We start from the raw sequence: 57,671 nt of genomic DNA, 5'->3' as shown, positions 1-57,671 counted from the left end.
TGTCACCGTAAATGGTGTTGTCGTCCAAACCACTAAGTATGTATCTGAATCAAGGATGCCCTTGCCATCTTTCACGCGGTTGGCATAGTAAAGTGACGTTGAATCAATATCATGATATTCAATTTCCGCTTCAGCCAATGCTGATTCAGATGACCATGACCAATAAACCGGCTTTGAGCCCTTAAAGATGTAGCCCTTACCCGCCATTTCACCAAAGACACGAACTTGCGCGGCTTCAAACTCTGGTTGTAGCGTAATATAAGGGTTTTCCCAGTCGGCCATAATGCCCAAGCGCTTAAAGTCTTGGCGTTGCTTATCAACTTGCTCTAAGGCAAAGGCCTTGGCCAAATCACGCCAAGCGGCCTTTGGCATTGACTTACGATCATGGCCGGCCTTGGTCAATTGTTGTTCGATTGGCAAGCCATGCGTATCCCAACCAGGTACATATGGGGCATAAAAGCCGGCCATATTCTTATAACGGACAATAATATCTTTTGAAATTTTATTCAAAGCGTGACCAAGGTGAATGTTCCCGTTGGCATATGGTGGGCCATCATGTAAATTAAAATGTGGCTTGGTTTCATTTTGTGCCAAACGCTTTTGGTACAGATTTTCATCATACCACTTTTGTTGGCGTACTGGTTCTGTCTTGGGCAATGACCCACGCATTGGAAAATCAGTTTTTCCTAAGTTTAATGTGTCTTTATATTTCATCAATTGTCTCCTATTTGATTTTTTCAAATGATAAGCCATAAAAAAGCGTCCCTAGGCAAATGCCTAGGGACGCTTTCGCGTGGTACCACCCAGATTCGAGTGCATAAAACACCCCTCAAGTCAGTGTTAACGATCTGCACCGTTTGAACTTACTACTCGTTCAGTCCAACAAACTCAATAACTGATCTGAAAGGTTACAGGGACGGTCATCTCCAACCACCATGACTCGCTTGACGTATGTTAACCAATCTTTCTGTGTTACGCTTTTTATTAATTATGATTTGGCGTTTCCGCTTCGGGAAACACGACAACTGGTCCTTGTTCAGATTCAGCGACCACTGCTTCAGCAATCACTTCTTCTTCAACGACATCATCAACTGATGTTGATTCAACAGCCACTTGCCCAATGCGGTGAGCTGTCGCTTCACCCATTGGTAAACGATGAACAGCTTCCGCTAAATCACCATTTTCTAATAGTGTACGCTGTTGTGCCAATAATTTCAAGAAGGAATCTTTGAAACTTTCCACTTCGGCACGCAATAGGTTTTGTTCAGCAACCAAAGCAGCATTTTCTTCTGCAAGATATGTCGCTTCTGCTGCAGCCTTTGTCCGTGCATCGCTAATAATCTTTGTCGCAGATTCTTGTGCATGCATCAACTGCTTTTTAACTTCAGCATCAGCATCTTGCTTTAAGCGATCAGCGGCCTCTTGGGCAACAAAAATTGATTGGTTAACTTGTTCGCGCTTAGCTTCTAATTCATCCACGCGAACTTGTAATTGTGCATTTTCATGAACTAAGCGGTCACGATCTGCAATGAGTGCTTCGTAATCACTGTTGATTTGATCCAAAAAGGCATCAACTTCAGAGGCAACATACGCACGTGCGCCCTTTTTAGTAAATTCATGATTTAAAATTTCATCTGGTGTTAATCCCATCATCGTCTCCTTTTAAACAAAACGCTTTGCCATGTTATCGATGAATAATATGAAAAAGTGCTTTAATTTTATCTTTTTTACTGTAGCCATCCAGGATAGCCAGCTTTACTCGACCGTATTTGCGAACAGAAATCAGATCGCCAATTTCAACAGTGTGATCAGGTTTAGCCTGCGTGACCCAATTCAAACGCACTTGTTGTTGCGTGATCAAGGTTTTCGCTAAGCTTCTTGGGATATCAAATGTTGCTGCAATAACCGCATCTAACCGTAACGATGGCAGTAACGTAAAGGTTTCTTCCCAATCATCCTGTGCCGTGATCGCCTGCGTCAACGGTAACACCGTCCAAGTTATTTTCGCCCGACCAATCATCGTCACAGTTTGCTGAATGTAGGTCAGCATTTTACTGTCGACAATGATTTGCCACCGTTGGTCCTGCCCAAGAATATCACCCACGACTGTTCGTTTAATGCCGGCATGCATCAACGCCCCCAAAATGGCTGCGTGATGTAATTCAGTAAACTTTGTTGGATAATTGATTTCCAATACCGCTAATTCAAACGCTGTCTGATCAATCTCATAAACTGCTGGCGCGATGATTGCCCGTTGGCTTTCAGCGCCCAGCACACCACCATCAAAATGGCTGGTTAAATCATCAGCTCGGTTAACCAGCGTTGTCAGAATGTACTGTTCTCTTGGGTTTAAAAATGGTGTGAGAATTGTACGATATTCATCTTCACTTTGCCGAATCCAGTCACTCGCAAGTTGAATAAACGGCGCTTCTTCTGGTCGGAAATGCTGCGTAATAGCTGTTGTTGCTTCTGCCATATTAGACGAACAATAACACAAGATGTGTTAAGCCACTGACGGCAAAATTCAAAGCCAAAATAGCGATAATCGGTGAAAGATCTAGCACACCAGCGATTGGCGGAATGAAACGGAATAAGTTCAAGTACGGTACAACAATTCGTGCAAGCCACTGGCCAACACGAGATTGTTGCGCACCTGGCAGCCATGTCATCAAGATGTAAATAATAATTGCATACTCGTAGTAACGCGCAATTCGAATAACCCAACTTAAAATTTCAAGCATAGCTTAGTACCGCGTATTGGGTTCCAAATTATCAGTTAATGTCCCTGAAATTTCAAATGTATCAGGGGTTACTAAAAAGATGGATTGTCCAATACGTTCAATTTCACCGTTAACAGCGTAAACTGCGCCACCTAAGAAATCAAGGATACGCTTAGCTTGTGCTTCATCAATTTGTGTGAAATTAACAATCACGGCTTCGCCACCCAAAATTTGAGAGGCAATGGCACGTGAATCAGAATAAACTTTTGGTTCAAACAAGGCAATTTTGCTATTGGCATTGTTTGGATCTGTCGTCATTGGTTGTGTCGTTTGTGGCCCTTGACGCTTAAAGTAAGTGCTTTGTTGTGGGTTTGATTGTACAGGCTGTTGGTAGGCTTGTTGGGGCTTTTCTTGGTAACCCGTGTTGCCATAACCTTCTTCATATACATCGTCTTCTTCATTACTGAAGAGCCGTCTTAGTGTCTCGCCTAATGCCATGGTTTCTCCTTAACCGCGTTTGTTGGTACTACATTATGGTCAAAATAACTGCTCACGATTCGAATTGCCCAATCGTTCTCGTACCAACGAACACGCTTTTATTAACGTTTCTTAAAGAATGGTGGTTGTTCGTTTTCATCTTCAGTATTTGAAAAATCAACGGGTGCTTGATTTGACGTTGGTGTATTAAAGACATCAAATGTTTGCTTTTGAACACCATCAAATCGTTCGTCTTCTGCAAAGGCATCCTTAGAAGCGCCACTCATATTCCAATCAGCAAATGGATCATTTTGTGTTGGCGTTGGGTGCGCTTGCACATTATCAGTCACCGGCTTTTCAAATACAGAATTTGTTGCTGCGGCTTGCGCTGCATCAGCAGACGGTGTGCCAAATAGGTTGGCTGGCTTTGCCTTTTGCGTTGATTGCTTTGGCGCTGCTTCGCTGGCACTCTTTTGCAAACCAGTCGCAATTACCGTCACGCGAATTGAATCGCCAAGGTTTTCGTCAATTGACGTTCCAAAGATAACGTTGACTTCACGACCAGCTTCTTGGGCAATCACTTCTGAAGCCGTTTGTGCTTCAAACAATGACATATCCAAGCCACCAGTAATGTTCAACAAGACATCTTCGGCACCTGACATATCCACTTCAAGCAACGGTGATGAGATAGCTTGCTTTGTCGCATCTGCGGCACGTGTTTCACCACTTGCTTGACCGACACCCATCAAGGCAGGACCGGCATCTTGCATCACAGTCTTCACATCAGCAAAGTCTAAGTTGATAAAGCCTGGGTTAGTAATCAATTCAGAAATACCACGAACACCTTGAGCAACTACTTCATCGACCACCTTAAAGGCTTCTGACAAAGGCGTGCGCAAGTCGATACGATCCTTCAAACGTTCGTTGGTAATCACAATGAGTGAATCAACTGATTCTGACAAGGCTTGCAAGCCTTCAGCAGCAAAACGACCACGCTTAGGGCCTTCCCACTTAAATGGGCGTGTCACCACGGCCACTGTCAAAGCCCCTTGTTCCTTGGCAATGCGGGCCACGACGGGCGCAGCACCGTTACCAGTACCACCACCCATGCCGGCTGTAATCACGACCATGTCGGCACCGGCAAGTGCTGAGGCAATGTCTTCAGCTGATTCTTCGGCTGCCTTTGTCCCACGTTCGGGATTTGAACCAGCCCCCAAACCACCTGTCAACTTTGGGCCAATTTGAATCTTAATGTCAGCCTTAGACTTGTCAAGTGCTTGAACATCCGTGTTGGCCACGATAAATTCAACGCCATTGACACCTTCTTCGATCATATGGTTAACAGCATTTGATCCACCGCCACCAACACCGATAACTTTAATGATTGCGCCAGCTTCTTGGGCGTCATCAATTGAAAAATCCATGAGTTGTCTCCTTAACTATGTTAATCTTCGCTAAATAAATTTTTGATTGACTGTATCAAACGACCAAAGAACCCTTTTTGAGGTTGCACATCTTCACGACCATATTGGTAATGATCAAATGGCTTGGCGTTTGCATCGGTTGTCTCAACGTTAGTCTGGGGCGTCATTGCAATTGTCGCATCAGATTGCACGTAGGCTGAGTTGTCGTGTTGGGCCATAATAACTTGCTTGATGACCTGTTGCGTCATACTTTCACGCGAAGCAAACATGGCATAAGCCATGGCGCGCGTATATGAAGGATGGCGCAAACCGATTTGATCGGGTACAAACAAGCGAACGTTCTCACCAAGAATGGTCTTCGCAAAGTCAACCATTCGAGGGAGTGCGGCATTGCCACCAGTCAAGACAAACCCACCCGGCATATTCAGCCCGTTGACGGCCTGTAATGGTTCAAAGGCACGCGTGAAAATTTGTTCTAAACGGGCTGCAATAATTTCTGACAAATACTTTTCAGAGATCGTTTGTGGCTGGCTTTCACCAACCACATCAATCATAAATGTTTGGTCATCACGCGTTTGGGTTGGGTCAGCAAACCCATAATCACGCTTAATCCGTTCAGCATTCGCATATGATGTGCCCAAAACAGTTGAAATATCCTTTGTAACGTTGTCGCCACCCTCTAAATCAACTGTATTAAACTTCAGCTTCCGATCATGAATGATGGACGTTGTTGTTTGACCACCACCCAAATCGATTAATACTGTGCCAAAGTCCTGTTCACCGTCATTTAGAATACTTGTCCCAATTGCCAAAGGGGCTAACACGAATTCACGCAATGAAACGCCGGCTTTTTGAATGGCAATTCTTGTGTTGTCTAAAATTTTACTTGGTCCAATATAGGCTGTGCCACGCATTTCAAGCCGCACACCAATCATTTCGTGTGGGTCTTTGATGCCATCAAAACCATCGACGCTAAATTCATCAACAATCACATCGATGACGTCACGATCAGCTGGTAAGTTATTTGACAAAGCTTGTTGTGTCAAATGTTGTACATCGTCATATGTAATACGCTTATTTTGATTGGCAATGGATACTAAACCATCCACATGAATCATTTCGATTTGGTTAGCTGGGATACCCGCGACAACCTCATTAATTTGAATATTTGCTTTTTCTTGCGCTTGATCGATGGCTTCGCGAATTGCACTGGCCGTCGCATCAATATCAACGATTACGCCTTTACGTAAACCACGTGATGGTGCAGTACCCGCACCAATCACATTAAACTGGTTGCCTGTTGTCTGTGCAATCACAACTTTAATTGATGTGGTACCAATATCTAAACCAACCGTCACGCCTGCGTTATTCATGCGTTGTGCCCCTTTACAAAATTATTTTTTATAAAATATACCTAAGATTAATAATAGCATAAAATAGGTATTTTACGCCACCGATTATGGCGTTTGTGTCGTTTTCTCAGCCGCGTTTTTTTGCGGTTTATCCTGGGTCACCCCATACGCATGTGAGTAGGCTCCAAACTGCAAATCAACAATCCCTTTTTCAGGCATTTGAGCTGCGATGCCAGGATAATAACTAATCTTTTGACCAAACGTTTTGCTGGTCGCATACACTGTATTGCCATCATCCATAATAATCACCAAACGATGCGCATTGTCTTTATTAGGTGACAGCGTAATTTGACTGATATTTTGACGTAATGTCAACTCCAGTCCAACAAAGCCTTGAACAACTTGTTGTAATTCTGATTGCGATTTAAACCCTGCATAAATTGGTGCATCCCCTTTTGGTGCCGCAACTTTTTGTTGCCGCCCATTGCGATCCATCACCAGCCATTGGCCATTTTGATATACATAACCAGCCGTAACTTTTTCAATCACCTTGATTGTCACATGCTGACCGTTAACCGTCACTTGCGCCGCGTCAACATCTGTATTTTTTTGCAAAATACGCTGCACAATAAAATTGGTTTGCCCAGTTACACGCCAAAGCGGCGTATTTTTCTTAATATTGGCATCTGCTTCAATTGCCGTTGCTGGAATTGTTGCTGATTGTACGGTGACAGTTTGAACAACCCGCCATGGCTGCAGCAACATCATCAAACTGATGATGACCAACACAAAGATTACCAAGTTCAACCAAAATCGGCGCGGTATCGTTTTTTTTAATCGCATGTTGTTTGTTGCATCAGTCAAAATATCAATCTTTCTTTTCTGAAATTGCTGACAAAAGCAGCTGATACAGGCGATCGCCAGCATCTGGCATACCAACCTTTGTAGCTTGTGCGGCCATCTTATCGCTCGTAGTTGTGTCCAATAATAATTGATCTGCTGCGGCAATGAGTGTCTGACCATTAAGTTCTGGTTCAGGAATAATCAGTGCTGCCCCAGCATCGACTAAGCTTTTGGCATTCTTAGTTTGGTGGTCGCCTGTAACATGTAAGCTTGGGATCAAAATAGAGGGAATACCCAACGCCGTAATTTCAGCAATCGATGTTGCCCCTGCGCGTGACACAATCGCTGTGGTTTGCGCCAAGACTTCCGGCATGTTATCAATATATGGCACAATGCGAATATTATCAGCTGCGGAAATACCTTGCGCTTGCAATAAATTAATGACGTTATCATAGCGCTTGGGCCCAGTAACAATCACAGTTTGATAAGGCCGCGTATTCAAGTCATTCATGGCTTCAATGACTGCTAAGTTAATGGCTGGGGCGCCTTGCGAGCCACCAAAAATTAACAATGTGGGCTTATCATCTCGCAAGCCCAAAGTTTGCCAAGAAAAAGTTGACTTCAATTGTGCAACTTGTTGCGCACGTGGATTACCGACTAAAGTCACTTTATCTGTGGGGAATTGGTCTTTTGCGACACTAAAGGCAACCCCAATCTTGGTAGCCCCACGTGCCAAAAATTTATTGGTCACGCCAGCGACTGAATTTTGTTCATGAATCACAGTTGGAATATGCATCCGCTGGGCCGCATAAACAACAGCACCGGCCACATACCCCCCTGTTCCAACCACAACATCTGGTTTAAACTCTTTAATAATCTTTTTGGACTGCTTCACTGCTTTCAAGAATAGACGCACAGTTTGAATATTGTCCAGTGATAATGAGCGACTGAATCCTTGAACAGCAAGTTGCTTAAACGCCATGCCAGTTGGTGGGACAATATTAGCTTCGACCCCCCGTTCTGATCCAACATATAAAAATTCTGCATCCGGATCATGTTGCTTAATCACTTCTGCTAATGCTAAAGCTGGATAAATGTGGCCACCTGTGCCACCACCTGATAAAATTACACGCATATTATCGCCCCAAAACTTTCTTTAATTCACTCACAAATGCCTCACCACGGACCTCAAAGTTATCATACTGATCCCAACTTGCTGCAGCCGGTGATAATAAGACCACGTCGCCGGCTTGCGCCAAAGTGACAGCAAGTCTGGCAGCGGCGGTGACATCATCAACCGTTTGAACAGGTAGGCCAGCTGCTTTTGCAACGGCAACAACTTTTTGTTGCGTTTCGCCAAAGGCCACCACCGTTTTAACATGCGTCATATTTGGCAACAGACGTGTTAAGTCATCACCCCGATCTAGGCCACCGGCCAGCCAAATTGTGGGTTGGTCAAAACTATCCAACGCCGTTTGCGTCGCCTCAATGTCTGTCGCCTTGGAATCATTGTAATACATCACCGCTTGGTCGGTAAACAAATATTCTAATCGATGCGCCACACCGCCAAATGATGCAAGCACTTGGCGAATTGCTTCATTTTCTACGCCTGCTAGTTTGGCAACTGTGACGGCGGCCAAGATATTTTCTAGATTATGTGGCCCAACCAATTTAATTGCGGTCAGTGGCATGACAACTTGATCATCAATCACTAAACTACCTGCCGTCGCTGCAACACGATGCCCCGATTGTGTCCGTGAAAAGGGGACCACTTGCGCAGCTGTGTCTGCGGTAAACTGCGCTGTGTCTGGGCTATCAGCATTTAGCACCAACGTTTGCGTCGCAGTTTGATTTTTTGTCAACTGAAACTTTGCTGCGACATACTGTTCACGTGTGCCGTGATAATCCAAATGATTAGCAAAAATATTGGTGATTAAGGCAATATCTGGTTGGATATCCGGCACACCCATTAATTGAAAACTTGATAATTCTAATAGCAAGGTATCATCAGCAGTTAAATCAGCCACCACTTCACTCACTGGTGTCCCAATATTGCCGGCCGTCGTTACCCGTTGACCATCTGCTAATAACATTTCCCGAATAAGTGACGTTGTGGTGGTCTTCCCATTTGAACCAGTGACTGCAATCAGACGGCCTTCAAACGAACTTAATGCGACTGCTACCTCAGTTAGCACAGGAATATCAAGGGCAATGGCACGTTGTACCAAAGCTGTGTCATAAGGAATACCAGGATTTTTGATCAAGTAATCAAATGACGCGTCCAGGGAGGTTGCCTCATCATGATTAATGAAAGTCACACCAGCGGCTTGTAACTGGTTAAATGTGTCATCTGGCACAAAATCGCCACCATTCACAACCGTCACTTGAGCACCCAGCGTCACAAGGCGTTGGGCTGCTGCTTTACCAGAGCGCGCCCAACCAAATACCATCACTTTTTTATTGTTGAATGCTTGTGCCTTCATATTCTCCTGCTCCTTATTTTTTATGTACGTAGGCTAATCTGCCTACCTGTATTAATTCATGTAAAAGATGCCTGCAACTGCTAAAATCGCTGACACAATCCAAAATAGGGTGTCGATTTGCCATTCACTCCAACCAAACTTTTCAAATGAATGATGAATTGGGGCCATGGGGAAAATCCGTTTATGCCAGTAATGGTACCCGACCGTTTGAATAATGACAGACAATGTCTCGATCACAAAGACCAAACCGAACCAAATTAGTGAGAATGGAATCCCGAGCAAAATCGATTCCATGGCTAATCCGGCACCTAATGCCAGCGAACCAGTATCGCCCATAAAAATTTTCGCCTTTGGCTTATTGAAAATTAAGAAACCAAGGAGCGCACCGATAACAGCAAAGTTAAAGATGACAATCGTTTGCTGATGCATGTTATTGGCAATGACCGCATAGGCCGCATAAACGACGATACTCGTTCCGGCGAGCAATCCATCAAGGCCGTCCGTCAAGTTTGTTGCGTTTGACCAACCTACCAGCCAGAACCACAAAAAGATAAAGTAAAAGACACCCAAGTGCAGCGTACCAAGGAGTGGCACATACAACGTAAACGGTACGCCCATCGCCCACATCATAATCATAATCACAACGGCACTAATGGTTTGCGCCGCTAACTTTGGCTTAAAGGCAAAGCCTTCATCAGCACGTCGCACGAGCTTGAGTGTATCATCGATACCACCAATCACCGCATAGGCGAGCAAGGCCATGACCGGTAGTGACATCGCTGCTAAACCGGTAAATCCTGCTGTGACGCCCGCACCAATCAAAGCACTCAATGCAGCGGCCACGACAAACAATGCACCGCCCATACTTGGTGTGCCCGCTTTGGCTTGATGATCTGGCCCTAAGCGCCGGATCACGGCCTGTTCCTTAGATTGTTTTAAGAACTTAATCACCATCGGCATGAAAATTACCGTGACAATAAACGCTCGGGCTAAAGCCCATAAATTATCTGACATCTACTCTCTCCTACTGCTTCTCTTTTAATGTGATGGCCACCTGACTGGTGTTGACAACCAATTGGTCTTTGGCAATACTTTGACTCGTGACATAACCAGAACCCGTCCAACTGAGTTTAAAGCCTGCTGCATCAGCAAAGGCTTGCGCATCAGTCAAACTCCAACCTGTCATATCAGGCAAATGGGTATTGCCTTTGGCCTTCAAAATAACAAGCTGATTGGTCAGTGACTTTTGCTCTGGTAACAACGACTGTGCTGTAATATCACCAGTTGACCCAACCACCGCCGTTCTAAAGCCTGCTTGTGTCATTGTGTCGGTCGCATCTTGAATCGATTGGCCCATCACATTGGGAACCGTTTGTTTGGTTGTTTTTGATTTTACCGCACTATCACTACTATTTAAAGCTTGTAGCATCAAAGGCTGAAAAACTTTGTTCATCGTGATTTGAATCGTGGGATCTGGGAAATCCTTCGGTTGCTGAACGGCTAAATAGAAAATATATTTCGGATCTTTTTCTGGTGCTAAGACCATCACCGAATGAATCGCGTTATTCAACCCTTGCAAGTATTTGCCACCTTGGGAAATCTGCGCTGTTCCTGTCTTAGCCGCAATTTGATAACCATACTTACGCAAATCAAATTCCTTAGCTGTCCCTGTTTTTTGATTGACAACATCAATCATATACTTGCGGACTTGTTTCGCCGTGCTGGCTTTGATGGGACGGGCAACTTCGACCGTTTTACCCTGTTCAACAACGGCGCCGGTCGCTGGATTGACCACTTTATCCACAAAATACGGTTTAATTTCCTGACCATCGTTGGCAATAGCGGAATAGGCTTGTAACATTTGCAACGGTGTCACACTAATTCCCTGACCATACGCTGTATTGGCTTGGTCAATGGGATAATCAAATGAAATATTACCAGCGGCTTCATTGCTTAGCCCTGAGTGGGTGGATTGCAAGAAGCGGAATTTTTCCAGATATTGACGCCAAGTCGTTGCCCCTAACTTTTGCTCAACTTTGGCAAAGGCTACGTTTGAAGAACGCCAAAACCCTTCCCGATACGTTAACACCCCTTGATTTTGACCAAAAGCATCGACCACTTTTTTACCATCAATCAATAACGTGCCCGATTGATAAGTCGCATCTGGCTGCCATTTACCTGTATCAATTGCAGCTGCCAGCGTGATGCCCTTCATCGTTGAACCAGGTTCAAATGGGCCTTGGTCTAATAGGTTAGTCCAAAGCTTTGGGCTATCATTTTTATCATTGGGGTTAAAATTAGGCCGCTGCGTGGCCGCGACAATTCGGCCTGTTTTTGCTTCCATCAATACCCCAACCGCTGACTCAGCTTTCGTTGTGGCAAACAGATCATCCATCCGTGTTTCTAATGTGTTTTGTAAATTATTATCTAACGTGAGATACACATCATTCCCATTTTGAACGGTTTGACTACCCTTGGTGTTTTCTTTTTGACCATCATACTGCTTAATGCCATTTTTACCCGCTAAAGTACTATTTTCAGCGGCTTCAATACCCATCAAACCTGACTGCACCATTTGACCTGTTTGGGTATCCTGATTGCTTTTCGTCATCCCAATCAAATGTGAGGCTGTGCTATCTTCCGGGTAACTACGTGCCGCATGTGGCGTGAAGTTAATCCCCGGCAAATTCATCGCCTTAATTTTTTCATATTGGGCGATCGATAAATTTTTACTAGCTTGGCCTTTCGTTGAAATAAATTCAACTTGGTAAGCCTTCTTTTCCAAGCGCTTCAAAATTTCTGATTTGCTCATGTCAATGACTTGGCTTAACTTTTCAGCAGTTAATGCCTTATCTTCAACGTGACCTGAACCAGGCACGTATTTGCCCGTTTTTGGATCTTTTGTGCGTAATACTTTTTTGTCTAATACGGCATACATATCATAAACCGTTGTATTTTCAGCCAAGACATTACCCGACGCATCAAAAATGCGACCGCGGTTGGCTGGCACAATTTGTTTCGCCATAAAGGCTTGTCTGGTCGCATCGTTGAGGTTATGGCCGTCCACAGAACCACTTGCAATAATAAAAAGACGTATCCCGAGTCCAAGTGTCACAAGTATCATTGCCCCCAACAATACACCACCAAAAATTTTGGCGTTCTGTGTGACTCTTCTATTCGGTATACGTCTCACGTCTTTTTTCATCATTATTGGTTAACATTTCTAACGTTGCTATCTGATAATGTCATATCATACTTTTTAGCAACCTCGTCTAAGTTCTTTTTGCTTGTCTTACTTTGAATGTCACTACGTAACGCATCATTCGCCTGTTTCGTTTCATCAATTTGCGTTTGCATGACTTGCGTGTTCGTACGCGCCGCATTCGCCTGCATACTTGAAAAGACAACGCCTACCATCAAAATCATCACCACGGCAGACACAAAAGCCACCATCATACGTTCTTTTCTTGTCCAACGTGCTGGCTTGTATTTAATCCGTGTTTTAGGTTGTGATAGCGGTATAGCTTCCGCAGTCGTGGTATATTGATATGCATTTTGTGCCATATGCAGCTCCTAAATCTTATTGTCGTGCGATACCACGTAACTTGGCTGATTCTGACCGGTGATTGTCGGCCATCTCATCTTGACTAGGTAGTATTGGCTTGCGAGTTAACAATGTGTAATCGGCTTCAAATTGCCCTGGCAAAACGGGTAAGCCAGCAGGTAATTCAGGCGCGGTTGTCTTTTCACGAAACATTTGTTTAACGAGACGATCTTCTAAAGATTGGAAGGTAATCACGCTAATGCGGCCATCGGGGGCCAATAAATCAATCGCCTGTGTCAAAGAATCTTCCAACGCACCTAATTCATCATTGACGGCAATGCGTAATGCTTGGAACGTACGTTTGGCCGGATGACCACCCTTACGTCGTGCTGGTGCTGGTATCGCTTCTTTGATAATGTCCACTAATTCAAACGTTGTATTGATTGGCCCGTCTTCCCGATGCTGCTCGATTTTACGTGCAATTTGCTTTGGAAAACGATCTTCACCGTAACGGCTGAGAATACGTAATAAATCATTGAAAGGCCAGTCATTAACAATTGTCTTCGCCGTTAACGTTTGACGTTGATCCATGCGCATATCTAATTCAGCATCGTAATTATAGCTAAAGCCCCGTTGCCCATCATCAAATTGTACAGAACTCACGCCAAGATCATAAACAATGCCGTCAACGGCTGTGACACCACGTTCTGCTAATGCTGACTTGAGCGTTCGGAAATTTTGATGAATTAAGACCAGTTTACCGGCCGCAATCTCATCAGCATACTGTTTGGTGTTGTATTGAATCGCTGTATCGTCTTGATCAAAGCTATACAGCGTTCCAGTCGTTAACTGCTTCAGGATTTCACCTGTGTGACCACCACCACCTAGTGTGGCATCTACGTAAAGACCGTCTGGTTTAATATCAAGTAAGGCAACTGCCTCATGGAGGAGTACTGTGACATGTTCAAATTCTGACATTAAAACCTTCCTTTTCAACTAGAAGTCAAAATCAACTAGTCCTTCTGCAATCTCATCAAAGTTATCCGCCGTAGCTGATGTATAGGCTTGCCAACGTGCTGCTTGCCAGATTTCAAATGAATCACCGGATCCCGTCACGATGACATCTTTTTCCAAACCAGCATATTCTCGCAAATTGGCCGGTACAATAATACGCCCTTGCTTATCAATTTCCGCTTCCATGGCACCAGCCAATACAAAGCGTTTAAATTGGCGCGCTTCTTTTTTCCCTAAAGGGAGTTCATTTAATTGTGTTTCTAATTTTTCCCAGATAGGCATTGGCATGGCACGTAATGCGTGTTCCATCCAACGGGTGACAACAAACTTGTCGCCTAACTGATGACGAAATTTTGCCGGTATTATGAGTCGCCCTTTTGCATCGAGCGTATGTGAATATTCGCCCATGAACATAAGGACCACCCCCATTAAAAAATCTATACTATTAATTTACCACATTTACCCACTTCCCTCCACCTTATTCCCATTTTGTCACAATTTAGTAAATTTATGACACAAAAAAAGTACGACTATCCCTTGATAGTCGTACTTTCTGTCAAAGTGGGTGTCAGTGGGAGATAAACCCAAAAATGGTCACAATCATTAACAAAAATGCTGCAAATAGCCCACTCCAGACCCAAAATCGTCGCCAAAATAGCCAAAGTGACCAGCGGTTACGTAACAAATACCAGGACAACACAATCCCGATGACACACCACCCCATCAGCATCCAGGCCCACCAACTCACACCAAAACATTCACCCATGGCAAAGTGCAGGCACAACCAAAGCGGGATGACTGCAAGATCTAACAGGCTAAACTTAAATTTGCCAACATGAAATTGACGATTAACCGTCAATGCGATGACCAAAATTATTACCGCGCCAACCGACCAAAACCACCATTGCATATCACTACCTCTATGTTCCTCATCTTAAACCAGAATACCGAAACTCCCACAAAAAGGCAAGTCGTGGCCGTTTGTGAATTGCACCTCATGAAGAGATTATGTTAAACTAAATGGGAATAACTTTACGAGGTAGACTATGACTGACGAACAAACGCCGCGACCAACGAACGCCAAATTACAAGCTGAAATTGACGCGAAGCTCAACCAACACCGCATGCCAAAAATCGAACGCAAATCACGGACGCGCATTGAAAAAATGACTTTAGTCATGGCGTGGTTGATGATCATTTTGATGATTGGTGGTGTCTTTTACGCCTCAATCAACGCCCTAGGTTGGTTATAATCACCAATAAAAAAAGCAGCTAACGCTGCTTTTTTTATTGTCATCTATTATTCAACTGCTAACAAATATGGGTATAGTGGTTGCTGACCGTCATGAATTTCAACTTCTAGGTCGTCATCAATGGCTAAGATAGCCGCTGCTAACTTGTCAGCATCCTTTTGCTTAAGTTCTTCTCCGAAAATAATTGTGACAATTTCAGAGTCATCATCCAACATTTGACTCACAGCTTCTAGTGCTGCATCATAAACTTTCTTGGTAACAACGGCAATATCGCCATCAAGAATGCCCAACCAATCACCATCATGAATTTCAACACCGTCAAGCACGGTATCACGAACTGCTTGCGTAATTTGTGCGGACTTCACTTCAGCCATCGCAGCAGCCATTTCATCGGCATTTGTAGCCAAATCAGCGTCTGGATTATAACCCATCATCGCGGTCAAACCTTGTTGAATCGTCCGTGTCTTCACAACTTGCGCTGGGATCTCAACTAAATCAACTGCTTGTTCAGCAGCCATGAAAATATTGGAGTTGTTTGGCAAGATAATTGCTTGCTTAGCCCCACTAGCTTCAATCGCCGCCACGATATCTGCTGTCGATGGATTCATAGTTTGACCACCAGAAATGACTGTGTGTACGCCTAAGCTCTTAAAGAGTTCGGCCACACCGTCACCAGCCGCAATCGTAATAACCGCCGTATCTGAAACTGGTACATTGGCGGCAACCATCTTGGCCGCTTGGTTTTCTTCAGCGCGTTGTGCGTCAATCACTGCTTGTTGTTGATCACGCATGTTATCAACTTTAACTTTCACCAAAGAACCAAAATGCGTGCCCCAACCAATCACTTCGCCTGGGTTTTCAGTATGCACGTGCACCTTAACGATTTCATCATCATTAATCACGAGTAATGAATCACCTAATTCGGCCAAATGATTATAGAAAGGTTCGTAATCAAATTCACGATCAAAAGTTGTCCCTTTGCCGATTTGAACCATCACTTCAGTACAGTAACCATATTCAATATCATCAGGATCTAAATTACTGTTGGCTTGGGCGCCAGCGTGCAATTCCTTTACCATTTGATCCAACGCCGCATTGTCAGGGGCTTGCAAATCGTCTTCGTTAAAGTTGCCACTCAACACTTGATAAAAGGCACGTAAAACAAAGACCAAGCCTTGACCACCTGAATCAACGACGCCAACTTCTTTCAAAACTGGCAATAATTCAGGGGTACTATCAAGAGCTGCTTGAGCTGCTTCATCAACAGCTTGCATGAGAACCACAACATCATCGGTTTCTTCAGCCACTTGATTAGCTTTGGCAGCTGCTTCGCGAATCACCGTCAAAATCGTCCCTTCAGTCGGCTTCATCACTGACTTGTAAGCAATTTTAGCCCCAGACATCAAGGCATCGGCCATGTCGCGCGCTGACAACGTCGCTTTGTCTTCTACCGCATTGGCAAAACCACGGAAAATTTGTGACAAAATGACCCCAGAATTACCGCGCGCCCCCATCAATAGCCCCTTTGATGTGGCCTTTGCCAAAGCACCAATATGGGTATCAAGCGCGTCACGTTCGTATTGCGCACCACTCGCCATTGAGAGGCTCATGTTTGTGCCTGTGTCACCATCGGGTACTGGGAACACATTTAATTTATTAATTTTATCCGCATTTGCAGCTAATGACGCCGCTGCAGCGTTAATCATCTTACCAAATTCAACATTGGTAATGGTCGTTATCTTAGTCATGACACTCCTAGTCTGTGACGCGTACACCTTGAACAATCACATTAACTTCTGTTACGTGAATGCCAAGTAATGCGTCAAGATTATATCTCACTTTTCCTTGAACTGATTTTGAAATTTCTGATAATTTTGTGCCGTATTGTGCTACCAAGTAAACATCAACGCTCACACCGTTGTCTTCTTGATGCACCACAACACCTTTGGCGTAATTTTCACGATTCAAGATTTGGTTCATTCCATCACGAAAAGCGGCTTTTGAGGCCATGCCGACAACACCTGGATTTTCAATCGCTGAGCCACCCACGATCGTTGCAATGACATCATTTTCAATTGTGATGTCACCATTTTTAGCCTTAATTTTAATCGCCATAATTCATCGAACACGGCCAGTAACCACAATGCCTATTGCCATCGCGTTGACCGCGCATTTCCTCCTTAAAGGTTTACTGCTACTATTTTAACATATCTCAACGCGAAACGTTTTCTTAGCAGTTATACCACATAAAAAAACCACCTAAATGGTGGTCGTTTTATGTCAGCCGTACTTGAATAATCAACCCAAAACGACTGTCATCGTTTTGTCGATTATACGCGTTCGATTGAACCGTTCTTCAATCCGGCCTTCAAAGTACGCGCTGTTAAATAAACTTTCTTTGCAGGTGCACCATTAATCTTAACAGTCACTTTTTGCAAATTTGGCTTCCAGCTACGACGACTTGAGTTCAACGCGTGTGAACGTTGGTTACCAAAGCGTGTGCGTGCGCCTGTAATAGCATCTTTTGCCATGTTCGACCCTCCTTTTCGAGCCAATGATTTAAAAAAGCTCTTTCTACAACAATAGTAAATTTTACCAGGTTTTCGCAACTATGGCAAGTTATTTCGTATATTTCGCTAAAACATTTGCCAATTGGTCTTTCGTATGGAAGCCAGTCAAACGTTCAACCACTTCCCCATCCTTTTGAACAAGCAATGTTGGGATCGCACGGATACCAAATTCAGCAGGTGTTTCAGGATTTTCATCGACATCCATTTTAACAAATTCCACGTTGTCGACTTCATCAGATAACGCTTCTAATACGGGGGATTGCATCCGACATGGGCCACACCAAGTTGCCCAAAAATCAGTAATTGTCACACCATTGGCGGTTGCCGCCTTAAAATCTGCATCTGAAATTGCTTTTACAGTCATTACTATTCCTCCTTAGTACCTGACAATCAAAAAAAATATTAATCTTTTGATTGCGTCACCATAACAATACCAGTTTTGAAGCTGATATGCACAATATCTGCTTTAAATTCGTTAGATGACCACATTTTAGCCACATTATCGGTCAGTGATAACGGATACTTTGCGTCAATAATTTGAAAATCTTTGACGTCATTTAACGGCATAAAACCAAGATACTTCGTTCCTGGTATTTGATGCACCACCTTCTCACCAGGCTTCACATAACTCACCACATTCAAGCGATCAATAAATTGGGTTTTTTCGACAATCGCGTCAAACACGGGGTTCACCATCAACCATAAATTACTCAATAAATGGTCGACACGCCCACCCGTTGCCCCAAATACTTTAATTTGATCTGGTTGCTGTTTTTGAGCGTATAAAAGCGCTAACTCCGTATCCGTTTCATCTTTTTCTGCTTGCACATGCATGATTTCATTGGCTTGCAAATGAGCTTGCAACGTGGCCAATTCTGCAGCCATCAGCGAATCAAAATCGCCAACAGCCATCAGCATCGGTAACCCACGTTCATATAAACGCCAAGCACCGCGATCCGCACCAATCCACAAACCTGGTTCTTGAAAGAGATCATCCGGCCAAAGTTCAGTTGGCGCACCAGCTAAAATGTTAATTTGCATTATTTTGTCAAGGCTTTCAAACGGGCAATTTTTGCGGCTGGATCCACCTTATCATAAACGTAAGAACCCGCAACAAAAACATTAGCCCCTGCTTCGTAAGCTGCCACAACAGTTTCATCGTTGATACCACCATCAACTTGGATATCAAAGTCATAGCCTAATTCATCACGAACAGCACGCAATTGGGCAATCTTTTCAAGTGTTGATGGCAAGAACTTTTGCCCACCAAAGCCTGGATTTACCGTCATGACCAATACTTGATCAACCATATCAAGCACAGGTTCAATGGCTAAGACGGGTGTTCCTGGGTTAATGACGACTTCAGCCTTAACACCCTTGTTCTTGATCATTTGTAGGGCACGGTGAATGTGTGGCGTTGCTTCAACATGCACCCCGATGATGTCGGCACCGGCATCGGCAAATTCATCAACGATTTTTTCGGGATTCGTCACCATCAAATGTACATCTAAGACCATATCAGTCTCTGGACGGAGTTGCTTGACCCAGTTTGGTCCGTAAGAGATTGATGGGACAAAGTTACCATCCATGACGTCAATGTGTAAATATTCTGCACCCGCTGCTTCAACGAGCTTGACATCACGTTCCAAATTGGTATAGTCCGCGCTTAAAATTGATGGCGCAATAATTCCTGACATGCTTAATTCCTTCTTCCTAAAAGTTTCGATTATCTGTATTATATCTTGGCTTTTGCGCCTTAATCAGGTCGTAGAATGCCTTATAACTATTATACCGTGATTCCGCAATCGCGCCAATAGACACCGCTGCCTTCACGGCACACCCTGGTTCATTCAAATGGAGACAACCACGGAAACGACAATCCTGTCGATAAGCGACAAATTCCGGGAAATAATTGTCGAGTTCGTCAGCTGGAAAATCAAACACTTCATATGACGAAAAGCCTGGTGTGTCCGCAATTAAGGCGTCATCAACTTGAATTAACGTCACTTGACGCGTCGTATGTTTACCACGACTCAATGCTTTAGACACCTCACCCGTTGCCAAACCGAGTTCCGGTGACAAATGGTTGAGCAGCGTTGATTTCCCAGCGCCTGTCTGTCCCATAAAGACGGCCACGCGATGCGACAATGCTTGTTGCAATGCTGCAAAGGCCACATCTTCTGCACCTGGTTGCGGCAAAATCACCGTATAACCAATTTTGCGATACGTCTCAGCAACTGCCATCGCTTGTTCAAATTCAGCCGGCGACAATAAATCAGACTTAGAAAAATAAATCAATGGTGTGACATTTGCCGCTTCCAAAGCAACCAACTGGCGATCCAGCAAGTTCGGTGCAAAATTAGGTTCCTTCAGTGCCGTCACAATGACGGCCACATCAATATTGGCTACTGGTGGCCGTACCAACGCATTTTCACGTGGATGAATCTTCCAGATCAATCCTTCATCATTTTCACTCTCAAAGTCGACAAAATCGCCGACCAGTGGCTTTTGTCCTGACTTACGGAATTCACCACGGGCACGCGTCCGTTCAACTGTACCATCGCTTGTTTGTATATCATAATAACCGCTTAACGAGCGGATAATTCGTCCTGTTTTCATAATGTTATTGTAACAAAAAAGCCGACCGTAATCGACTTGAATTTACTTTACCATCAGGCAAAGCGGTTATTTAGATGAAGCACTCGCACTACTGCTTGAAGCGCTACTTGATGAACTACTACTTGAGCTACTTGAACTGCTTGCACTACTGCTTGAGGCGCTGCTTGTATCTTGTGGTCCTTGTGAAATCGTCACTAACAAGACCATATCCTTGGTAATGCTTGAACCACCCCGAATCGATTGGCTGATCACGTAATCTTTTTTCGTGTCCCCATCAAACTGGGTATTAAAATTAACCATGATATTGTGCTGAGTTGCCCAATCTTGTACTTGTTGCTGGGTTGCCTTACCCGTGAAGTCCGGCACAACAATCTTGACTGCGCCAGTTGACACTGTAAAGACAACCGATGTTTGGGTTGGATCCACTTTGCCATTGGCATCAATCGACTGGGCAATAATCTTACCAGCTGGCACATCATCTGATGGGATGCCTTCTTTCGTGATTGCATAGCCTTGGGCACGTAATTGCGCTGACGTCAAACTATAATCAGTCCCAACATAGTCGCCGAAACGCACTTTTGCGCGACCAGAAGACACAATCAAATTAATCGTATCTCCCTTGGTCGCTGCGGTTCCTGATGTTGGTGTTGTACGTACCACATGACCTTCCGCAATACTTTTAGACGTGGTCGAACTGACACTACCAACTGTCAATCCTGCTCGCTTTAAGCGACTCGTAGCGGCATCTTGACTCAGATTGGTCACGTCAGGCACAGTCACCTTACTTGACTGATAATTTAAAAAGAAAATCCCAGCAATCGCCAAAACAAGTAAGCCCAGCACCACCCACGGCCATTTATGTGCCTTACGAAATTTAATCCCGTTATCTTTCAGCACGTGCCGGACATACGATGGTGTCCGGTCAACAATTTTGGCAATGTTTTTGATCGCGTAACCTTTTTTACCATATTCAATGATTGTGTCGGTCACAGACGGTTCTTCCGGTGCTTCTTCTGGGAAAATTTTATCTGACGACACCCCTGTTTTGAGTTGGTCTTGAATTTGTGCCATTGGAATAATGCGCGTATCATCAGACGTTTCCGACATTGGCGCAAAGCGTTCTTCATCCGCACGACGTGCTGACAAGACTGAACTCAAGTCATCCGCCATCGCCGCTGCACTCATATAGCGATCTTGCGGGCGTTTCGCCGTTGCCTTTAAAATCACGTTTTCCAAGGCTTGTGGAATCCGCGGGTCAAAGTCACGCACGGAAGGCATTTCCGCCGTTGCATGCTTCATCGCCACTGCAACCGGTGTATCGCCTTCATAAGGAACTTGCTTCGTGAGCATCTCATAAAGCATCACACCCAATGCATAAATATCTGACTTAGCCGAAGCAAAGCCACCACGGGTTTGTTCAGGCGATAAATAATGAACTGAACCGATGACTGTGTTGGTTTGTGTCAACTCTTGCGATGACTTCGCCACAGCAATACCAAAATCCGTAATCTTCACGTCACCTTGTCGGTCAATTAAAATATTTTGGGGTTTTAAATCACGATGAATGATATCAGCATCATGGGCAGCCTGTACGGCACTTAAAATTTGCAGCATAATGTCAACAACTTGTTGATAAGGGATTGGGAAATTTTCGGCAATGAATGTTTTTAAATCCATCCCATCCACATATTCCATCACCAAATACTGCGTGCCTTCATATTCACCAGTGTCATAAATCTGCACAATATTTTGATGCACTAGTTCGGTTGCCGCAACTGCCTCGCGCTTAAAACGTTCGACCAGATCAGTGTTATTTTTCATATCCAGACGCATCATTTTAAGGGTCACGTCGCGGTCTAAAAATTCGTCGTGCGCCAAATAAACATTGGCCATACCACCACCACCAAGTGATTTGATGATTCTATAACGGTTGTCTATCACTGTATCTGGTAACATATCTACTTTGTATCCTCTTCATTATCACGACTTACTAATAATGCCGTCACATTATCTGGGGCGCCATTACGATTTGCAGCCGAAATTAATTCATAAGCTCGCATATCAAGTGTTGTCGCTTGTTGCATAATGTCCGTCATCGTCCCGACATCAAGCACTTTGGTAATGCCATCAGAGGTTAAAAATAACATATCATTTGCGACAAATGGGTATTGTGCAATCTCAATATCCGCACGGTCATCGACCCCAAGATAACGGGTCACACTATTGGCTTGCGCCAGGCGTTCCGCTTCTGCTTGACTCATGGTCCCGGCACGCACTAATTCATTTTTCAAGTTATGGTCACAAGAAATTTGCGTGAGCACCTGATCATGGAGTAAAAATGCTTTGGAATCACCCAGATTGCCGAGCACGATTTGATCATCAAAAATGACCGCAATCACCAAGGTTGTTGCCATCTGCTTTAAATCTTCAAAACGTTGACCCGCAGCTAAAATGGCTTGATTCTCTTGGTGCGTCGTTTCTTTTAGCCAATCAATCGTTGACTTCATGGTTTCAATTGTTGTTGTTTCCCAGGCATGTCCAAAATGTTCAACAGCCATCGCACTGGCGACCTCACCTCCATGAGTTGAGGTCACACCGTCAGCGACCATGACCATTAAACGACCGGCTTGATTAGTAAAGCCGCCAACATAGTCCTGATTTTCCTGGCGTTTGACACCAGAATCTGTATGAAATGCTACTTGCATAGGTTTATTTTTCTATCACATGCTATTTGCGTATTAGGCGTTTGTGCCTGACTTTTTCTTCAGCGTTGCCACGAAGAAACCATCAGTATGGTAATCGTTTGGATAGATATGCAGCACCGCTTCTTGTCGATCGGCTTTTAGATTATGCGCTGTTTGCGTTTTCACTAATTCGAACTCCGGATGATTGGCTAAGAATTGCGCAATCACATCGTCATTTTCTTGACGTAAAATTGTGCAAGTGCTGTACACTATCATACCATTTTCAGCCACATTTTGGCTAACTGAATCCAGAATTTCGCCCTGCAAACGCGCTAAATTCTGGACATCTTCAAGGGTTTTGTCGTAACGAATCTCAGGCTTACGACGTAATAAACCAAAGCCAGAACAAGGGGCATCGACTAAGATACGGTCAAACTTGGTTGCCACTTCAGTCGGTACTTTTCGTGCATCTAAGACTTGTGTGTCAATGCGGTCTGCCACTTGCAAACGTGTTGCATTTTGTTCAATGAGTTTAATTTTATGTGAATGCACATCTAAGGCCAAAATTTTCGCATCATCAGCCACTAAGGCCGCAATTTGCGTTGTTTTCCCGCCAGGTGCTGCCGCCGCATCCAAAACATTTTTGACTGATGGGGTTACATGCATGCTTTCAACTGGCAACATCGCACTTTCATCTTGTAGCGTTAACCAGCCTTTTTGATAAGCCGTTGAACTTGCCACATGCCCACCAGAGACAATGTAAGCATGATCCGCCACTTGTGATTTCGTCGCAGTCATATTTTCAGACGCTAATGACGCCACCACTTCTTCATCAGTTGCCAGCACCGTGTTAACACGCACTGATTGCATGGGCGCATCATTAATGGTGGTCACGAGCGCGCGCGTCGCGGCTTCACCATTTTGGGCCACCAATTCGTTAATCAACCAAACTGGTAAGCTCGCTTCAACGGACAAACGCGAAATTGGATCAGCAATTGCCGCTGTATCCGGTAAGCCTTGGCGACTAATATTGTGCAAAATCGCCGTGACAAATTTAGCCGTCCCCACATGCCCCAAAATTTTAGCGACTTCAATTGATTCATTAAAAATCGCGTGTTGGGGAATTTTATTCAAATATTGCATTTGAAAAAGCGCTGTATACAACAACTCACGCACCCATGGGTTGAGCTTTTTGTCTCCGACAAATGGGGCTAACCAATACTCAAAAGTCAACCGGTGTTGAATTACACCATAGACTAACGTCGTTAACAACCGTTTATCCGCTTCACCGAGCTGATGTTGTTTGATCACCTGATTTAATTGTAAGTTGGAATAAGCGCCATTTTTAATTTTAGCCAACGTTTGAACGGCTAAAACACGTGGGTTATTGCTATAAACACGTTTATCACTCATGAATTGGTTCCTCTGCCCATAAATCTCCGCTCGTCAATTGACTCCCTGCGCCATTCAAATACGCTTGGCTTGACATCACAGATTTTCCGGCTGGTTGTAATTGATCAATACGCAAAACGGAGTGATCAGCTGCTGCAATAGTTAACATTTTTTTATTACGCGCAACCACGTGACCTGCTGCGACATCTGTTGTTTCTGGTAATGGTGTGACTTGAATTAGCTTCACACGTTGACCAGCTACCTGAACGTAGGCAGGATGTGTTGGATAAAGACCGCGAATGTGCCAATCCAACTGTTGCGCTGTTTCTTGAGTAAAGTTTAAGTTTTGTTGATCACGGGTAATATTTGGCGAGAAACTAACCGCTGCTTCGTCTTGTGGCACGGGCGCAATCTCGCCAGCCGCAATTTTAGGTAAGGTTGCCAGTAGCAAGTCGCGCCCAGCCAAACTAAGTTTGTCAAACATGGTGCCAACATTATCTTGGGCTGTAATCGGTACTTTGACCACGTCAATCACATCCCCAGCGTCCATTTGCTTGACCATATACATAATCGACACACCAGTTTCTGTGTCACCATTCATAATTGCATAATGCACAGGTGCCCCACCACGATATTTTGGCAATAATGAAGCATGGGTGTTGACCGCTGCGATTTGGGAGGCGTCTAGGAGTGCCGTTGGCAAAAACTGACCAAACGCAGCCGTAATGATGAAGTCCGGTGCTAAAGCCACGATTTGGGCCATTTCATCAGAGCCATTCATTTTTTCAGGTTGCAAAACTGGCAAATCATGTGCCTGTGCCGCCACCTTCACTGGACTTGGTGTCAGCACCCGTTTACGACCTTGTGGGCGATCTGGTTGCGTGACTACGGCCTTCACATCATATTGTGGGTCTGCAATTAACGCTTCTAAAATCGGTACGGCAAATGTTGGCGTACCCATGAATACAACGGAGTAAGTCATATTTGTTCTCTTTTCTTATCTGAATACCACGTCAACTCACCTGTTAACGTCGCGCTATCTTATCTGTCTAACCAAGATAGCTTGTTACACGAAAAAATACTCGTTATAACGAGTATTTTGATGTCCAATAGTCATTATAACATAAATTCTGTAACGTATTTGTCACATAAACGAGACTGGGTCGCGATCGATACTCAACTGTAAACCATCTTTGACCTTTTGCGCACGATTCTGTAATTCATCGAGCAAACTGTCTACACTATCACGTTTTTTTAATTTAAGAATAATTTGGAAATAATAACGATTGCGGAGCTTGGCAATCGGCTTGGGCGATGGCCCGAGGATAATCACATCGTCGCCAACACGGCGGCGCAGCCATTTCGCAATTTGAAACATTTGCTTAGCCGTTTCATTCTCCTCACTGTGACTGGCTTGAATTTGCACAGTGTAATAATACGGCGCGTAATTGCCAGTATGCCGTACCGCCATTTCTTGGCGATAAAACCCTTCATAATCATGCTGCTGAGCATACGTGATGGCATAGTGCTGCGGATTAAATGTCTGCACAATCACTTCACCCGCTTTTTGACCACGTCCCGCCCGACCACTGACTTGCGTGAGCAGTTGGAAGGTACGTTCACTGGCATGAAAGTCAGGTAGCCCTAAAGCCGTATCGGCATTCAACACCCCAACCAAGGTCACATCAGGAAAATCTAACCCTTTGGCGATCATCTGAGTCCCCAATAAAATATCGGCTTCGTGTGCCCCGAATTGTTGGAGCATACGATCCATACTCCCTTTCCGACGGGTCGTATCTTGGTCCATGCGCAACACGCGTGCTTCCGGTAAAATGTCAGCAAGTTCTGCAGCGACTTTTTCAGTTCCTGTCCCGTAATAGCGAATACGTTGTGAGCCACAACTTGGACAACGGTGCGGAATGGTTTCTTCATGCCCGCAATAATGGCATTTCAGCGTCTGTGAGTCCATATGCAGCGTCATGGCCAAATTACAATTAGGGTCTCGCGGCACATAGCCACAATCGCGGCACATGACAAAACTTGAAAATCCGCGTTTGTTCAGCATCAGCACTGATTGCTCACCACGCGCCAACCGATCCTTTAATTTTTCAAGCAATGGCGCTGAAAAATTGGTCTCCGGCCCGTCGGCAAGCATGGTCTTCATATCAACAATCGTAACAGGTGGCAAACTGGCCCCACCCGCACGCTGCGTCAGTTGCAAATGTTGATAAACACCGCGCTGGGCACGCGCCCGACTTTCTAATGATGGCGTTGCTGAACCCAAAATCACCGGAATTTGATGATATTTGCCACGCCACAGCGCAACATCACGTGCATGATAGCGTGGGTTATCCGTTTGCTTATACGTTGTTTCGTGTTCCTCATCAACAATAATTAAACCAAGATTAGTCAATGGTGCAAAAACTGCAGACCGTGCCCCGACCACGATTTTCACATCGCCACGTTCAATGCGGCGCCATTCATCATAACGTTCCCCATCAGACAAGCCAGAATGTAGTACGGCCGTCTGCGCGCCAAAACGTGACTTCACACGGCGCACCATTTGTGGGGTTAGCGCAATTTCTGGGACTAAAAATAATACCGTTTGGCCTTTATCAAACACATGCTGGGCCGCTTGGAGATAAACTTCTGTTTTCCCAGAACCGGTAATCCCTTCTAGCAAAAATGGCTGGTATTGCCCAGCATCAGCTGCTGTGGTGATTTGGTCAAAAGCAGTTTGTTGTTCCGCATTGAGTTTTAACGGTTGTGATGGCGCAATTGTCATCGCCGCAAATGGATCCCGCAATTGTTCAACCTGCTGTTTGGTCAACCATTGTGCTTGAACAGCTTGATTGAGCGTTGCGGCACTAACAGCCAATTGTTCTTGCAAGTCTTTTTTCAGCCACGTTTCACCTAAATGCCCCAAAATAAACTGTAATAAGGCTGCTTTTTTCTTTGCCGTACGTGATAATTCAGCGTATGCCGTTTCTAATATGTCGACATCATCACTTAACCGATAAGCCAACTGTGTTTTAACTTTTGCGCGATTACTAACGGTGATTGATTGCTCAATGCGATGCGTCCGCCGTAGTTGGGCAAATTTAGCAATGTCGTCATGAGACCAGTCACTAGCACGAAAAGTGATTTGGTCCAGCCCGCGAAACAAGCGATCCCGAACATCATCATCGACCTCATCAACTAGCGTCAAAACACGATCATAACTAGCTTTTAAGGCGTTTGGTAACATGGTTTGTAACACTGAGATTCTAAAGGCGAAAGTTTCTTGCGCTAAATCACTGGAGAGCGTCAGTAATTCCGTATTGAGCACTGGTGTTAAATCTAGTATCTGCGCAATTGGCCTCAGATTAGCCACCGTCTCTGGTGGCGTCTCTTGAAGCGCCACCACAAATCCCATCACATTACGCGCCCCAAAAGGCACGTCGACCCGCATACCTGGTTGTAGCGTGTCCTGCATGGCTTCTGGGATCAAGTACGTGTAGGGTTGATTCGTTTGCATTGTGGGCACATCCACAATGATTTGTGCATAACGTTGATTTGTCATACTTTAATTGTATCAGACGTGGCAAGTCTCTGGCAGGCGCCTGCCTAATAAAAAAACCAACAATCATGTTGGTTTCTACATCGTAATATGTGATTCAATCCATGACCACACTTGGTCTTTACCGTACTTCGTTTCTGACGAGAAGAATAAGAAATCACTGTCTTCTTCGTCAAACCCTAACGTGCGCTTAATATTAGCTTCGTATTTGTTAAACTTACTTTTTGAAATTTTATCGGCCTTTGTTGCCACAACCAAAATCGGAATATTATAGTAATGCAACCACTCATACATCGCAATATCATCCGCACTTGGATCATGTCGGGCATCAACTAAGCTAATTACACCACGCAATTGCTTACGTGACGTGATATATTCTTCAATCATCTGACCAAAAGCTTCACGTTGTTTCTTGGATACTTTGGCATAGCCATACCCAGGCACGTCGACGAAATACAGTTGGTCTTCGACATTGTAAAAATTAAGCGTTTGCGTTTTACCCGGCTGTGATGAAGTACGGGCAAAATTTTTACGCTGAATTAACGTATTTGTCAAAGATGACTTACCAACATTTGAGCGACCAACTAAAGCAATTTCCGGCTTACCGTCCGTTGGGTATTGGGCGGCTGACACCGCACTCATGACCATTTCAACATTGTGTACATCCATGATTAGTCCACCTTCTTCAAATGCAATTCTGGTTGCGCGCCATCCAAAACTGAGGCCTTGGTAATGACAACTTTTGCCACATCGTCACGACTTGGAATATCAAACATCACATCTTTCATGACATTTTCAATAATTGAACGTAACCCACGTGCACCAGTATGCCGCTTAATAGCTAATTCAGCCATTGCTTCTAACGCATCTGGTTGGAATTCTAGTGCCACATCATCTAAGCCCAAAAGTGCCTGGTATTGCTTAATCAAGGCGTTTTTTGGTTCTGTCAAAATGCGCACCAAATCAGACACTGTCAATTCATCCAAAACTGTCACAATTGGCAAACGGCCAATAAATTCTGGAATCAAACCAAACTTGATTAAGTCTTCTGGTTGCACATATTTGAGAATATTGTCATCATCCAACGCAGCGGCATTTTCATTAGCATGTGAGCCAAAGCCAATCACACGTTCACCCAAACGTTCCTTGATAATCGTATCAATCCCAGCAAACGCCCCACCAACAATAAACAAAATGTTGGTTGTATCGACTTGAATCAACTCTTGTTGCGGATGCTTACGCCCACCTTGAGGTGGCACGCTAGCAATCGTGCCTTCAAGCATCTTTAGCAAAGCCTGTTGCACCCCTTCACCTGACACATCACGCGTGATAGAAACGTTTTCTGACTTTTTGGCAATTTTGTCAATTTCATCCACGTAAATGATACCGCGTTGGGCAGCCTCAATATCAAAGTTAGCAGCCTGGAGCAACTTCAAAATAATATTTTCAACGTCTTCACCGACATAACCGGCTTCCGTCAAAGTTGTGGCATCCGCAATGGCGAATGGGACGTTCAAAATACGTGCCAAACTTTGGGCCAAATACGTCTTACCTGAACCAGTTGGCCCAATCAAAGCAATGTTTGACTTTTGCAATTCAACATCAGTCGTGGGCGCAAAGTGTTCATTAATCCGCTTATAGTGGTTATAAACCGCCACGGCCAATGTTTTCTTTGCATCTTCTTGACCAATGACGTAATCATTTAATTGTGCCACAATTTCATGTGGTGTAGGCAATGACAAAGCGGTAACTGCTTGTTCAACCGTCAATTCTTCATTGATAATATTTTGAGCTAAGGCTACGCATTCATTACAAATATAAATACCGTTTGGCCCAGCGACAATATTGTTGACTTCACTCGCAGATTTGCCACAAAAACTACAATAAATTTCTTCTTCAAAACCTGGTGTCTGCGCCATATTTTTTTCCTTTAAATATAATCGTTCAAAACAATTTTTAACTAATTGTCAATACTATCTATTTTAACAGATTAGTCGTGACAGCATGGCTTAAATCCATCTACTTTTAGCTCACCTTGTCAACGCGACAAAATAAAAAAGCCCTACGGGCTTTTTTAAAGGCTTACTTTGCCTTTGCAGAGTCAGTAATCTTCTTGATTACTTCACGCATTGCAATGTCATGCTTCAACAATGAGTCTGACAATGTGGCACGGATTTGTGCTGGATCCATGTTGTATTGTGCAGCCAAGTTGTTCACTTCTTCAGTGATTTGTTCTTCAGTTGGGTCGATGCCTTCAGCCTTCACAATCGCTTCAAGTACCAAGTTTGTCTTGACACGTGTTGCGGCACCTTCTTCGAATTGCTTGTGCAAGTCATCTTCAGTTTGACCTGAGATTTGGAAGAACATGTCACGTGAAATACCTTGTTGTTGCAATTGACCCAAGTATTGGTCGATTTGACGATGTACGTCTTCTTCGATCATTGCTTCAGGAATTTCATCGCCATCAACTGATGCGTTTTCAACAGCCTTTGTGATGACAGCATCTTCAAAGGCAGCTTGTGCAGCTTCAGCCTTTTGTTCTGACAACTTTTGACGTGTCTTTTCCTTCAATTCAGCCAATGTTTCAACTTCTTCGTCAACATCCTTGGCGAATTCGTCGTCCAATTCAGGCAATTCCTTACGCTTCAATTCGTGAATCTTCACTTCAAACAAAGCGTCCTTACCAGCTAAGTCAGCAGCTTGGTATTCTTCTGGGAATGTCACATGAACAGCCACTTCTTCACCAGCTGTGTGACCAACTAATTGGTCTTCAAAGCCAGGAATGAATTGACCTGAACCCAAAGTCAAGGCGAAGTCGTTGGCTTGACCACCAGCAAAGTGGTCGCCATCAACTGAACCATCAAAGTCAATCACAACTGTGTCGCCGTTTTCAGCCTTAACGTCAGCTTCTTGCAAAACAAGTTCAGCTTGACCTTCTTGCAAACGCTTGATTTCAGCATCCACATCAGCATCTGAAACTTCTGTGTCGGCTGCTTCAACTTCAAGGTTCAAGTAGTCACCCAACTCGATAGCAGGCGCAGTTGTCACTTCAGCCTTCAATTGCCAAGCTTCACCCTTGTTCATTGAAACGGGTTCGATGTTTGGACGACCAACTGGTGTAATACCAGCTTCTTCAATGGCAGCTTCATAAGCAGCTGGCAAGATAATGTCCATTGCTTCTTGATACAAAGCTTCTTCACCAAACTTTGAGAAGAACAATGCCTTTGTTACCTTACCCTTACGGAAACCAGGGACTGAAACTTGGTTCTTGTTGCGTTGGAAAGCTTGTTCCAAACCTTCTTCAACTTGTGCGCGTGAAATTTCAAATTCTAATGTGCCTTGGTTCTTTTGATCCGCAGCTGGTGTCCAGTTAGACATGATACGTCCTCCAAATGTTTTAAATACTTATTAATTTTAGCTTAAAAACCAGTAAATCACAACATTTTTGTCTGATTTCTAGAAACTGCGACATAAACAACGGCCGCAAAAATCATCGTGAGCCAATTTGAGCCAACCGTTTGGACAACAACCGGTACCTGTTGTAACACAAAGTAACACCCCATACTCAAAGCCCACACGATATAAGCACGGAGATTGAAGCCACCCGTATACCAATATGTTTTCCCTTGATTAAAGGCCGTTCGGTCGTAATTTTGCTTTTGAACAATGTAGAAGTCCGCCAACAAAATTGCAATTTCAGGTCCCAAAACCATCCCAATTAAATCTAAGAACCAGATAAATGTCTCAATGAAACCACCGACAATAAATGGAATAAAACTCATCAGTGTTGCCACAATGGTGACTAACCATAGACTTGGGGTGAGTTTTAATTTAGGCACAATATTATTTAACGCCGAACCAGCCGCCATTAAGTTAACAGCGTTAGCTGTCGTTGAGGTCAACATGATGACGATTAAGGCCAAGGCGCCAAGGCCAAGCTTAGCAGCTACCGTTGATGGATCTGAACTATTGGGATCAAACACTTGCGTCCAAACAGCGGCCGCAATAGTCGTCATCGCGCCGACAATGGCAAACCAATACAACCCAATCGTTGCGCCCAAAAATGGCGCCGTTGTTGCCGCCGATTTTTTATCAGCAAAGCGCGTGAAGTCAGCACCCGCTGTCACCCAAGCCAAATTAAAGGCAGCAAAGACATCTAAGGCTTTCCCAAATGGCAAATGGGCAGCTGATGGTGCCGTCCAAGTCATAATTTTTGACAAAGGCACTTCTTGTAACACCACAACAGTTTCCCAAATCACTAGTAAGATGACCAACACCATCCCCACCCGTTCAATCAAACGAACTGAGCGCTGTCCCAGCGAAATCGAAATTAAGTGCAACACGCCCATCACAGCTACCCCAATGAGCATCCCTTTCAGCCCACCTGGCTTAAAGTGTGCGGTACCAAACATGTTGCTCAGCAAATAGCTCACAGAAATGGCAGCAATGTAAGTATTAACAGCTGCCCACCCCATAAACTGAATCACATTAATCAACGATGGCCCAATCGATCCCCGTAAACCAAAGGCTGGCCGCATCAAATTCATCGTTGAAGCGCGCAGCTTGTAGCCCATGTAACCCACTAACGCCAAAAAAAGATAAGCTAGTGGCCCTGAAATCAAAATCACGCCAAGTGCCCCAGCAAAGCCTAACGCTGCTAAAACACCACCCATATACCATGTACCATTATTGGCATTGGCCCCAATCCACGTTGCCAATTGATCCCAAAAACCCATTTGTGACACGTGTTGTTCTGCCTTATTTCCTGCCCGTTGCGCTACCATAATCGCCTCCATTACATTGCATTTTAATCTTTATCATATCAAAATCTGAGCAGACGATGTTGTCTTTTTTGGCATAAAAAAAACCAACAGGGTTGGTTTCTCTTTTACTCTAAATGTTTGATATTGAAGCCAGTTCTTTCTTGAATGGCATCTAAGGCTTGTAAATAACGCGCATAGTAACCATACGGGTCATCACTATCTCCTTTGGCATCTAGTAAGACCACTTTGTCCATAAAGCCATATTCATCAATAACGCGCATCAACGCGTGGTGGAACGCCCAACGTGAGGCTTCATCTGCTGTTGACATATTACGAAAACCATCATCAACGTATGGTGTGACTGGTGGAATGACCAAAATCAAATCAATTTGTTCTTCACTAATCGTATTATCAAATAATGGTTGCAGCTGCGCCCGATCGGCCTCGTCCAACCACATGTCAGCATATACTTTAGTCACCATCGCATCCGTATCAAAAATCGTTAACCCGTTATTGGCCGGCGAATTAATTTCACGCGAATTCGCATCATATTGGCCTTGAATCAGCCGAATATAATCTTTCACAATTAACTCATTATCGCTCACATTTGATCGCTCTTGATATTCGCGGGCGTATTCCTCTGAAAACGGTGAGTTACTCGTCCGCGCCAGACGGCGGACCAAAGTTGATTTACCGGTTGAGGCCGATCCCATGACCGTCACTTTTTTGGTAAAATGTCGACGGAAAACACGGTTAATATAATCCCAGTTGGCAATCGGATCCTTACGAATTTCTGTCGCTGAAATTTTTAAAACAGTGCGATCCATCAAGCTGACTTTAAACTGACCAGTTTGGGGTAAGCGCTTTTCCAGCTCTACCTTATAATCTGGTTCGCCAGTATAAAAAGTAATCTTGGCGTCTTGATTCACAATATTACGCTTCACTGTGGCCACTAAAGTGCGTGTCCACTCATCCCAACCATCAGGCATTTGAGGCATATTGTCTTCATTAATGTAATCAATTTTAATATCTGATTCATCACTAAAAGCTTCGCGTAAATAACGAAATCTTTTTTCAACGGGTAAGCCCATTTGATCACCACGATCACCAGTATAACCCGACGCAATCACCACCACGCCATCATTCAATGCCGCAGCCTTGTAGATTTCTGCTTGATGACCCACGTGCATTGGTGCCAAAGTACCAAAAAAAACGCCGATATTATCGCCTTCAAGATCATCCTTATAAAGATTTCCTGCAAAAGTTCTCATTTTATTTCATGTGTCGCGATGTTGCCAGTTTATAACCCGAGACTGAACCGATCAACGTACACATCCTCACTTTCCTATCTGTCAAAACAGTATCTCATAGCATAACATGCAATACTTGTCATCAATTATAACAAGTTCCCTGCAACACGCCAACTGCACTACGATGTCATCCCTAAGATACTTTGTTTGATGAGGTTAGATATCACGTTGTTGGGCTTTAAACCACGTCTGTGCCGCTTTGAGTTCAGCGTTTGTGAGATTGTGCGAACCGTCAGTTTGAAAAATTGACAGGTTTGCCCCTGCCTGATGTAAATTATCACGCATGGCGGCAAAGTTTTGTGGCGAAATCAACGGGTCTTGGGTGCCATAACTCAAAAACACCGGTATGCCGTCTAAATTTTGTGGTGCGGCAATCGCAGCGACTTGCATGGCATGTAATGCCATCACCTGTTTAAAAGGCGCTTGTGGCTGTGTTAACAAAGCATGAATGGCAATGTTAGCCCCGTTAGAAAATCCAACAGCAGTCATATCGGTAACGTTTAAGCGATACCGTTCAGCCAAACCAGTAATTGCCGCCACAAGCCATTGCGTTTCCTCAGCCAAAGAGGCTAAATCAAATACGCCAACGGCTTGTCGTTTGAAATAGCGATAATAACCATTTTCAACAACTCGGCCACGAATCGCTAAAATCGGATGATCCGGCGCTAAAAATTGGGCCACTTCAATTAAGGTCGTTTCATCCCCACCGGTCCCATGTAATAACACAAGCGGCGAGCGGTGTCGGTCACCCGAAATAAATAAATGCCGCACTTGGTCCAAATCATATGGTGATAGTGGTTGGTTGTTCGTCATATTTTGTTCATGCATAAAGTTATCATCCTTGCGCTTGTCTGTCATCCACTCAGGATTTTGGTGAATTAAAGTTTACCAAATGCGCTTCAATGTCAGCGCGCTGTGATTCCAAAAATGGCGGTAATTCAAGATGAATACCGGCTGTCTCATAGGTTTCATCAATCAGAAAGCCTGGTCCATTTGTGGCTAATTCAAACAAAATGCCTGGCATTGGTCGGAAATATTCAGATTTAAAATAGAAACGATCAACCAGTCCAGAATCATGCATCCCCAGTTGTTGCAGACGATCAATCCAATATTTTAACGCGGCGTCATCATCGACTGTAAACGCCAAATGGTGCACACTCCCATAACCTTGTGTCCCACTTGGGATAATACGCGACAATTGGGTAATCACTTGCGCCCCGTATCCTCCGTTATCAAATTCATACAATGTGTTATTGCCAGAAGTCGCAATTTTTTGCGCTGTCATGCTTTTGGTTAGCACAATGGTCATCGCTTGGTCATCGTTAACAGTTACAAACGCTGGTCCCAAGCCGACAATGGCATGCTCTGGCGCCACAGTTGCCTGTTGCCAAGGTTGATGGGCCTTGGTAACGGCATTTTGTCGTGGATTGGTCTCATCAGCAATCAGCGCATAACGTTGGCCATCAAAATCATAGAAATTAAGATAAGTAGCCCCAAAAAGGGTCACAGTTTGGTCATCGTAGCGAATGCCAAATTGCGTAAACCGCGCCCGCCAATAGTCAAATGATGCCAGGGTTGGTACACGAAAAGTCGTGCGTGAGATTTCATTCGTCCCAAAAGTCGCTTTTGGAAGCCCTGCAAAATCAAAAAACGTCAAAATACTCCCTGCTTCGCCTCGATCATCTGAAAAATATAAGTGATAGGTATGGACATCATCTTGGTTGACGGTTTTTTTAATTAAATGTAACCCCAGTTGGTTGGTAAAGAAATCCCAAATTTTAGGTGCACTGCTGGTAATGGCTGTGACATGATGAATGCCGCGAATTGTTGTTCCCATAGGTATGACCTACTTTCATAATCGTTATAGGCCTAACTATACAGGAAAAAAGACCCATAGCAAGTAATATGCTTACTTTTTGTAAGTTTATAACCACATGTTTTTTAGCCACTAAAAAAGTACGTCAGTGATCACTGACGTACTTCGGTTGTTTAATCTAAATTCGTAATTTCGGCAATGGCTTGCGCATAAATGGCAATTGAACGATACAAATCATCCAATAGCGCAAATTCATTGACTTGATGCATCGTATCTGGTGAATCAGGGAACAAGGCGCCAAACGCCACACCACGTGCCATCAAGCGGCCATAAGTCCCACCACCAATCACTTGGTCATGAGCTGGCAAACCAGTTTGGTCATGATAAACACGCAACAATGTTTCAACAATTGGATCAGTTGGGGCAACATAGTGTGGTACTTGCGCATGACCACCAATAGTTGGTGTCACATCCCAACCATTGAGTTGTGTGGCAAGACCGGCCACAATTTCATCAGGCGTGATGCCCTTTGGATAACGGAAGTTAAAGTTAATGAAGGCTTCTTGTCCAGCCACAAACTTTTGAATCCCAACGTTCATTGACAATGGCCCCATCACATCATCCGTATAATTCACGCCAAACTTTTCACCGATTGTGTCTTGATGAGCTGGTGTCCCTAGATATGTCAAGAATGACTTGGCTGTGCCACCAAAGTCAAAATTCTGCAAGAAGTTGGCCAAGTAAGTGCCGGCATTTTCACCCGTTTCAGGCATTGCCCCGTGCACTTGCTTACCATTCACGACAAACTTAATGTCATCACCATCAGTTTCAGCACTACCAGAAATTTGTGGGTTAGCTACCAAAAAGTCTTGGAAAGCGGCAACCAGGGCTTCAGCTTGTGCTGTGACGACAGTCGCACGCGCAATACCAGGCACCATATTTGTCCGCAGACCAGCTTCAAAGGCGACCAACTTCACTGAGCCACCGTTTGTCGCTTCGTCCTTAATCAAAACTTGGACATTCCCCTTTTCACCGTTGATAATTGGGAATTCGGCATCTGGTGAGAAACCAAAGACTGGGGCTGGTTCCACTTCAAAGTAACGTGTCATGCCTGTCCAGTCATTTTCTTCATCTGTCCCAAAGATCAAACGCACACGGCGCTTCAAAGGTACTTTCAAATCAGACAAAATCTTGAACGCATAATAAGCAGCCATTCCTGGTCCCTTATCATCTGAGGCGCCACGCGCAATGATTTTATCATCAGTGACAAATGGTACAAAGGGATCTGTTTCCCAACCTTCACCGGCCGGCATCACGTCGACGTGCGACAAAATTGCCACATATTCGTCAGCGTCTTTTGGCCCAATTTCGATGTAACCCACCAAGTTATCAATATTTTTTGTTGTGAAACCGTCGCGTTCAGCGATTGCTAACATCTTCAAAAGGGCATCTTTTGGTCCAGGACCAAGTGGTGCTTCTGGTGTTGCCTTTGAATCATCACGCACAGATTCAACCGCCAACAAGTCTTTTAAGTCTGTTATAAAATCATCTTGGCGTAAAGCCGTCTCGTGTTTCCAATCGATTGTCATGAGTTTAAAAACCTTTCAGTATGATATACCTTATTATACTATTGTCAATGATTATAGCAAATTATTGATAGTTTCTGCATAGACGCATCATTGTTTTTTAATAAATAGTTATTGCGCCAATAATTGTCGTCCCTGGTACTGCGTTTGTAAATGGCTGTTAAATCATTTAAAATGAAGGCAGTATGATTAAGTCAACGTGTCGATTTGGTTGGCCTAACACACGATTGGCCGGTTCATTCATGTTTGTTTTAGTTTAACGAACAGCACTGAAAATCCAACAACTCGTCTGATCAGGGAGAAATTATGAAGAAATCAATTTTATACACGACCATCTTTGCGATTATTTTAATGTTTGTATCACTTGTCAGTTGGATTTTAAAAGAAGATACCCTCGCGATTCTCACGGCTAATTTTGGTTTAGTGTTGTTAGCTGTCATGACGTTATGGGAAAATCGCAAAGATTTAACCCGCTAAGACTACCTTCATCTGTTTTTAACTGACAAAATTAAAACAATGAGGATTTGATTGTGAAGTCACTTACGGAAAAAATTTTAACACAAGTCATTACCAAGCGACCACCACACACTTATAAAGGTAGTTTTGGTCGTGTGCTCATCATCGGTGGCACCGTGCAATATGGTGGCGCCGTGATTATGAATGCGTTGGGCGCGGTTAATGCTGGGGCTGGTTTGGTCACGGTTGCCACAGATCCAGCGAATTTCACAGCTATTCATAGCCAACTACCTGAAGCAATGGTCGTTGATTTCAATGCCGACTTAACGGCTTTAATTCAGCAACACGACGTGATCTTAATTGGTTCTGGTTTAGGTGATCGTTTCGATATTTTGCAAGCCACATTTGCCGCCATCTACCCAAAACACATCTTAATCGTTGACGGTTCTGCTTTGACCCTGGTCGCCCAATACCACTTACCTTGGCCAAACTCACAGCTGGTCATCACCCCGCACCAAATGGAATGGCAACGTCTCAGTGGCGTCTCAATACCACAACAAGCCTTTGAAGCTTTTAACGTGCTAGCTTGCGGGAAATTCAATGTGCGGCCTATTCTGGTGCTCAAACAGTTCCATACGCAAATCTATACACCGACAGATATTTACGAGCTCACTATTGGTGGGCCACATCAAGCTGTGGGTGGAATGGGCGATACCCTAGCTGGTATTATTGCTGGCTTTGCGGCCCAATTTTTTGCAGTATCGCTCGCTGATGCCGTCCTAGCTGCCGTGTACACCCACTCTGCCATTGCTGATGAACTCGCAGAAACGCACTATATTACACGCCCCACAGCAATTAGTGACGCACTGCCCCGTTTCATGAAAAAATACGCTAAATAAGCCACAAAGGAACCCATCATGCACTTTATCTCTTGGAATATTGATTCAATTAATGCTGCCATCGAGCACAAATCAGCCCGTGGTGAAATGACTTGGGACGTGCTGCAAAAAATTGCTGCCCAACAACCTGACGTTTTTGCCATTCAGGAAACAAAACTCAAAGCCACCGGCCTCACCAAAAAGCAGGCTACCGTGTTAGCTGACCTTTTCCCTGACTATCAAATTTATGTCAACGCCAGTGACGCACGCTCAGGTTATTCAGGCACCATGATTCTGACACGTTTGACACCACTTGCCGTGACTTATCCAACCATTGGAGCGCCAGGTGAGATGGATCTTGAGGGTCGGATTATCACCTTGGAATTTGAGGACTTTTTTGTCTCAACCGTTTACACCCCAAATTCTGGTTCTGCGTTAGCACGTCTCGCTGATCGTGGTGCTTGGGATGATGCTTATCGCGCCTACATCTCATCACTAGATGCCCAAAAACCTGTGATTTTCAGTGGCGATATGAACGTCGCGCATCAAGAAATTGATTTGAAAAATCCCAAAACGAATCATAAGTCTGCTGGCTTTACCGATCAAGAACGCGAAAAGTTCACTGCGCTCTTGTCTGCTGGTTTCACTGATACCATGCGTGCCCAAAATCCAGATACTCCTGGTATTTATACTTGGTGGGCCCAAATTAGTAAAACCAGTAAAATTAATAATTCTGGTTGGCGAATCGATTACTACCTCGTCAGTGATCGCATTGCAGATAAAGTGACCGAAACAGCCGTGATTGACACAGGCTTACGTCAAGATCACGCACCTATCTCATTAAAAATGGCTTTCTAATCAAAATGACCTCACCGGCTGGGCGAGGTCATTTATTTTTGACAAAAGGTTTGAGACTAGCTGTCCCAAAATGTTGGTCTTGGTAAATTAAAATTTGCGCGGCTGCGACAGCATCATCCAGCGCATTGTGATGATGGTCTAACGTAATCCCAAGATTTTCAGCCACCGTGTTGAGCTTATGGTTACGGAAGTGCGGAAAAAGTTGCCGACTGCTACGCACAGTGTCTAACAACATATAGTGCGGTGCTTCAATCCCGTAATACGCCAATGTTCCCTGCAACACCCCATGGTCAAACGGCGCGTTATGGGCCACAACAAGCTTGTCTTCGGTAAATAGTGGCGCCACCTGCGCCCAAATTTCTGGAAACTTTGGCGCCTGCGCAACATCTTGTTCACGAATACCATGAATAGCGGTGTTGCGTGCACTGAAGTAAGTTTCTGGTTGAATCAAACTATAAAACTCATCCACCACTTCGTTTTGCCGAACAACCGCCAGGGCCATCGATACGGCAGAGTGTTTTTCATGATTCGCTGTTTCAAAATCCATTGCAACAAAATTCATCGTGTCCTCCTATTTAAGCCAAGTCCTTGACCATACGTTGCAATTGCGTGGCCCGCCCATTGGGTAACACGATAGCGACTGGTTCATCAACTGCTTGAAAACCAAACTTTTGATAAATATGTTGGGCGGGGTGATTATCCTGTTGCACATCCAACCAGACCTGATCTAAGCCAACGTGTTCAGCCCAATCGAGTAAGGCTGTTAAAAGACTTTGGCCTAAACCAGCCCCATGAAATTGTTCTAAAATCGCCATGCCAACTTCACCGTTTTCAATTGAACCAATGCCCACCGGTAAATTCAGCGCCCCTTGTTCAGCAATGAGTAACAACGTAATTGCCGGTCCGTCACTGACTTCGGGGATCACATCCCCATCACGGACACTCGTCACCAAAAACGTATCCGTTTCCGTCATCAATTGGTGAATGAGGGCCTGCCATTCAGCTGCACGTTCTAAGCTGGCCTCAGCTAGTTCAAAGGTAATCGGTTGGGTCAAATCAAATGTCATAGTTGTGCCTCAATCTTTTCAGCTGTACCTAAACCGTGAACTTGAATCGTCCGCACATCATCGTCATCACCACGCAAAAAGTTAAGGACAAGCCGATCATTTGGAAGTAAATCAGCCATAAATTGCGGCCACTCAATCAGGGTCACCCCATCCGTGCCGACATAATCTTCAAAACCTTGATCTTGCGCCCCTGTCTCTTCTAAGCGATAAGCATCAAAATGATAAATTGGAAAATCGCGGGCCACATAGGTATTCATAATATTAAAAGTGGGGCTTTTCACGCGTGCGCGTACGCCAAGTTCACGCGCAAATCCTTGCGTAAAGGTGGTCTTACCGGCCCCTAAATCACCTTGCAAGGTAATCACTAAACCAGGATAAGCGAGTTTGGCTAAACGTGCTGCAAACTGTTGGGTTTCGTTTGAATTGTTTGTCAAAATTTCTGTCATGTTTCTATTATATCACGGCTTTTACGAGATATTTTTTCTACGATAAGACCCCTGTTTTTTTGCTATAATGGGTTTAATAATTTTAAAGGAAATCACCATGATTTATCCAGACGATTCACTGACTTTACATACCGATCTGTATCAGATCAACATGATTTATACCTATTGGCAAGCGGGCATTGCGCAACAACCCGTCGTTTTTGAAGCCTATTTTAGAAACCGGCCATTTAACAACGGCTATGTGCTCTTTGCTGGTCTGGCACATGCCGTTAATTATCTTGAAAATCTGACCTTTACCACTAGCGATATTGATTATTTGCGTCATTTGTCACTTTATCCAGAAGACTTCCTAACTTATCTGGCTAATTGGCGCTTAACGGCCACAATTCGGGCACCACATGAAGGTGAAGTCATGTTTGCCCAAGAACCGTTATTGCAAGTTGAAGGGCCCTTGGTCGATGCGCAATTACTCGAAACTGCCCTCCTCAACATGATTAACTTCCAAACGTTGATTGCCACTAAAGCAGCCCGTGTCCGAACAGCAGCTGGGCAAGATCCTCTGATGGAATTTGGCACACGACGCGCCCAAGAACTTGATGCGGCCCTTTGGGGTACCCGCGCAGCATTTATCGGTGGCTTTAATGCCACTTCCAATGTGCGCGCAGGAAAATTATTTGACCTACCAGTCGCTGGTACCCATGCCCATGCGTTAGTACAAGCCTATCAAGATGACTATACGGCCTTTAAAGCGTACGCTAACACCCATCACGATGTCGTCTTCCTCGTTGACACCTTTGACACCCTCAACTCTGGTGTGCCAAATGCCATTAAGGTGGCTAAAGAATTTGGCGACCGGATTAACTTCCAGGGCGTACGCCTTGATTCTGGCGACATGGTAGCCCTATCTCAAGCTATTCGCCAGCAGCTAGATGCGGCTGGTTTCCCATCAGCCAAAATATATGCATCTAATGATTTAGATGAGTACACGATTACTGATTTAAAAGCCCGTGGGGCACAAATTGATGTTTGGGGTGTGGGGACGAAACTGATCACCGCTTATGACCAACCCGCATTAGGTGCAGTTTACAAAATGGTCAATATTGCTGGTCAAAATACGATTAAGCTCTCTGATGATCGCGATAAAATTTCTACGCCTGGTAAAAAGCAAATTTGGCGGACGCGTACTGGTGATGTCTTAAGTTTTGCTGACGAAACACAGGACGGCACCCCACTGCTCCAAGATATTTTTGTTGCTGGCCAGCGTGTTTATACGCTACCAAGTTTGGCTGATAGTCAAGCCTACGCCAATCAACGTTTGGCAGCAATTGACCCACAGTTCAAGCGTTTAGACCAACCAGCAACCTATCCGGTTACCTTATCCCCAGCACTTGCTGCAGCCAAAAACGCAGCGATTAATGCAGTCCAGCACAATCTCCAGGAGAAGTAATATGCGTCCCTTACAAGCCAAAATCATTGCCGATTTACACGTTCAACCAACCATTGATCCCGCACTTGAAGTGCGCCGTTCTGTAGATTTTTTAAAAAATTATTTGTTACAAAATCCACAATATACGAGCTATGTGATTGCCGTCTCTGGTGGCCAAGATTCAACCCTCGCTGGTAAACTCGCGCGTCTGGCAACACAAGAACTGACTGCGGAAACCGATCAAACCTATCAACTCATTGCCATTAGACAACCTTATGGTCAGCAATTAGATGAGCCAGATGCTTTAGCAGCTCTAGCCTTTATCGATGCTGATCGCGTGATCACAACCAATATTAAAGCAGCAACTGATGCCATGACTGTGGCACTTCGTGACAGTGGTTTGGTAGTTGATGACCTGAGTCGTGGGTCAATCAAACCTAAAATGCGGATGATTGCCCAATATGCAGTTGCCCGCGAATATCAGGGCGTGGTAATTGGGACGGATCATGCTGCCGAAGCTTTTGCTGGTTTCTTTACTAAGTACGGTGATGGCGGCACTGACATCAATCCCCTTTGGCGTTTAAATAAGCGACAAGGTCGCGCGATGTTACAAGCATTAGCGGCGCCAGCGGCACTTTATGAAAAAGTACCAACGGCTGATTTGGAAGATGATCGCCCACAATTACCAGATGAAGTCGCACTCGGCGTCTCTTATGACGTTATCGATGACTATCTTGAAGGCCAAACCGTCCCCGCTGCACTCGCTGAAAAAATTGAAGCCTTATATTTGGCCAGTGCCCATAAACGTCACGAACCCGTCACGATTTATGACACGTGGTTCTACTAAACACCACACAACAAGGAGGGTTAAATAATGACAAATGAATCACCCGTTTGGGTTTATTACGAGGACATTGCCACCCAAGCAACACTCATGCCCCCAACGCGTCTAGATGGTGGCGTTGGTGAGCCTTATAGCGTGACGGTCCCTGAAATTACCAATTACACCTACGTTGATGCCTCTGGTGATCTCAACAGTATTTTTGGTAATTTACCACAATCATTGCATCTCTATTTCCGCCCAAGCAATTGGCGGGATGCCCATCGTATCACCATGTATATTGCCGTTCAAGCTGATATGTTGGCCTATGAAGCACCTGACGATCAGGCAGCTGTGAGCGCCAATATTCCGGTCGGCAGTTTTTGGGCGACGCCACTCCGTGTCATCACGGCCAATGGCCAATTCTGGTACCAAATTGGCGATCATGCCTGGCTACGGTACGAAGCGCATCTCATGGTACTTTCGGACACGGCGCCAAATGCCGAAAATATTCATTACATTCAGGCCCATGCCGTAGCTAACGACCAACCCAATGCCATTGTCAATTTCTTGCCAAATCAAGCTACTGAAGTCTTTGCCGAACCTTACGGTTTGCCAATTGGCAGTGTCGCCGATGGTGATTTTGTCGCCATCATTAACGAACAACACCACGACAACGGCATTACCTGGTACGAACTGGCCCATCACGGCTGGATTAACAGTCTATATATTAATAAGCTATAACAAAATCACTACGAGAGACATCAGTCTTTGTGTCACAACGCCCCATAACCGTCCAAAGTTATAGGGGTTTTTTCTTTGCCTATTTTTTCATATGAGTTCATTCTATAACAACTGTGTTTTCCAGAGCATGCGTCGTAAAGCAACATGCCTGGATAATGCTATGGCCGAGAGTATCTTCCATATCGTAAAAGTTGGAACGGTACACAACAATCACTATCCGAGTTATGACGAACTAAAATCCGCCGTAACTGACTATGTTGATTACTACAACAAAAAGCGGATTAAAACAAAACTGGCCGGAAAGACACCGGTGCAATACCGATATCTTTTCGACCAGTTAGCCGCTTAAACTTCGCTCCAACTTATGGGGTTCAGTTCACTTTTTTGTGAGTCCACAAGTTATTTTTTCTAAAACAAAATCATTTCGTCCCACAAAACATGACTTATATTGTTAAACAACGCCAGTCGCTGAAATCTGTGACTGGCGCTTGTTTTTGTTAACAGTGCAACATCTAATTGGTGATTATCAAATACGATACTCATAGCATCATGATCAACTGTTGCACCTTCACCAGTCTTATTGAAAATGGTTAATTCTTGAAATGGCATTGAGGTGTTTTCAATAAACGTCCCGGGCAACTTATATTGCGATTGCTGACGCGTCAATAAATAGTTGGTAGCCGAATGTTCCAGAACATTTTTTAACATTGATAAACTGTCAGAGGCTGTTGTTTCATTATCTAGCTTGGTTTGTGCCATGAATTGGCGACGCAAGTGAGTGTTTGTATAACGTGAGCTTGCAAAGTGATTGATTTCTGCCATACCAAAGTAACGTATCAACGCATTTGCGGCCCAATTATCAGAAATCGTCAACATTAGCGTTTGCAATTGCGCCACCGTGACAGTCTGATTATTGCCCGACAAAACGTCTAAAATTCCTGCTCCAAAATGCGTTAGATTTCGTTTCGTCCACCAAACATCATCCTCAGCCAACCCAAAATCTGGATTGATTAGCGATACTTTGTTAGCTAAAGCTTCTGGCTTTTCAGTCATAATATAATCTGAAATCAGTAACTTTATTAAACTAGCAGATGGAAAAGATAAATTTGGCCGTAACGACAACAAAACACTGCCATCAAGTGACAAAACAATTGCAGTCTGACCTTCAAAATTTGACAGCAATTGCGCAATTTTTTGTATCTTAAATGTCATCAAAACTCCTCTGCGTAATACCCAATCCTGACTGATTTGAAGGTATCAATTTCGTTTGATTAAGGCGCAAGCCATCAGGAATAAGGTCATGGTTAAACATAAAAGGTGCATCTAAGTCAACGTATTTGACAGTTTTATTTGTGTTAGCTAAAGCGACCGCAAATGCAATACCAATTTTTGATTCAATCATACAACCAATCATAGCTTGTCCGTTAAAATCATTAACAGTTTGAAATATCTTTTGAGCCTCAGTAATACTGCCTGCTTTTTCCAATTTAACATTAATTAAGCGGACAGCGGTTTCATGCATATATTGAAACGCTTGGTGATGATTAAAGACACTTTCATCCAGCATGATAGGTATCTTAGACTTGACAACTAGCGCTTTAAGCTGGTGTTCAAGGCCGACTTTCAATGGCTGTTCAATAAAATCAATTGGCAATTCTTTGGTAAGTGCCATTTCAATAAATTGCATTGTTTGTGCAACTGTCCAAGCCTGATTCGCATCAATTCGAAAATGTATTTTTTTATATCGATGATTTAATTGTGCAATTTTATCAATTTCATTCACAATGGTATCGCCGCCAACCTTAATTTTTAAAGCTGAGAAACCTCGGCTGACAATATCATCAGCGTCTTGTAACATCTGATTTTTTTGACTAATACTTAGTGTATAATCGGTCACTACCGGTTGACTCGTACCACCTAAATACTCAGCAATCGGTAAGTCTGCAATACGAGCAAAAATGTCATAGACAGCTTCACTGACTGCCAGACGTGCTGCAGAATTAAACACAATTAGACCATGAACAAATTCATCAACTTCTGCCGGTGTTTGAAAAATTTGATTAACAATGGCTGGTTTTACAATGTCATTGATGACCGCCACAATACTCGTCAAAGTATCACCAGTTACTTTCAGTGATGGCACCGCTTCACCATAACCTGTAAAAATAATGCCGGTCTCCGTTTTAGCTGACACAGCAATCACGATACCTTCAGCATTATCCTGCCGATGCAAATTAGTGACAAATGGCCGTTTTAGCTTAACAGTGTATTTTTTTAATTTAATGTCGCTAACAATAATCATTTTATATTTCCCAATCGGTAGATACTTTCCACTAAAATAGCCATTGCTTTTGGATAATTTTCTAAATCATATTTTTCATTTGCTTGATGCGCCGTTGTTGTTTGCCACGCAAATCGTGTGCCAAAAGCAGCACCACGCTTAATTAATCGACCGTAAGACGCACCAGTTGAATAATGTAGCACCGTCGGTTGACCCATCACTGTTTCATAACTTGCCAACAATGTTTCAATCACAGCATCGTTTTTGGGTGTCAAATGTGGTAATAATTCATCCTTTTTGACTGTCACGCTACTATGCAAGGCTTTGACACTTTGTTGAATAATGGTAAGCATTTGTTTTTCAGTAATACCAATTGGATATCTAATATTGATACTAAAGTAACCATCCCCGCCACTAGAAAATTTCTGTAAGCCATAATTCACGACCAAAGGTCCCATTTCAGCATAATTAAAGGCCAAACCCATTTTTTTACCGAAATAATCTAAATGTGCTGTACAACCTAAAATTTGTAAAAAAGCAGCGGCTTCACCAGTAAAGTCAAATTGCGTCAGAAAATTAGCCAAATAAGTCCCCGCATTTAAACCAACATCAGGTGTTGAGCCATGCGCTTGTTTCCCTATCATTTTAATTTCAAGGCCATTACTTAGCGTTTTGACAGTAGCTTTCAGGCCAATATCAGCATTTTGCTTCAAAAAATAGTCAATTTTTTTGGTTACAATAGGTTCGTCAATTCCAGTTATTGTAGCAACAGCCAAGCCGGGTACGACGTTGCCAGCAACTCCGGCGTCAAATTTTAATAAGATTACATTATCTTGACCCTGCGTAGTATCTGAAAATGCCACCATAAAATTGGCAATACCTGCTTCAGCATTTTCAACAACAAACTCACCATCAGGGGAAAAACCTATGTCAGGCACCCCCTCTGTTTGAAAATAGTAAGGCATATCTGACCAATCATTTTCTTCATCGGTGCCAATGATTAATCGTATTTTATTTTTAACGGCAAGGTTTTGATCAGCAATCAGTTTGATGGCGTAGTAACTTAGCATTGTCGAGGCCTTCATATCATCAACACCACGACCAGTCAGAAAATGTCCCTGTTGTTCTGGTTCAAATGGAAATGAAGTCCATCCATCGCCCACCGGAACAACATCGACATGAACAAGAATACCGACGGTTTCTGACGCTGCTTCTGGACCATATTCAATATACCCAACACGATCCGCAACACATCCAAAGCGCAAACCATCACGTGCAGCAAAACTCAGCATTTGATTCAATGCCTGTTTGACTGCAACACCATACGGATGACTTTTGTCACTTGTTTGAGTGCTTTTCACTGAGGGAATTTTAACTAACGTTTTGAGATCTTTTAGCCATTGATCGTAATAATTTGGCACCATTTTTTGCCAAGAAGATTCGCTCATCTTAAACCTCTACTTTATTTCATCGCTGATCATTATACTGAGTCCGAAACCACAAATGCGATTTTGAATTAGTTGTTAAGTCTTCGATGTACTCTTCCAACGAAAACCCATTTTTTGTCATATAAATGGCATTTTCTTGACCAACAAATCTAAAGTGCCACGGCTCATAATTAATACCCGTCCAGTTTACTTTTGTCTTGGGGTATCGCAAAATGAAACCATAATCAACAGCGTGATTTATCAGCCATTGTTGTGAAATAAGCTGATCAACATCATCATACAAATCCTGTCTGTCATTTAAAAACGCTGTGTCTATTATGTCAACAGCTAAACCAGTATGATGTTCACTTGAACCAGGCATTTGTGAATAAGCTAAAGTCATGTTTTGCGCCTGTTCTAGTGAATAACCAGCATCGCGGTGGCGCTGGACAGATTGATCAAATAGGTTCTTTTGATACGCAATCGAACGATAACCAGAGACTAATGTAAAATGAAATCCATTTTTCTCGGCCTCGGAAAACAACCTAGATAAGCTATTTATAATACTAGTATTAATCGTTTCTTTCCCAATTAAAAACCTTTCAAATTTGAGTTCATTTTGAATAGGATGTTGCTGATTAACAACAATCAAATTTGGATTGTCTAAAACACCACTATTTGGAAAATTCATTCGTTATTGCCTCCCTTATGAGCCTTTCAACTTCATCAAACTTGGCAAAATGATCAGCCCCATCAAAGCCTAAAAGCACCACAATATATCGTTTATGCTGATGTGTGATAACCGCAATCAAATTCTGTTTCGCACGATCAGTAAAGCCGGTTTTCAACCCTACCCAAGTCATATCAGGTGAAGGATTAGCAATTTTTGGATTTCGATTTAACCAAATTTTATTTTCAATTACCATTTGCGCTTTTTGCGCTAATGATAAGATATCAGGAAATTGCAAAATAAGCTTCTTTGTCAATAATAACAACGCATTGGCAGACATTTTTGTGACTCTTTTGTCGCTAACATGCTGACTAATAAAAAATCCAGCAAGATCCTCATCATCTAGACCAGTTGGATTACTAATATCGCCATCAATTTTCATCGCCGCGAATAATAATTGTGTTTGATGACGCCAATTTGACAAGGAACCAAATAAGGTCAGCATCAATTGAAGCGCTGGCTGATTTTCAGATATCAGCAAGGTCATATTGAGTAAATCAATGACCTCATAACCCTGTGGTACAGTCATTGGAATATCTGCCAAATCAGGGTTAGAACCTACTTCAGCAACATTTGCTGTGACTGGTAGAACTGAATGATAATCGAGCTTACCCTGTTGAATCGCTGACATCGTTTGATAAATAATAATTAGTTTTGCTAGAGAGGCCGTTGGCCATTTTAAATTGTCATTTTTACTGGAAATGACTTTATCATCAGTGACTGAAAACACAACATAGGCTTGAGCTGCAGTATTAATTGATTCACTTATCATATTTGACAGCGTTCTTATAAATTGTGCCGGCACCCGTTGTGAAGTATTGAATACCTGACACTTTTGGATTAGATAATTGAACTTGTTGACCCCAAATTACTGGATTAACAGCTGAGTCCTGGAACAAAATCTTCTCACCTAATTGTTCATCTTGATCACGAGCACTTCCCTTTTGGGCATCCGTCGATAACGCCTTTTTGATAGTGGCATCATAACTGGCATTTGACCATTTTCCATCATTATTTGGTGAAGAAGTTGTGAATAAATTCAAGAAGGTTGTCGGTTCAGCGTAATCACCATACCAATTAGCATAGATAATATCGAAGTTTTGGTTAGTTTGATCATTTAATCTTTGCTTGAATGGCACAAATTTTTCTGAAATTGTTAAACCAGGTAATTTCTGCCATGAATCATTCATAAAGTCTCCTACAAGCTTAGTTTGTGGTACATCAGCAGTCATTTCTAACGTCAAATTTAGTTTGGTTAATCCTTCCTCTTTCATACCTTCTGCAAATAACTGCTTAGCTTTTTCACGATCATAGCTGTAATCCTGTTTAGCTGTTGATGCGAAATCCTTTCCGCTAGCCGTTTTTGACAGTCCGGCAGGTGTCATACCTGTTGGCACTTTACCAACACTGTTATAAATTGAACCCAAGATTTCGGAACGATTTGTTGCTAGGTTCAATGCTTGACGAATTTTCTGATTGTTCAACCCTTTAACTTTACCCGTTTGATTGTACTCAAAATATGATGTCGCTGCCAATGGAATAGCCTTGTAATCTTTACGCTTGCTGTTGGCCGTTTGTAGTTCAGTCGTACCCAAAACGGCCAAATCTAAACTACCACGTTTGTATTCCTGAACAGCTATTGCAGGATTTTTGATAACACTATAATCCACACCAGCGTTTTTGACACTTTTGGCGTTGTAATAATTTTTATTCGGAATTAACTTAAACGACGTGTTTGTACCATTCCACCCAACAAATTTGTATGGTCCAGAATAAATTTGTTCACTTGATTTAGTACCAAGTTTCTTGCCTACTTTCGTATTAAATGCCTCACTTTGTGGGTAAAAACTAGGAAATGACATGAGGCTAGCAAATTGAGGCTGTGGCGAATCTAGTGTCACAACGACTGTTGAAGCGTTCTTTGCAACAATTCCCAGTGAATTGACATCTTTATCTGTTCCGGCACTGATCGCATCTGCATTTTTAATACCAGAATAAATATAAGCATACTGTGAAGCTGTTTTAGGATTAACCGTCCGACGCCAAGCATAAACGAAATCCTTAGCAGTCAGCTTGGTCCCATTTGACCATTTCAAATTTTTGCGCAGATGGAATGTCCATGTCAAACCATCTTTTGATGTTGTCCAGCTTTTTGCAAGCCCTGCAACCGGTTTACCACTTGCACTTTTACTTAACAATCCCTCTTGTGTGTTCCCGGCAATTTCAAACGCATAAGTATCGGTCATTTTTGACAAATCCTGCGTTGTTAGATCAGTACTAATATAGGTTTTAATCGTTGCATCGCTTGAACTACCACTGGTCCCCCACATGCCGGCAACTCGCGTTCCTGCCACAATGACCACGATAGCGCCGATAGTGCCAAAAATGATTGTATTCCGTTTTATCATATATATTTCTCATCTCTCTGCTATTCTCTCATCAAAGCGTTATTGAAATAAATCTTTTTAATTAGCGTTTTTTCATTTGAATATAACTTTTTAATTTGATACTCAATATAATAGCATACGGTTTTTTTTAACATTTTTGAAAAACATCTATATTACAACTCTTTTTTTGTGCATAACGCACAAAAAAAGATTACTTATTTTCTGAAACGTAATCGTCAGCGATTAGAAGTGAATATACAATTTATTATTTTTCAAACACAATTGGATCGATAAAATCTGTTGATTTTACCTGTATTTTTTTAACTGTATTCTGACCACAATATATAAGTACCTGTTTTCTACACCTATTTCGGCTTCAGTAGGCATTGAAATAATGTTATAGCCAATAACATCACTGACAAAGTGTTGATGATGCTTTCGACAATCAATATGATACGCAGTTGAATCACTGACACAATTTCAAATTGTACCTGTTAAATAAGTAGTCGAAAAATGAATATGTGAACTGAACCCCATAAGTTGGAGTAAATCCAACCTATGGGGTTTTACTATGTTTTCAAAAGAAATAAAAATTGCCGCTGTGTTCTCAATCCTTAGTAACCGATATTGCCCATGTATTTCATCAATCACAGTATTCATACGATCGATAACACTACCATCAACACCCACATGATCAAAAAAGCAACCAATGATCACGCATTGATTGCTTAAAAATTAACGCTAAATTTAAATATTATCTCCAACCCACTCTGGCAAAATACAATAGATAATGTGCCTTGACCGCAACGCCCTTATACGTTAGTTTAAGAAAAGATGGCACGTGATCGATATCACCACGATTTAGGGTTCAGGTCAAACAACGCTGTCGTTGCTTTTTTACTGTAGTTTATCAGTTGTTTTAATTATTTTTCCGGTTGCCAGATAATTGACCGCATCGTCAAATGTTTGGACCGGAATAACCTTAACCGTTGGCGCATATTTTTTCGCTGTATCACGTGCCAATTGGTAGTTCGTTTTATGTTGTTCTTCATACTTTAGTAATTCTTTGGTTGGTTCGACATATGGGGCAAAAAAGATGGTTGAGCCCGCTTCTTTGGCGGCAATGACCTTTTTATCAATACCACCAATTTCACCAACATAACCGTTCACATTCATCGTACCAGTACCAGAAATGTTACGGCCCTTGGCCAAATGATTGCCGGTCAGTTGATCATAAATCTGCAGGGTGAACATTAACCCACCTGATGGCCCACCAATTTGACCTGGATCAACTTCGACTTTAGGATCTGTCGTAACGGCAACATTGTCGGTTAGCACAATCCCAATGCCTGAACGACCATTCGGATATTCTGGTGAACGGGTACTTGGTAGTTTGATTGTTTTCCCAGTCGTTTGACCAGGTTTGCCATCCCGAAGATAGTCGATTGTCACATTAACACCAGGTTTTTTATCAGCCAAATATTTAATAAACCCATCGGAATTATCATAATGATGACCGTCAACTGCCGTGATGGTATCCCCAACCTGAATACTATGTTTGAAATGCGAATTATCATTCACACTCAACACATAAATTCCCCGATAAGTAGTGGTAATAGGCCGCTGCGCTTTTTTAAAGGCAACTTGTTCGGCATTGGCAATGGCACTTTGCATATAAAAATTCTGCACTTTAGTGAAGACGGCCGAACTTTCACCACCTGTTACTTCTTCTGCAGACGCATAAGATAATTGTGGATTGATTTTAGTTTGTAAATAGCCGAGGACATTGGCTTTAGACAAATAAACCGAGGTAATGTTATAACGTCCTTTTGACGTATCATTTTTGCCACCGATTTTAACAAACTTCGCCAAATCATCAGCTTCACCTGGACTCTCAATATAGCCATTTAGCGGCCAAAATAATACGCCAATGCCAATGAATAGGAAAATTGCCGCAATCGCGGCAATGATTTTACTTTTTTTTCGCATTTAGTTTAACCGTTCTTTCAACGCATCAACGACCACTTTTGGCACAAATTTTGCCATATTGTCCGCCCCCATGCTACCAATTTCTTTGACCATTGAACTCGAAATATTTTGATTCTCTGGTTTTGCTAAAAGCAAAATGGTTTCAACATCAGCTAACGCACTGTTAACACCGGCAATATCCCGTTCATATTCAAAGTCTTTACTATTCCGCAAGCCACGGACAATAAACTTTGCCCCAATTTCAGACATAAATTGGACGGTTAGGCCATGCATAATGGCCACGTCAACGTTGGGCAAATCGGCAACAACAGTTGAAATTAAGTCAACTTTTTCTTCCGGTGTAAACAAAGCCTGCTTACTCGTGTTATGCCCAACCCCAACCACAACGTGGTCAAAAAGTTGACTGGCACGTTGAATAATATCAAGATGCCCGTTTGTTAATGGGTCAAAGCTGCCTGGAAATAATGCAATACTCATCGTGGTTCCCCCTTATCGTTGTCCCTTATTTATCGAATTGATAAATGGTCACAACAGTAATCCCATATTGTTTTTGTCGTACAATGTTAAATTGTGTACTTGCTTCTGGTAAGTTAGCGGCATCATTACTCTCTGCGAGAATAATCGCCCCGTCTGCTAACAAGCCATTTTGTGCCATAAATTGCATATCTGCAGCAATCGTTTCCTTGGCATATGGTGGATCTAAAAAGACCAGATCAAACGTCTGCTGTGCGGCAACGAAATTTTGTAAGGCTTGTTGCGCTGGCATTTTTAAGATGCTAAATGCTGCAGAATCATGGGTTTTATCAACGTTGCTTTGGATGACTTTAATCGCCTGAAATTGGCGATCAACCAATGTGGCATGTGTCATCCCCCGCGACACTGCTTCAATGCCCAAACCACCAGTACCAGCATATAAATCTAGTACATTACCGCCATCTAAAAATGGCATCAACATGCTAAACATGGCTTCTTTGACTTTATCCGTTGTGGGCCGCGTTTTGTCGCCAGCCACCGCTTCTAAGCGTGCCCCACGAAAACGTCCTGCTACTACTCGCATACTATTTATCTACCGGTTGCATCATCACCGCTTGTGATGAATGCCCGTTCTCCTCATCATAGTTTTCAAAGAAAATATCATCATGAACATCGCCCAAGTCCGGATCAATATCGGGTCTTGGTGAGCTAAGGACGTCGCGGACAAATTTATATTGCTTAATTTTGTCAATTTGTGCCGCAATGTCTTCATCGTTGACATACAGCATCACAAAACCCATTCGCCGCGACACATAAGTAATTTTGCCAAATTTTTTAAGCTGTGGCACGTGTCGCTTATTTTTTAAATAAACATACAGCGCACGCCGTGGTTGTATTTCAAATGTCATTTGTAATCCTTTCTAGCTAGTGTATCAGCTGGATGAATGCTTACCGAACGTTGTTGTGTCGCAGCAATATTTAATGTCAAGCCAATCGCGGCACTGAACACAATATACGACGAACCACCACCCGAAATAAACGGAAAGACCACCCCTGTGATCGGCAAAACGCCAATCACACCGCCAAGATTAACCAGCATTTGAATAAAGAGTAGCGTGGCAATGCCAAAGAGTAACAAGCGATAGTATTGACTACGCTGTCGAATGCCTAAAATGACCATACGAGCAACGAGAATTAGCATCAAAATCAAGACGATGGCAGTGGTCACAGCGCCTAATTCTTCCGTCATCACAGCCATAATAAAGTCCGTATTAGATTCCGGCAAATAAGGCTTAATCAATGAATTCCCAAGCCCAACACCAAAGACGCCACCATGGGCAATTGCATAATAACCATACAGTAACTGCCGACTCGCATCAGCAGCACTCGGATCCCAGGGGTTCGCAAAACTGGTGAAACGCGCCAAGGCGTAATGTTGGCCACCACTCAAATTAAAGTAATGGTCAGCAAGACGCACAATCGTTTGTAAAAAACCAAACAACAAGCCGCCAAACGCCGCAACGAACGCAATCACCTTACGTGAGACCCCTGATGCCAAGAAAATGGCCATCAAAATCAGCAAAATGATCAAGCCATTCCCATTATCTGGCATGATAAAGACGAGCAACAAACTAAAAGCTGGTAGCCCCCAAACATCAAAGCGGGCAACAGCTTGTTCGCGTAATGGCACATGCCTATCCCAAGGTTCACGGGCAAAAAATGCGGCAAAATACAAAATCAACGCTAACTTTAAAAATTCGGCTGGCTGCAGTGTCACAATCCCTAAATTAATCCACCCATGCGCACCGTTGACGGCTGGCATGAAGAACTTTGCCACAATTAATGCAGCGATAATTGCCAGCAACAGCTGTCTTAAAAATTTTCGTCGCTGGAGGATTTTTAAATTAAAATGATAAAGTGAAAAAGCACCAAATAAGCCGACAACCACAAAGATCGCCTGCTTAATAAAATTACTTAATGCTGTTGTCGTGCCTTGCGTTGCTGAAAAAACCATGACCACTCCTAACATACTCAGAATGGCATACGGCACCGCAATCCAATAATCTAATTTCTGTAACTTTTTAAACATGCAACTTTAATCACCCATAATCGTTTTGAGCGTCGTCTCGTCAAGTGCCTTGGCAATCGCCACCACAAAAGCTTGGGTGGCTTCAAAGTCAGCAATCGACCAAACTGTTTGGTGGGTATGGATATAGCGTGATGCTACACCTAATGCCACTGACGGTACCCCCGTCAGTTCACTTTGCGCAGCGGCCGCATCCGTGCCACCCTTAGAAACGAAGTATTGATAAGGAATATGATTATCTTCAGCCGTTGACAATAAGAATTCTTTCAAGCGTAATGGCACGACCACAGTTGGATCAAAGACGCGCAACAGCGTCCCTTGATCCAAACGACCTTGGTGGCCAGCCCCACCACTTGTATCATCAGCAGCACTGGAATCCACGGCAAAGAAAATATCTGGTTGCATGAGGTTAACTGCGCCATGCGCCCCACGCAAGCCAACTTCTTCTTGTACATTAGCCCCCATAATCAACGTATTCGGCGTTCTGACGTCTTGTAAGTCTTCTAACGCCCCTAATAACGTGACTAACCCAAAACGGTTATCCCAAGCTTTCGACATCACCCGTTGCTGATTGGCCGTTAAGACGGTGGTCACTTCTGGCACAATAAAATCACCTGGTCGTACCCCGTAAGCCATTGCTTCCTGATCATCCACAAAACCAGCATCAAACAACATATCATCAACGGTTGGTAGCTGTGGTGTTTGTCCACTGCCCCGCAATAAATGGGGACTCACTGAACTCGATACAACCGGATAAACGTGGTCTTTTGTAAATAGACTAAAGCGCTGAGAAGAGATAACTGCTGGGTTCCAACCACCCACCGCTGCGACTTTGAAGGCGCCACTAGGTAAAATAGCCGTGACAATAAACCCGACTTCATCCATATGGGCCGCAAACATCACCCGTGGTGCCGTGTGATCGGCATGTTGTTTCACCCCAAACACACCACCTAACCCATCTTGTTGTACCGTATCAACCAATGGGGTCAAATCTGCTCGAAAAGCTTGTCGAACGCGATGTTCTTGTCCAGAAGTCCCTTGTAATTCCGTATATTTTTTAATGCGTGTCCATGTTGTCGTTTCCAAAGTGTGACTCCTTTATTGTGTGGTCTAACGTGTGGGCTTGTTGGTCAGATATTGCCGTTTCCCATAATTTAATTGCGCATCAACTTGATACAAAATAGGGTCGCCATTGGCAATTTCCAAACCATCAATTGCCTCATCACTGATGTGCTCCAAGTATTTAATCAACGCCCGTAGCGTACTACCATGCGCCACAATCAATTGATGTCGTCCGGCACGCAAAGCCGGTTCCACAACCTGCTGCCAATAAGGTAATAACCGGTCACTCGCCATTGCCAGACTTTCACCACGTGGTTCAATCCCTAACGGATAGCGATTCGTGGGTTTTGTTTCTGCCAGTAAGGGCGGGATTGCCGTATAACTGCGACGCCATAAAGCCACTGCCTCGACGCCGTATTTTTGGCGTGCGGCATCTTTATTTAACCCGCGTAACGCCCCATAATGACGCTCATTTAAGCGCCAAGTTTTATGCATCGGCACCCATGCTTGGTTCATCTCATCTAAAATGATATTGCCTGTGACAATGGCGCGTTGCAAATAAGACGTATGCACATCATCAAATTGTAACTGATATTGGGCTAAAATTTGGCCAACTTGGGCGCCTGTTGTTGCCCTTTAGGGGTTAAGGGGACATCTGTCCACCCTGTAAATTCATTATCACGATTTGCCGTTGATTCGCCATGTCGAACCAACACGAGCTGCGCTACCATGCTGAACTTCCTTAAATTAATGATGCTTCTATTATAGCATTATTTAACCCGTTAATTGGCAACCATCTAACGGCAATCTGGGGGCTAATGTTCGGTTACGCCCCTATCCGCCCGTGCATTATTTGAGACAGCTGCCTCATACCATAAAACACGAACATTAGTGAAACCTCATTCGTTTATAAAACGCTTTCATGCTTTCTATCCGTCAAATAATCGTCTTTTCGTCCATTTTTTCCGTATTTTTAGTTTAAATTCGGATTTTATGTTGTTAAACTTAAGTAGAACGTTTAACGTTACACTATTTTTTTGGGAGGCAATCATGTCTACGATTGCAAAGTATTTTAAGCTCGATGAGCTGAACACATCAGTTCGTACTGAATTCATCGCTGGTCTCACGACA

General features: G+C 43.5%; 60 protein-coding genes and 1 pseudogene (2 of these 61 running past the window's edge). 9 read left to right on the top strand and 52 right to left on the bottom strand.

From position 1 onward, the window contains the following. The 16 genes from ileS to FGL80_RS05275 all read right to left on the bottom strand — a co-directional run. Nucleotides 1-714, bottom strand: partial view of an isoleucine--tRNA ligase gene (gene ileS / locus FGL80_RS05350; RefSeq protein WP_055308173.1) — the start only. Its footprint begins 2,079 nt before the window's first position; only the first 714 of its 2,793 coding nucleotides appear in the window; its start codon is at nt 712-714; the stop codon falls past the left edge of the window. A 270-nt stretch (nt 715-984) separates the two neighbouring features. Continuing rightward, nucleotides 985-1,650: a DivIVA domain-containing protein gene (locus tag FGL80_RS05345; protein WP_055308174.1), complete on the bottom strand. Its 666-nt coding sequence runs from the start codon at nt 1,648-1,650 to the stop codon at nt 985-987. 34 nt (nt 1,651-1,684) lie between these two features. Next, nucleotides 1,685-2,476, bottom strand: coding sequence for a YlmH family RNA-binding protein (locus tag FGL80_RS05340; RefSeq protein WP_147001841.1), 792 nt, complete (start codon nt 2,474-2,476; stop codon nt 1,685-1,687). A 1-nt stretch (nt 2,477) separates the two neighbouring features. Continuing rightward, nucleotides 2,478-2,741 carry a YggT family protein gene (locus FGL80_RS05335; RefSeq protein ID WP_010001958.1) on the bottom strand — a complete coding sequence of 88 codons (264 nt, stop codon included), beginning with the start codon at nt 2,739-2,741 and terminating at the stop codon, nt 2,478-2,480. 3 nt (nt 2,742-2,744) lie between these two features. Next, a complete protein-coding gene (locus FGL80_RS05330) occupies nt 2,745-3,218 on the bottom strand; it encodes a cell division protein SepF (protein ID WP_010001959.1) in 474 nt (157 codons plus the stop codon). A gap of 101 nt (nt 3,219-3,319) precedes the next feature. Continuing rightward, nucleotides 3,320-4,621, bottom strand: a complete 1,302-nt coding sequence (ftsZ, locus tag FGL80_RS05325; protein ID WP_055308176.1) for a cell division protein FtsZ — start codon at nt 4,619-4,621, stop codon at nt 3,320-3,322. Between the two features lie 20 nt (nt 4,622-4,641). Further along, entirely contained in the window at nt 4,642-5,994 is a 1,353-nt protein-coding gene (gene ftsA / locus FGL80_RS05320; RefSeq protein WP_055308177.1) for a cell division protein FtsA, read from the bottom strand. An 84-nt stretch (nt 5,995-6,078) separates the two neighbouring features. Next, nucleotides 6,079-6,816, bottom strand: a complete 738-nt coding sequence (locus tag FGL80_RS05315; protein ID WP_055308262.1) for a cell division protein FtsQ/DivIB — start codon at nt 6,814-6,816, stop codon at nt 6,079-6,081. Nucleotides 6,817-6,841: 25 nt separating this feature from the next. Continuing rightward, the gene (gene murG / locus FGL80_RS05310) at nt 6,842-7,951 is read right to left on the bottom strand and encodes an undecaprenyldiphospho-muramoylpentapeptide beta-N-acetylglucosaminyltransferase (RefSeq protein WP_055308178.1); all 1,110 of its coding nucleotides are present in this window, start codon (nt 7,949-7,951) and stop codon (nt 6,842-6,844) included. Between the two features lies 1 nt (nt 7,952). After that, nucleotides 7,953-9,299, bottom strand: coding sequence for a UDP-N-acetylmuramoyl-L-alanine--D-glutamate ligase (murD, locus tag FGL80_RS05305; protein ID WP_055308179.1), 1,347 nt, complete (start codon nt 9,297-9,299; stop codon nt 7,953-7,955). 51 nt (nt 9,300-9,350) lie between these two features. Beyond that, on the bottom strand, nt 9,351-10,313 hold the full coding sequence (gene mraY / locus FGL80_RS05300; RefSeq protein ID WP_055308180.1) for a phospho-N-acetylmuramoyl-pentapeptide-transferase: 963 nt from the start codon (nt 10,311-10,313) through the stop codon (nt 9,351-9,353). Between the two features lie 10 nt (nt 10,314-10,323). Further along, nucleotides 10,324-12,504 carry a penicillin-binding protein gene (locus FGL80_RS05295; protein ID WP_147001984.1) on the bottom strand — a complete coding sequence of 727 codons (2,181 nt, stop codon included), beginning with the start codon at nt 12,502-12,504 and terminating at the stop codon, nt 10,324-10,326. Between the two features lie 2 nt (nt 12,505-12,506). Beyond that, complete coding sequence (locus FGL80_RS05290; protein WP_010003518.1) at nt 12,507-12,863, bottom strand: cell division protein FtsL; 357 nt, start codon at nt 12,861-12,863, stop codon at nt 12,507-12,509. Between the two features lie 16 nt (nt 12,864-12,879). Then, nucleotides 12,880-13,821: a 16S rRNA (cytosine(1402)-N(4))-methyltransferase RsmH gene (gene rsmH / locus FGL80_RS05285; RefSeq protein WP_147001840.1), complete on the bottom strand. Its 942-nt coding sequence runs from the start codon at nt 13,819-13,821 to the stop codon at nt 12,880-12,882. Between the two features lie 18 nt (nt 13,822-13,839). After that, nucleotides 13,840-14,271: a division/cell wall cluster transcriptional repressor MraZ gene (mraZ, locus tag FGL80_RS05280; protein ID WP_010001972.1), complete on the bottom strand. Its 432-nt coding sequence runs from the start codon at nt 14,269-14,271 to the stop codon at nt 13,840-13,842. A gap of 154 nt (nt 14,272-14,425) precedes the next feature. Further along, the gene (locus tag FGL80_RS05275; protein WP_055308182.1) at nt 14,426-14,767 is read right to left on the bottom strand and encodes a hypothetical protein; all 342 of its coding nucleotides are present in this window, start codon (nt 14,765-14,767) and stop codon (nt 14,426-14,428) included. A gap of 136 nt (nt 14,768-14,903) precedes the next feature. On the opposite strand from FGL80_RS05275, the gene FGL80_RS05270 reads away from it, so the two are divergent. Beyond that, nucleotides 14,904-15,110: a DUF4044 domain-containing protein gene (locus FGL80_RS05270; protein WP_010001974.1), complete on the top strand. Its 207-nt coding sequence runs from the start codon at nt 14,904-14,906 to the stop codon at nt 15,108-15,110. A gap of 47 nt (nt 15,111-15,157) precedes the next feature. On the opposite strand, the gene FGL80_RS05265 is transcribed toward FGL80_RS05270, so the two are convergent. The 20 genes from FGL80_RS05265 to pepV form a co-directional block, all read right to left on the bottom strand. Continuing rightward, nucleotides 15,158-16,858, bottom strand: coding sequence for a DAK2 domain-containing protein (locus FGL80_RS05265; RefSeq protein ID WP_055308184.1), 1,701 nt, complete (start codon nt 16,856-16,858; stop codon nt 15,158-15,160). A gap of 7 nt (nt 16,859-16,865) precedes the next feature. Further along, complete coding sequence (locus FGL80_RS05260) at nt 16,866-17,225, bottom strand: Asp23/Gls24 family envelope stress response protein (RefSeq protein ID WP_010001977.1); 360 nt, start codon at nt 17,223-17,225, stop codon at nt 16,866-16,868. 215 nt (nt 17,226-17,440) lie between these two features. Continuing rightward, nucleotides 17,441-17,641: a 50S ribosomal protein L28 gene (rpmB, locus tag FGL80_RS05255; protein ID WP_010001978.1), complete on the bottom strand. Its 201-nt coding sequence runs from the start codon at nt 17,639-17,641 to the stop codon at nt 17,441-17,443. Between the two features lie 88 nt (nt 17,642-17,729). Further along, nucleotides 17,730-18,044 (bottom strand): thioredoxin, encoded by a 315-nt coding sequence (gene trxA / locus FGL80_RS05250; RefSeq protein ID WP_010001979.1) that lies wholly within the window; start codon nt 18,042-18,044, stop codon nt 17,730-17,732. Between the two features lie 38 nt (nt 18,045-18,082). Further along, entirely contained in the window at nt 18,083-18,721 is a 639-nt protein-coding gene (locus tag FGL80_RS05245) for a thiamine diphosphokinase (protein ID WP_055308185.1), read from the bottom strand. Then, nucleotides 18,721-19,377, bottom strand: a complete 657-nt coding sequence (rpe, locus tag FGL80_RS05240; protein WP_029509111.1) for a ribulose-phosphate 3-epimerase — start codon at nt 19,375-19,377, stop codon at nt 18,721-18,723. The genes FGL80_RS05245 and rpe overlap by 1 nt, the downstream gene beginning before the upstream one ends. A 16-nt stretch (nt 19,378-19,393) precedes the next feature. Next, complete coding sequence (rsgA, locus tag FGL80_RS05235) at nt 19,394-20,299, bottom strand: ribosome small subunit-dependent GTPase A (protein WP_055308186.1); 906 nt, start codon at nt 20,297-20,299, stop codon at nt 19,394-19,396. Between the two features lie 66 nt (nt 20,300-20,365). Next, nucleotides 20,366-22,255 carry a Stk1 family PASTA domain-containing Ser/Thr kinase gene (gene pknB / locus FGL80_RS05230; RefSeq protein ID WP_147001839.1) on the bottom strand — a complete coding sequence of 630 codons (1,890 nt, stop codon included), beginning with the start codon at nt 22,253-22,255 and terminating at the stop codon, nt 20,366-20,368. Between the two features lie 2 nt (nt 22,256-22,257). Beyond that, nucleotides 22,258-23,004, bottom strand: a complete 747-nt coding sequence (locus FGL80_RS05225) for a protein phosphatase 2C domain-containing protein (RefSeq protein WP_055308188.1) — start codon at nt 23,002-23,004, stop codon at nt 22,258-22,260. A 33-nt stretch (nt 23,005-23,037) separates the two neighbouring features. Then, nucleotides 23,038-24,396 carry a 16S rRNA (cytosine(967)-C(5))-methyltransferase RsmB gene (gene rsmB / locus FGL80_RS05220; protein ID WP_147001838.1) on the bottom strand — a complete coding sequence of 453 codons (1,359 nt, stop codon included), beginning with the start codon at nt 24,394-24,396 and terminating at the stop codon, nt 23,038-23,040. Then, nucleotides 24,389-25,357 (bottom strand): methionyl-tRNA formyltransferase, encoded by a 969-nt coding sequence (fmt, locus tag FGL80_RS05215; RefSeq protein ID WP_055308190.1) that lies wholly within the window; start codon nt 25,355-25,357, stop codon nt 24,389-24,391. The genes rsmB and fmt overlap by 8 nt, the downstream gene beginning before the upstream one ends. Before the next feature lie 162 nt (nt 25,358-25,519). After that, entirely contained in the window at nt 25,520-27,937 is a 2,418-nt protein-coding gene (gene priA / locus FGL80_RS05210) for a primosomal protein N' (protein WP_055308191.1), read from the bottom strand. A 75-nt stretch (nt 27,938-28,012) separates the two neighbouring features. Beyond that, nucleotides 28,013-28,603 carry a ribosome biogenesis GTP-binding protein YihA/YsxC gene (yihA, locus tag FGL80_RS05205; protein WP_029509101.1) on the bottom strand — a complete coding sequence of 197 codons (591 nt, stop codon included), beginning with the start codon at nt 28,601-28,603 and terminating at the stop codon, nt 28,013-28,015. 2 nt (nt 28,604-28,605) lie between these two features. Beyond that, on the bottom strand, nt 28,606-29,853 hold the full coding sequence (clpX, locus tag FGL80_RS05200; protein ID WP_095652442.1) for an ATP-dependent Clp protease ATP-binding subunit ClpX: 1,248 nt from the start codon (nt 29,851-29,853) through the stop codon (nt 28,606-28,608). A 163-nt stretch (nt 29,854-30,016) separates the two neighbouring features. Further along, nucleotides 30,017-31,312 carry a trigger factor gene (gene tig / locus FGL80_RS05195; RefSeq protein WP_055308193.1) on the bottom strand — a complete coding sequence of 432 codons (1,296 nt, stop codon included), beginning with the start codon at nt 31,310-31,312 and terminating at the stop codon, nt 30,017-30,019. A gap of 56 nt (nt 31,313-31,368) precedes the next feature. Further along, nucleotides 31,369-32,718, bottom strand: a complete 1,350-nt coding sequence (locus FGL80_RS05190; RefSeq protein ID WP_055308194.1) for a cytosine permease — start codon at nt 32,716-32,718, stop codon at nt 31,369-31,371. Between the two features lie 104 nt (nt 32,719-32,822). Next, a complete protein-coding gene (locus FGL80_RS05185) occupies nt 32,823-33,968 on the bottom strand; it encodes a nicotinamide-nucleotide adenylyltransferase (RefSeq protein ID WP_055308195.1) in 1,146 nt (381 codons plus the stop codon). Nucleotides 33,969-34,163: 195 nt separating this feature from the next. Then, nucleotides 34,164-34,835 (bottom strand): alpha/beta hydrolase, encoded by a 672-nt coding sequence (locus FGL80_RS05180; protein WP_244297901.1) that lies wholly within the window; start codon nt 34,833-34,835, stop codon nt 34,164-34,166. A gap of 34 nt (nt 34,836-34,869) precedes the next feature. Further along, the gene (locus tag FGL80_RS05175) at nt 34,870-35,844 is read right to left on the bottom strand and encodes a ring-cleaving dioxygenase (protein ID WP_055308196.1); all 975 of its coding nucleotides are present in this window, start codon (nt 35,842-35,844) and stop codon (nt 34,870-34,872) included. Between the two features lie 152 nt (nt 35,845-35,996). Further along, the gene (gene pepV, locus FGL80_RS05170; RefSeq protein ID WP_055308197.1) at nt 35,997-37,412 is read right to left on the bottom strand and encodes a dipeptidase PepV; all 1,416 of its coding nucleotides are present in this window, start codon (nt 37,410-37,412) and stop codon (nt 35,997-35,999) included. Between the two features lie 303 nt (nt 37,413-37,715). Between pepV and FGL80_RS09045 the strand changes: the two genes are divergently transcribed. Genes FGL80_RS09045 through FGL80_RS05160 form a run of 3 tightly spaced genes read left to right on the top strand, consistent with a single transcriptional unit; the run spans nt 37,716 to nt 39,601 of the window. Then, on the top strand, nt 37,716-37,886 hold the full coding sequence (locus FGL80_RS09045; RefSeq protein ID WP_010005620.1) for a hypothetical protein: 171 nt from the start codon (nt 37,716-37,718) through the stop codon (nt 37,884-37,886). Nucleotides 37,887-37,939: 53 nt separating this feature from the next. Then, entirely contained in the window at nt 37,940-38,764 is an 825-nt protein-coding gene (locus FGL80_RS05165) for an NAD(P)H-hydrate dehydratase (RefSeq protein ID WP_055308198.1), read from the top strand. 18 nt (nt 38,765-38,782) lie between these two features. After that, nucleotides 38,783-39,601 (top strand): exodeoxyribonuclease III, encoded by an 819-nt coding sequence (locus tag FGL80_RS05160; RefSeq protein ID WP_055308199.1) that lies wholly within the window; start codon nt 38,783-38,785, stop codon nt 39,599-39,601. A gap of 28 nt (nt 39,602-39,629) precedes the next feature. On the opposite strand, the gene FGL80_RS05155 is transcribed toward FGL80_RS05160, so the two are convergent. Genes FGL80_RS05155 through tsaE form a run of 3 tightly spaced genes read right to left on the bottom strand, consistent with a single transcriptional unit; the run spans nt 39,630 to nt 41,114 of the window. Then, complete coding sequence (locus FGL80_RS05155; protein WP_029509089.1) at nt 39,630-40,163, bottom strand: 3'-5' exonuclease; 534 nt, start codon at nt 40,161-40,163, stop codon at nt 39,630-39,632. A 13-nt stretch (nt 40,164-40,176) separates the two neighbouring features. Continuing rightward, a complete protein-coding gene (locus FGL80_RS05150) occupies nt 40,177-40,668 on the bottom strand; it encodes a GNAT family N-acetyltransferase (protein WP_055308200.1) in 492 nt (163 codons plus the stop codon). Beyond that, nucleotides 40,665-41,114, bottom strand: a complete 450-nt coding sequence (gene tsaE / locus FGL80_RS05145) for a tRNA (adenosine(37)-N6)-threonylcarbamoyltransferase complex ATPase subunit type 1 TsaE (RefSeq protein ID WP_010002010.1) — start codon at nt 41,112-41,114, stop codon at nt 40,665-40,667. The genes FGL80_RS05150 and tsaE overlap by 4 nt, the downstream gene beginning before the upstream one ends. 97 nt (nt 41,115-41,211) lie before the next feature. On the opposite strand from tsaE, the gene pncB reads away from it, so the two are divergent. The 4 genes from pncB (at nt 41,212) to FGL80_RS05125 (ending at nt 44,453) form a co-directional block, all read left to right on the top strand. After that, nucleotides 41,212-42,561, top strand: a complete 1,350-nt coding sequence (gene pncB, locus FGL80_RS05140; RefSeq protein WP_147001837.1) for a nicotinate phosphoribosyltransferase — start codon at nt 41,212-41,214, stop codon at nt 42,559-42,561. Nucleotide 42,562: 1 nt separating this feature from the next. Then, entirely contained in the window at nt 42,563-43,387 is an 825-nt protein-coding gene (gene nadE / locus FGL80_RS05135; protein WP_055308202.1) for an ammonia-dependent NAD(+) synthetase, read from the top strand. Nucleotides 43,388-43,414: 27 nt separating this feature from the next. After that, nucleotides 43,415-44,104 carry a MucBP domain-containing protein gene (locus FGL80_RS05130; protein ID WP_055308203.1) on the top strand — a complete coding sequence of 230 codons (690 nt, stop codon included), beginning with the start codon at nt 43,415-43,417 and terminating at the stop codon, nt 44,102-44,104. Nucleotides 44,105-44,264: 160 nt separating this feature from the next. After that, a complete protein-coding gene (locus FGL80_RS05125; protein ID WP_172792726.1) occupies nt 44,265-44,453 on the top strand; it encodes an IS3 family transposase in 189 nt (62 codons plus the stop codon). A 59-nt stretch (nt 44,454-44,512) separates the two neighbouring features. Here FGL80_RS05125 and FGL80_RS05120 read toward each other — a convergent pair whose 3' ends face one another. The 13 genes and pseudogenes from FGL80_RS05120 to FGL80_RS05055 all read right to left on the bottom strand — a co-directional run bounded on the left by FGL80_RS05120 (nt 44,513) and on the right by FGL80_RS05055 (nt 57,271). Continuing rightward, complete coding sequence (locus tag FGL80_RS05120) at nt 44,513-45,316, bottom strand: serine hydrolase (RefSeq protein ID WP_147001836.1); 804 nt, start codon at nt 45,314-45,316, stop codon at nt 44,513-44,515. Then, on the bottom strand, nt 45,306-46,406 hold the full coding sequence (locus FGL80_RS05115) for a dipeptide epimerase (RefSeq protein ID WP_055308206.1): 1,101 nt from the start codon (nt 46,404-46,406) through the stop codon (nt 45,306-45,308). The genes FGL80_RS05120 and FGL80_RS05115 overlap by 11 nt, the downstream gene beginning before the upstream one ends. Further along, entirely contained in the window at nt 46,403-47,833 is a 1,431-nt protein-coding gene (locus FGL80_RS05110) for a Sapep family Mn(2+)-dependent dipeptidase (RefSeq protein WP_147001835.1), read from the bottom strand. The genes FGL80_RS05115 and FGL80_RS05110 overlap by 4 nt, the downstream gene beginning before the upstream one ends. 19 nt (nt 47,834-47,852) lie before the next feature. Beyond that, nucleotides 47,853-48,503, bottom strand: a complete 651-nt coding sequence (locus FGL80_RS05105; RefSeq protein WP_055308208.1) for a M15 family metallopeptidase — start codon at nt 48,501-48,503, stop codon at nt 47,853-47,855. Beyond that, entirely contained in the window at nt 48,487-49,347 is an 861-nt protein-coding gene (locus tag FGL80_RS05100; RefSeq protein ID WP_147001834.1) for a serine hydrolase, read from the bottom strand. The genes FGL80_RS05105 and FGL80_RS05100 overlap by 17 nt, the downstream gene beginning before the upstream one ends. Next, nucleotides 49,304-50,950, bottom strand: a complete 1,647-nt coding sequence (locus FGL80_RS05095) for a peptide ABC transporter substrate-binding protein (RefSeq protein WP_055308210.1) — start codon at nt 50,948-50,950, stop codon at nt 49,304-49,306. Before FGL80_RS05095 ends, FGL80_RS05100 begins: the two co-directional genes overlap by 44 nt. A gap of 876 nt (nt 50,951-51,826) precedes the next feature. Continuing rightward, entirely contained in the window at nt 51,827-52,918 is a 1,092-nt protein-coding gene (locus FGL80_RS05085) for a SepM family pheromone-processing serine protease (protein WP_055308211.1), read from the bottom strand. After that, the gene (gene coaD / locus FGL80_RS05080; RefSeq protein ID WP_010002015.1) at nt 52,919-53,395 is read right to left on the bottom strand and encodes a pantetheine-phosphate adenylyltransferase; all 477 of its coding nucleotides are present in this window, start codon (nt 53,393-53,395) and stop codon (nt 52,919-52,921) included. It lies immediately after the preceding gene. 25 nt (nt 53,396-53,420) lie between these two features. Beyond that, nucleotides 53,421-53,975, bottom strand: coding sequence for a 16S rRNA (guanine(966)-N(2))-methyltransferase RsmD (gene rsmD / locus FGL80_RS05075; protein ID WP_055308212.1), 555 nt, complete (start codon nt 53,973-53,975; stop codon nt 53,421-53,423). A gap of 1 nt (nt 53,976) precedes the next feature. Then, nucleotides 53,977-54,300 (bottom strand): YlbG family protein, encoded by a 324-nt coding sequence (locus FGL80_RS05070; protein WP_055308213.1) that lies wholly within the window; start codon nt 54,298-54,300, stop codon nt 53,977-53,979. Further along, the gene (locus FGL80_RS05065; RefSeq protein ID WP_147001833.1) at nt 54,297-55,481 is read right to left on the bottom strand and encodes an FtsW/RodA/SpoVE family cell cycle protein; all 1,185 of its coding nucleotides are present in this window, start codon (nt 55,479-55,481) and stop codon (nt 54,297-54,299) included. The genes FGL80_RS05070 and FGL80_RS05065 overlap by 4 nt, the downstream gene beginning before the upstream one ends. Before the next feature lie 6 nt (nt 55,482-55,487). After that, entirely contained in the window at nt 55,488-56,564 is a 1,077-nt protein-coding gene (pepA, locus tag FGL80_RS05060) for a glutamyl aminopeptidase (protein ID WP_055308215.1), read from the bottom strand. 24 nt (nt 56,565-56,588) lie between these two features. Next, nucleotides 56,589-57,271 (bottom strand): annotated as a pseudogene (locus FGL80_RS05055) (2,3-bisphosphoglycerate-dependent phosphoglycerate mutase). Nucleotides 57,272-57,590: 319 nt separating this feature from the next. Between FGL80_RS05055 and FGL80_RS05050 the strand changes: the two are divergent. Continuing rightward, nucleotides 57,591-57,671, top strand: the beginning of a protein-coding gene (locus tag FGL80_RS05050; RefSeq protein WP_055308217.1) for an NCS2 family permease. Its footprint extends 1,227 nt past the window's final position; the window shows 81 of its 1,308 coding nt (coding positions 1-81); it begins with the start codon at nt 57,591-57,593; the stop codon falls past the right edge of the window.

The sequence above is a fragment of the Leuconostoc lactis genome, from assembly GCF_007954625.1.
GTDB classification, from domain to species: Bacteria; Bacillota; Bacilli; order Lactobacillales; family Lactobacillaceae; genus Leuconostoc; species Leuconostoc lactis_A.
The sequence above is the reverse complement of the archived record's forward strand: the minus strand, read 5'-3'. Positions and strand labels throughout refer to the sequence as shown.

Excerpts from the sequence above, each read along its gene's own strand:
- FGL80_RS05345 (WP_055308174.1), bottom strand. The coding sequence starts at position 1,650 with ATGGGATTAACACCAGATGAAATTTTAAATCATGAATTTACTAAAAAG.
- FGL80_RS05340 (WP_147001841.1), bottom strand. The coding sequence starts at position 2,476 with ATGGCAGAAGCAACAACAGCTATTACGCAGCATTTCCGACCAGAAGAA.
- FGL80_RS05335 (WP_010001958.1), bottom strand. The coding sequence starts at position 2,741 with ATGCTTGAAATTTTAAGTTGGGTTATTCGAATTGCGCGTTACTACGAG.
- FGL80_RS05330 (WP_010001959.1), bottom strand. The coding sequence starts at position 3,218 with ATGGCATTAGGCGAGACACTAAGACGGCTCTTCAGTAATGAAGAAGAC.
- ftsZ (WP_055308176.1), bottom strand. The coding sequence starts at position 4,621 with ATGGATTTTTCAATTGATGACGCCCAAGAAGCTGGCGCAATCATTAAA.
- ftsA (WP_055308177.1), bottom strand. The coding sequence starts at position 5,994 with ATGAATAACGCAGGCGTGACGGTTGGTTTAGATATTGGTACCACATCA.
- FGL80_RS05315 (WP_055308262.1), bottom strand. The coding sequence starts at position 6,816 with ATGCGATTAAAAAAAACGATACCGCGCCGATTTTGGTTGAACTTGGTA.
- murG (WP_055308178.1), bottom strand. The coding sequence starts at position 7,951 with ATGCGTGTAATTTTATCAGGTGGTGGCACAGGTGGCCACATTTATCCA.
- murD (WP_055308179.1), bottom strand. The coding sequence starts at position 9,299 with ATGAAGGCACAAGCATTCAACAATAAAAAAGTGATGGTATTTGGTTGG.
- mraY (WP_055308180.1), bottom strand. The coding sequence starts at position 10,313 with ATGTCAGATAATTTATGGGCTTTAGCCCGAGCGTTTATTGTCACGGTA.
- FGL80_RS05295 (WP_147001984.1), bottom strand. The coding sequence starts at position 12,504 with ATGAAAAAAGACGTGAGACGTATACCGAATAGAAGAGTCACACAGAAC.
- FGL80_RS05290 (WP_010003518.1), bottom strand. The coding sequence starts at position 12,863 with ATGGCACAAAATGCATATCAATATACCACGACTGCGGAAGCTATACCG.
- rsmH (WP_147001840.1), bottom strand. The coding sequence starts at position 13,821 with ATGTCAGAATTTGAACATGTCACAGTACTCCTCCATGAGGCAGTTGCC.
- mraZ (WP_010001972.1), bottom strand. The coding sequence starts at position 14,271 with ATGTTCATGGGCGAATATTCACATACGCTCGATGCAAAAGGGCGACTC.
- FGL80_RS05275 (WP_055308182.1), bottom strand. The coding sequence starts at position 14,767 with ATGCAATGGTGGTTTTGGTCGGTTGGCGCGGTAATAATTTTGGTCATC.
- FGL80_RS05270 (WP_010001974.1), top strand. The coding sequence starts at position 14,904 with ATGACTGACGAACAAACGCCGCGACCAACGAACGCCAAATTACAAGCT.
- FGL80_RS05265 (WP_055308184.1), bottom strand. The coding sequence starts at position 16,858 with ATGACTAAGATAACGACCATTACCAATGTTGAATTTGGTAAGATGATT.
- FGL80_RS05260 (WP_010001977.1), bottom strand. The coding sequence starts at position 17,225 with ATGGCGATTAAAATTAAGGCTAAAAATGGTGACATCACAATTGAAAAT.
- rpmB (WP_010001978.1), bottom strand. The coding sequence starts at position 17,641 with ATGGCAAAAGATGCTATTACAGGCGCACGCACACGCTTTGGTAACCAA.
- trxA (WP_010001979.1), bottom strand. The coding sequence starts at position 18,044 with ATGACTGTAAAAGCAATTTCAGATGCAGATTTTAAGGCGGCAACCGCC.
- FGL80_RS05245 (WP_055308185.1), bottom strand. The coding sequence starts at position 18,721 with ATGCAAATTAACATTTTAGCTGGTGCGCCAACTGAACTTTGGCCGGAT.
- rpe (WP_029509111.1), bottom strand. The coding sequence starts at position 19,377 with ATGTCAGGAATTATTGCGCCATCAATTTTAAGCGCGGACTATACCAAT.
- rsgA (WP_055308186.1), bottom strand. The coding sequence starts at position 20,299 with ATGAAAACAGGACGAATTATCCGCTCGTTAAGCGGTTATTATGATATA.
- pknB (WP_147001839.1), bottom strand. The coding sequence starts at position 22,255 with ATGTTACCAGATACAGTGATAGACAACCGTTATAGAATCATCAAATCA.
- FGL80_RS05225 (WP_055308188.1), bottom strand. The coding sequence starts at position 23,004 with ATGCAAGTAGCATTTCATACAGATTCTGGTGTCAAACGCCAGGAAAAT.
- rsmB (WP_147001838.1), bottom strand. The coding sequence starts at position 24,396 with ATGAGTGATAAACGTGTTTATAGCAATAACCCACGTGTTTTAGCCGTT.
- fmt (WP_055308190.1), bottom strand. The coding sequence starts at position 25,357 with ATGACTTACTCCGTTGTATTCATGGGTACGCCAACATTTGCCGTACCG.
- priA (WP_055308191.1), bottom strand. The coding sequence starts at position 27,937 with ATGACAAATCAACGTTATGCACAAATCATTGTGGATGTGCCCACAATG.
- yihA (WP_029509101.1), bottom strand. The coding sequence starts at position 28,603 with ATGGATGTACACAATGTTGAAATGGTCATGAGTGCGGTGTCAGCCGCC.
- clpX (WP_095652442.1), bottom strand. The coding sequence starts at position 29,853 with ATGGCGCAGACACCAGGTTTTGAAGAAGAAATTTATTGTAGTTTTTGT.
- tig (WP_055308193.1), bottom strand. The coding sequence starts at position 31,312 with ATGTCTAACTGGACACCAGCTGCGGATCAAAAGAACCAAGGCACATTA.
- FGL80_RS05190 (WP_055308194.1), bottom strand. The coding sequence starts at position 32,718 with ATGGTAGCGCAACGGGCAGGAAATAAGGCAGAACAACACGTGTCACAA.
- FGL80_RS05185 (WP_055308195.1), bottom strand. The coding sequence starts at position 33,968 with ATGAGAACTTTTGCAGGAAATCTTTATAAGGATGATCTTGAAGGCGAT.
- FGL80_RS05180 (WP_244297901.1), bottom strand. The coding sequence starts at position 34,835 with ATGCATGAACAAAATATGACGAACAACCAACCACTATCACCATATGAT.
- FGL80_RS05175 (WP_055308196.1), bottom strand. The coding sequence starts at position 35,844 with ATGGGAACAACAATTCGCGGCATTCATCATGTCACAGCCATTACCAGC.
- pepV (WP_055308197.1), bottom strand. The coding sequence starts at position 37,412 with ATGACAATCGATTGGAAACACGAGACGGCTTTACGCCAAGATGATTTT.
- FGL80_RS09045 (WP_010005620.1), top strand. The coding sequence starts at position 37,716 with ATGAAGAAATCAATTTTATACACGACCATCTTTGCGATTATTTTAATG.
- FGL80_RS05160 (WP_055308199.1), top strand. The coding sequence starts at position 38,783 with ATGCACTTTATCTCTTGGAATATTGATTCAATTAATGCTGCCATCGAG.
- FGL80_RS05155 (WP_029509089.1), bottom strand. The coding sequence starts at position 40,163 with ATGAATTTTGTTGCAATGGATTTTGAAACAGCGAATCATGAAAAACAC.
- FGL80_RS05150 (WP_055308200.1), bottom strand. The coding sequence starts at position 40,668 with ATGACATTTGATTTGACCCAACCGATTACCTTTGAACTAGCTGAGGCC.
- tsaE (WP_010002010.1), bottom strand. The coding sequence starts at position 41,114 with ATGACAGAAATTTTGACAAACAATTCAAACGAAACCCAACAGTTTGCA.
- pncB (WP_147001837.1), top strand. The coding sequence starts at position 41,212 with ATGATTTATCCAGACGATTCACTGACTTTACATACCGATCTGTATCAG.
- nadE (WP_055308202.1), top strand. The coding sequence starts at position 42,563 with ATGCGTCCCTTACAAGCCAAAATCATTGCCGATTTACACGTTCAACCA.
- FGL80_RS05130 (WP_055308203.1), top strand. The coding sequence starts at position 43,415 with ATGACAAATGAATCACCCGTTTGGGTTTATTACGAGGACATTGCCACC.
- FGL80_RS05125 (WP_172792726.1), top strand. The coding sequence starts at position 44,265 with ATGGCCGAGAGTATCTTCCATATCGTAAAAGTTGGAACGGTACACAAC.
- FGL80_RS05120 (WP_147001836.1), bottom strand. The coding sequence starts at position 45,316 with ATGACATTTAAGATACAAAAAATTGCGCAATTGCTGTCAAATTTTGAA.
- FGL80_RS05115 (WP_055308206.1), bottom strand. The coding sequence starts at position 46,406 with ATGATTATTGTTAGCGACATTAAATTAAAAAAATACACTGTTAAGCTA.
- FGL80_RS05110 (WP_147001835.1), bottom strand. The coding sequence starts at position 47,833 with ATGAGCGAATCTTCTTGGCAAAAAATGGTGCCAAATTATTACGATCAA.
- FGL80_RS05105 (WP_055308208.1), bottom strand. The coding sequence starts at position 48,503 with ATGAATTTTCCAAATAGTGGTGTTTTAGACAATCCAAATTTGATTGTT.
- FGL80_RS05095 (WP_055308210.1), bottom strand. The coding sequence starts at position 50,950 with ATGATAAAACGGAATACAATCATTTTTGGCACTATCGGCGCTATCGTG.
- FGL80_RS05085 (WP_055308211.1), bottom strand. The coding sequence starts at position 52,918 with ATGCGAAAAAAAAGTAAAATCATTGCCGCGATTGCGGCAATTTTCCTA.
- coaD (WP_010002015.1), bottom strand. The coding sequence starts at position 53,395 with ATGAGTATTGCATTATTTCCAGGCAGCTTTGACCCATTAACAAACGGG.
- rsmD (WP_055308212.1), bottom strand. The coding sequence starts at position 53,975 with ATGCGAGTAGTAGCAGGACGTTTTCGTGGGGCACGCTTAGAAGCGGTG.
- FGL80_RS05070 (WP_055308213.1), bottom strand. The coding sequence starts at position 54,300 with ATGACATTTGAAATACAACCACGGCGTGCGCTGTATGTTTATTTAAAA.
- FGL80_RS05065 (WP_147001833.1), bottom strand. The coding sequence starts at position 55,481 with ATGTTTAAAAAGTTACAGAAATTAGATTATTGGATTGCGGTGCCGTAT.